The organism is Bacillus sp. 0209A (assembly GCF_036765095.1).
Lineage (GTDB): Bacteria > Bacillota > Bacilli > Bacillales > Bacillaceae > Bacillus > Bacillus subtilis_G.
Window position 1 is genome coordinate 921,337 of record NZ_JBAIZV010000002.1, and the last position, 57,671, is coordinate 979,007.

Annotated in this window: 53 protein-coding genes (1 of these 53 running past the window's edge); 42 read left to right on the plus strand and 11 right to left on the minus strand. The window is 45.5% G+C overall.

Annotated features, from left to right (window positions below):
* Positions 1-43 precede the first annotated feature (43 nt).
* Complete coding sequence (locus V6D44_RS09865) at positions 44-2,017, plus strand: S9 family peptidase (RefSeq protein WP_333516448.1); 1,974 nt, start codon at positions 44-46, stop codon at positions 2,015-2,017.
* Positions 2,018-2,058: 41 nt separating this feature from the next.
* On the opposite strand, the gene V6D44_RS09870 is transcribed toward V6D44_RS09865, so the two are convergent.
* Positions 2,059-2,355 carry a NifU family protein gene (locus V6D44_RS09870; RefSeq protein ID WP_250621913.1) on the minus strand — a complete coding sequence of 99 codons (297 nt, stop codon included), beginning with the start codon at positions 2,353-2,355 and terminating at the stop codon, positions 2,059-2,061.
* 136 nt (positions 2,356-2,491) lie between these two features.
* Between V6D44_RS09870 and V6D44_RS09875 the strand changes: the two genes are divergently transcribed.
* Complete coding sequence (locus tag V6D44_RS09875; protein ID WP_087993319.1) at positions 2,492-2,818, plus strand: YuzD family protein; 327 nt, start codon at positions 2,492-2,494, stop codon at positions 2,816-2,818.
* 281 nt (positions 2,819-3,099) lie between these two features.
* Here the strand turns inward: V6D44_RS09875 and V6D44_RS09880 are convergent, their stop codons facing one another.
* Positions 3,100-4,167, minus strand: coding sequence for an NAD(P)/FAD-dependent oxidoreductase (locus V6D44_RS09880; protein WP_087993318.1), 1,068 nt, complete (start codon positions 4,165-4,167; stop codon positions 3,100-3,102).
* Between the two features lie 262 nt (positions 4,168-4,429).
* On the opposite strand from V6D44_RS09880, the gene V6D44_RS09885 reads away from it, so the two are divergent.
* The 4 genes from V6D44_RS09885 to V6D44_RS09900 all read left to right on the plus strand — a co-directional run bounded on the left by V6D44_RS09885 (position 4,430) and on the right by V6D44_RS09900 (position 7,432).
* The gene (locus tag V6D44_RS09885; protein ID WP_087993317.1) at positions 4,430-4,666 is read left to right on the plus strand and encodes a YuzB family protein; all 237 of its coding nucleotides are present in this window, start codon (positions 4,430-4,432) and stop codon (positions 4,664-4,666) included.
* 134 nt (positions 4,667-4,800) lie between these two features.
* The gene (locus V6D44_RS09890) at positions 4,801-6,015 is read left to right on the plus strand and encodes a NupC/NupG family nucleoside CNT transporter (RefSeq protein ID WP_148964001.1); all 1,215 of its coding nucleotides are present in this window, start codon (positions 4,801-4,803) and stop codon (positions 6,013-6,015) included.
* Between the two features lie 121 nt (positions 6,016-6,136).
* The gene (gene dapF / locus V6D44_RS09895) at positions 6,137-6,991 is read left to right on the plus strand and encodes a diaminopimelate epimerase (protein ID WP_333516450.1); all 855 of its coding nucleotides are present in this window, start codon (positions 6,137-6,139) and stop codon (positions 6,989-6,991) included.
* A gap of 78 nt (positions 6,992-7,069) precedes the next feature.
* Positions 7,070-7,432, plus strand: a complete 363-nt coding sequence (locus V6D44_RS09900; protein ID WP_087993342.1) for a HesB/IscA family protein — start codon at positions 7,070-7,072, stop codon at positions 7,430-7,432.
* Positions 7,433-7,485: 53 nt separating this feature from the next.
* Here V6D44_RS09900 and guaC read toward each other — a convergent pair whose 3' ends face one another.
* On the minus strand, positions 7,486-8,466 hold the full coding sequence (guaC, locus tag V6D44_RS09905; RefSeq protein WP_148963998.1) for a GMP reductase: 981 nt from the start codon (positions 8,464-8,466) through the stop codon (positions 7,486-7,488).
* Positions 8,467-8,743: 277 nt separating this feature from the next.
* Between guaC and V6D44_RS09910 the strand changes: the two genes are divergently transcribed.
* Positions 8,744-8,884 (plus strand): hypothetical protein, encoded by a 141-nt coding sequence (locus V6D44_RS09910; RefSeq protein ID WP_087993310.1) that lies wholly within the window; start codon positions 8,744-8,746, stop codon positions 8,882-8,884.
* A 38-nt stretch (positions 8,885-8,922) separates the two neighbouring features.
* Here the strand turns inward: V6D44_RS09910 and yumC are convergent, their stop codons facing one another.
* The gene (yumC, locus tag V6D44_RS09915) at positions 8,923-9,921 is read right to left on the minus strand and encodes a ferredoxin--NADP reductase 2 (protein ID WP_087993309.1); all 999 of its coding nucleotides are present in this window, start codon (positions 9,919-9,921) and stop codon (positions 8,923-8,925) included.
* Between the two features lie 330 nt (positions 9,922-10,251).
* Here yumC and V6D44_RS09920 point away from each other — a divergent pair, with 330 nt between their 5' ends.
* The 4 genes from V6D44_RS09920 (at position 10,252) to spsC (ending at position 12,921) form a co-directional block, all read left to right on the plus strand.
* A complete protein-coding gene (locus tag V6D44_RS09920) occupies positions 10,252-11,472 on the plus strand; it encodes an NAD(P)/FAD-dependent oxidoreductase (protein WP_333516452.1) in 1,221 nt (406 codons plus the stop codon).
* A gap of 172 nt (positions 11,473-11,644) precedes the next feature.
* Positions 11,645-11,788 carry a YuiA family protein gene (locus tag V6D44_RS09925; RefSeq protein ID WP_003243733.1) on the plus strand — a complete coding sequence of 48 codons (144 nt, stop codon included), beginning with the start codon at positions 11,645-11,647 and terminating at the stop codon, positions 11,786-11,788.
* Positions 11,789-11,840: 52 nt separating this feature from the next.
* Entirely contained in the window at positions 11,841-12,161 is a 321-nt protein-coding gene (locus tag V6D44_RS09930) for a YuiB family protein (protein WP_148963995.1), read from the plus strand.
* A 103-nt stretch (positions 12,162-12,264) separates the two neighbouring features.
* A complete protein-coding gene (gene spsC, locus V6D44_RS09935) occupies positions 12,265-12,921 on the plus strand; it encodes a stationary phase survival protein SpsC (RefSeq protein ID WP_087993306.1) in 657 nt (218 codons plus the stop codon).
* Positions 12,922-12,949: 28 nt separating this feature from the next.
* Here spsC and V6D44_RS09940 read toward each other — a convergent pair whose 3' ends face one another.
* Positions 12,950-13,426, minus strand: coding sequence for a divergent PAP2 family protein (locus V6D44_RS09940; RefSeq protein ID WP_087993305.1), 477 nt, complete (start codon positions 13,424-13,426; stop codon positions 12,950-12,952).
* Positions 13,427-13,583: 157 nt separating this feature from the next.
* On the opposite strand from V6D44_RS09940, the gene V6D44_RS09945 reads away from it, so the two are divergent.
* On the plus strand, positions 13,584-15,086 hold the full coding sequence (locus tag V6D44_RS09945; RefSeq protein WP_087993304.1) for a leucyl aminopeptidase: 1,503 nt from the start codon (positions 13,584-13,586) through the stop codon (positions 15,084-15,086).
* A gap of 145 nt (positions 15,087-15,231) precedes the next feature.
* Positions 15,232-16,560 (plus strand): Na+/H+ antiporter family protein, encoded by a 1,329-nt coding sequence (locus V6D44_RS09950; RefSeq protein WP_087993303.1) that lies wholly within the window; start codon positions 15,232-15,234, stop codon positions 16,558-16,560.
* Between the two features lie 70 nt (positions 16,561-16,630).
* Here V6D44_RS09950 and V6D44_RS09955 read toward each other — a convergent pair whose 3' ends face one another.
* Positions 16,631-17,233: a biotin transporter BioY gene (locus V6D44_RS09955; RefSeq protein WP_087993302.1), complete on the minus strand. Its 603-nt coding sequence runs from the start codon at positions 17,231-17,233 to the stop codon at positions 16,631-16,633.
* Between the two features lie 102 nt (positions 17,234-17,335).
* On the opposite strand from V6D44_RS09955, the gene V6D44_RS09960 reads away from it, so the two are divergent.
* The 8 genes from V6D44_RS09960 (at position 17,336) to V6D44_RS09995 (ending at position 31,217) form a co-directional block, all read left to right on the plus strand.
* Entirely contained in the window at positions 17,336-17,932 is a 597-nt protein-coding gene (locus V6D44_RS09960) for a sulfite oxidase-like oxidoreductase (protein WP_087993301.1), read from the plus strand.
* Positions 17,933-18,145: 213 nt separating this feature from the next.
* Positions 18,146-19,015, plus strand: a complete 870-nt coding sequence (besA, locus tag V6D44_RS09965; protein ID WP_087993300.1) for a ferri-bacillibactin esterase BesA — start codon at positions 18,146-18,148, stop codon at positions 19,013-19,015.
* A gap of 198 nt (positions 19,016-19,213) precedes the next feature.
* Positions 19,214-19,999, plus strand: a complete 786-nt coding sequence (locus V6D44_RS09970; RefSeq protein WP_087993299.1) for a 2,3-dihydro-2,3-dihydroxybenzoate dehydrogenase — start codon at positions 19,214-19,216, stop codon at positions 19,997-19,999.
* 25 nt (positions 20,000-20,024) lie between these two features.
* Positions 20,025-21,221, plus strand: coding sequence for an isochorismate synthase DhbC (dhbC, locus tag V6D44_RS09975; protein WP_202328126.1), 1,197 nt, complete (start codon positions 20,025-20,027; stop codon positions 21,219-21,221).
* Positions 21,222-21,249: 28 nt separating this feature from the next.
* Positions 21,250-22,869, plus strand: coding sequence for a (2,3-dihydroxybenzoyl)adenylate synthase (locus V6D44_RS09980; RefSeq protein ID WP_333516454.1), 1,620 nt, complete (start codon positions 21,250-21,252; stop codon positions 22,867-22,869).
* Positions 22,870-22,900: 31 nt separating this feature from the next.
* Positions 22,901-23,836 (plus strand): isochorismatase, encoded by a 936-nt coding sequence (locus V6D44_RS09985; protein WP_333516455.1) that lies wholly within the window; start codon positions 22,901-22,903, stop codon positions 23,834-23,836.
* Between the two features lie 19 nt (positions 23,837-23,855).
* Positions 23,856-30,992: an amino acid adenylation domain-containing protein gene (locus V6D44_RS09990; RefSeq protein WP_333516456.1), complete on the plus strand. Its 7,137-nt coding sequence runs from the start codon at positions 23,856-23,858 to the stop codon at positions 30,990-30,992.
* A 15-nt stretch (positions 30,993-31,007) separates the two neighbouring features.
* Positions 31,008-31,217 carry an MbtH family protein gene (locus tag V6D44_RS09995; RefSeq protein ID WP_202328130.1) on the plus strand — a complete coding sequence of 70 codons (210 nt, stop codon included), beginning with the start codon at positions 31,008-31,010 and terminating at the stop codon, positions 31,215-31,217.
* A 158-nt stretch (positions 31,218-31,375) separates the two neighbouring features.
* Here V6D44_RS09995 and V6D44_RS10000 read toward each other — a convergent pair whose 3' ends face one another.
* The 3 genes from V6D44_RS10000 to V6D44_RS10010 all read right to left on the minus strand — a co-directional run bounded on the left by V6D44_RS10000 (position 31,376) and on the right by V6D44_RS10010 (position 34,627).
* A complete protein-coding gene (locus V6D44_RS10000; protein ID WP_202328131.1) occupies positions 31,376-32,053 on the minus strand; it encodes a YukJ family protein in 678 nt (225 codons plus the stop codon).
* 112 nt (positions 32,054-32,165) lie between these two features.
* A complete protein-coding gene (gene ald / locus V6D44_RS10005; RefSeq protein ID WP_333516457.1) occupies positions 32,166-33,302 on the minus strand; it encodes an alanine dehydrogenase in 1,137 nt (378 codons plus the stop codon).
* Between the two features lie 101 nt (positions 33,303-33,403).
* Positions 33,404-34,627, minus strand: coding sequence for a helix-turn-helix domain-containing protein (locus V6D44_RS10010; protein WP_202328133.1), 1,224 nt, complete (start codon positions 34,625-34,627; stop codon positions 33,404-33,406).
* Between the two features lie 553 nt (positions 34,628-35,180).
* Here V6D44_RS10010 and V6D44_RS10015 point away from each other — a divergent pair.
* The 9 genes from V6D44_RS10015 (at position 35,181) to V6D44_RS10055 (ending at position 47,329) form a co-directional block, all read left to right on the plus strand.
* Positions 35,181-35,474: a WXG100 family type VII secretion target gene (locus tag V6D44_RS10015; RefSeq protein ID WP_003220661.1), complete on the plus strand. Its 294-nt coding sequence runs from the start codon at positions 35,181-35,183 to the stop codon at positions 35,472-35,474.
* A gap of 70 nt (positions 35,475-35,544) precedes the next feature.
* Positions 35,545-35,784, plus strand: coding sequence for an ESX secretion system protein YukD (gene yukD / locus V6D44_RS10020; RefSeq protein ID WP_010329928.1), 240 nt, complete (start codon positions 35,545-35,547; stop codon positions 35,782-35,784).
* A 14-nt stretch (positions 35,785-35,798) separates the two neighbouring features.
* A complete protein-coding gene (essB, locus tag V6D44_RS10025) occupies positions 35,799-37,133 on the plus strand; it encodes a type VII secretion protein EssB (RefSeq protein WP_087993290.1) in 1,335 nt (444 codons plus the stop codon).
* 60 nt (positions 37,134-37,193) lie between these two features.
* Positions 37,194-41,681 carry a type VII secretion protein EssC gene (essC, locus tag V6D44_RS10030; protein ID WP_333516458.1) on the plus strand — a complete coding sequence of 1,496 codons (4,488 nt, stop codon included), beginning with the start codon at positions 37,194-37,196 and terminating at the stop codon, positions 41,679-41,681.
* Positions 41,678-44,893, plus strand: a complete 3,216-nt coding sequence (gene esaA / locus V6D44_RS10035) for a type VII secretion protein EsaA (protein WP_333516459.1) — start codon at positions 41,678-41,680, stop codon at positions 44,891-44,893. The genes essC and esaA overlap by 4 nt, the downstream gene beginning before the upstream one ends.
* 31 nt (positions 44,894-44,924) lie before the next feature.
* On the plus strand, positions 44,925-45,380 hold the full coding sequence (gene essA, locus V6D44_RS10040; protein ID WP_087993288.1) for a type VII secretion protein EssA: 456 nt from the start codon (positions 44,925-44,927) through the stop codon (positions 45,378-45,380).
* A 63-nt stretch (positions 45,381-45,443) separates the two neighbouring features.
* A complete protein-coding gene (locus V6D44_RS10045; protein WP_087993287.1) occupies positions 45,444-46,175 on the plus strand; it encodes a (S)-benzoin forming benzil reductase in 732 nt (243 codons plus the stop codon).
* 196 nt (positions 46,176-46,371) lie between these two features.
* Positions 46,372-46,902: an HD domain-containing protein gene (locus V6D44_RS10050; protein ID WP_202328137.1), complete on the plus strand. Its 531-nt coding sequence runs from the start codon at positions 46,372-46,374 to the stop codon at positions 46,900-46,902.
* A 190-nt stretch (positions 46,903-47,092) separates the two neighbouring features.
* Entirely contained in the window at positions 47,093-47,329 is a 237-nt protein-coding gene (locus tag V6D44_RS10055; RefSeq protein WP_087993285.1) for a YuzF family protein, read from the plus strand.
* A gap of 38 nt (positions 47,330-47,367) precedes the next feature.
* On the opposite strand, the gene V6D44_RS10060 is transcribed toward V6D44_RS10055, so the two are convergent.
* Positions 47,368-47,757, minus strand: a complete 390-nt coding sequence (locus V6D44_RS10060; RefSeq protein ID WP_333516461.1) for a DUF2283 domain-containing protein — start codon at positions 47,755-47,757, stop codon at positions 47,368-47,370.
* A gap of 113 nt (positions 47,758-47,870) precedes the next feature.
* Here V6D44_RS10060 and V6D44_RS10065 point away from each other — a divergent pair, with 113 nt between their 5' ends.
* The 7 genes from V6D44_RS10065 to pdeH all read left to right on the plus strand — a co-directional run bounded on the left by V6D44_RS10065 (position 47,871) and on the right by pdeH (position 53,556).
* Positions 47,871-48,980: an AI-2E family transporter gene (locus V6D44_RS10065; RefSeq protein WP_148963972.1), complete on the plus strand. Its 1,110-nt coding sequence runs from the start codon at positions 47,871-47,873 to the stop codon at positions 48,978-48,980.
* A 59-nt stretch (positions 48,981-49,039) separates the two neighbouring features.
* A complete protein-coding gene (locus V6D44_RS10070) occupies positions 49,040-49,261 on the plus strand; it encodes a spore germination protein (protein WP_087993284.1) in 222 nt (73 codons plus the stop codon).
* A 74-nt stretch (positions 49,262-49,335) separates the two neighbouring features.
* Positions 49,336-49,584, plus strand: a complete 249-nt coding sequence (locus V6D44_RS10075) for a YueH family protein (RefSeq protein WP_333516463.1) — start codon at positions 49,336-49,338, stop codon at positions 49,582-49,584.
* A 71-nt stretch (positions 49,585-49,655) separates the two neighbouring features.
* Positions 49,656-50,054, plus strand: a complete 399-nt coding sequence (locus V6D44_RS10080) for a YueI family protein (protein ID WP_087993282.1) — start codon at positions 49,656-49,658, stop codon at positions 50,052-50,054.
* A 96-nt stretch (positions 50,055-50,150) separates the two neighbouring features.
* The gene (locus tag V6D44_RS10085) at positions 50,151-50,702 is read left to right on the plus strand and encodes a cysteine hydrolase family protein (RefSeq protein WP_087993281.1); all 552 of its coding nucleotides are present in this window, start codon (positions 50,151-50,153) and stop codon (positions 50,700-50,702) included.
* Between the two features lie 15 nt (positions 50,703-50,717).
* The gene (locus V6D44_RS10090) at positions 50,718-52,184 is read left to right on the plus strand and encodes a nicotinate phosphoribosyltransferase (RefSeq protein ID WP_333516464.1); all 1,467 of its coding nucleotides are present in this window, start codon (positions 50,718-50,720) and stop codon (positions 52,182-52,184) included.
* A gap of 142 nt (positions 52,185-52,326) precedes the next feature.
* A complete protein-coding gene (gene pdeH / locus V6D44_RS10095; RefSeq protein ID WP_087993279.1) occupies positions 52,327-53,556 on the plus strand; it encodes a cyclic di-GMP phosphodiesterase in 1,230 nt (409 codons plus the stop codon).
* Here the strand turns inward: pdeH and V6D44_RS10100 are convergent.
* Positions 53,535-53,900: a hypothetical protein gene (locus tag V6D44_RS10100; protein ID WP_087993278.1), complete on the minus strand. Its 366-nt coding sequence runs from the start codon at positions 53,898-53,900 to the stop codon at positions 53,535-53,537. The genes pdeH and V6D44_RS10100 overlap by 22 nt on opposite strands.
* 32 nt (positions 53,901-53,932) lie before the next feature.
* Here V6D44_RS10100 and V6D44_RS10105 point away from each other — a divergent pair, with 32 nt between their 5' ends.
* The 5 genes from V6D44_RS10105 to V6D44_RS10125 all read left to right on the plus strand — a co-directional run.
* Positions 53,933-54,070, plus strand: coding sequence for a hypothetical protein (locus V6D44_RS10105; RefSeq protein ID WP_176365307.1), 138 nt, complete (start codon positions 53,933-53,935; stop codon positions 54,068-54,070).
* Positions 54,071-54,359: 289 nt separating this feature from the next.
* Positions 54,360-54,500, plus strand: a complete 141-nt coding sequence (gene degQ, locus V6D44_RS10110) for a degradation enzyme regulation protein DegQ (RefSeq protein WP_003220708.1) — start codon at positions 54,360-54,362, stop codon at positions 54,498-54,500.
* Positions 54,501-54,684: 184 nt separating this feature from the next.
* A complete protein-coding gene (locus tag V6D44_RS10115) occupies positions 54,685-55,545 on the plus strand; it encodes a polyprenyl synthetase family protein (RefSeq protein WP_087993340.1) in 861 nt (286 codons plus the stop codon).
* Positions 55,546-55,559: 14 nt separating this feature from the next.
* Positions 55,560-55,721, plus strand: a complete 162-nt coding sequence (gene comX / locus V6D44_RS10120; protein WP_003241045.1) for a competence pheromone ComX — start codon at positions 55,560-55,562, stop codon at positions 55,719-55,721.
* Positions 55,722-55,728: 7 nt separating this feature from the next.
* On the plus strand, positions 55,729-57,671 hold the 5' portion of the coding sequence (locus tag V6D44_RS10125; protein WP_202328143.1) for a histidine kinase. Its footprint extends 355 nt past the window's final position; only the first 1,943 of its 2,298 coding nucleotides appear in the window; it begins with the start codon at positions 55,729-55,731; its stop codon lies beyond the right edge, outside the window.

A 57,671-nucleotide genomic window follows, 5' to 3' on the forward strand; every position in this document is an offset into this window, starting at 1 on the left:
TTATTTAGAAAAACGAAATACATGTAAAAAGGAGGAGATGAATATGAAAAAGCTGATAACCGCAGAAGACATCACAGCGATTGTCTCTGTGACCGATCCTCAATACGCCCCAGACGGCAGCCGTGCCGCATACGTGCAGTCGCAAGTGAATCAAGAGAAAGATTCGTATACATCAAATATATGGGTCTATGAAACGAAAACCGGCAGGTCTGTTCCTTGGACATATGGAGAAAAGCAGAGTACGGACCCAAGATGGTCTCCGGACGGGCGTACGCTTGCCTTTATTTCTGATCGTGAAGACGATACAGCACAGCTCTATCTCATGAGCGCTGAAGGCGGAGAAGCGAGAAAGCTGACGAATATACCGTATGGCGTGTCAAAGCCGGTATGGTCCCCGGATGGCGAGTCGGTGCTTGTCACTGTCAGTTTGGGAGGGGAGGAAAGGATTGATGATCAAGAGAAAAAAGAGCCGGACAGCTTTGAACCTGTGGAAGTGCAAGGCCTTTCCTATAAACGGGACGGTAAAGGGCTGACAAGAGGTGCGTATGCCCAACTAGTGCTTGTCAACTTGAAGAGTGGCGAGGTAAAGCAGCTGACAAACCGCAAAGCTGATCACGGTGATCCTGCTTTTTCTCCTGATGGCAAATCGCTTGTTTTCTCAGCTGATCTGACGGAAGCGGATGATGCCAGCAAGCCGCATGACGTCTGCATGATGTCGCTCGAGACTGGGGATTTCAAGGTGATTACGTCTCATCGCGGCTCATTCGGACCAAGCTCATTTTCACCGGACGGAAGGTATCTTGCTTTGCTTGGGCATGAACAGGAATATCAGAATGCAACGCTCGAAAAGGCGTGGCTTTATGATCTCGAACAAGACCGCCTTACATGTCTGACTGAAATGCTTGACGTTCATTTAGCGGATGCGCTCATTGGAGATTCATTGATCGGAGGTGCCGAGCAGCGCCCGGTTTGGACAAAAGACAGCCAAGGGTTTTATGTCATCGGCACAGATCAAGGCAGTACGGGAATCTACTATATATCTATTGAAGGCCTTGTGTATCCGATTCGTATCGAAAAAGAGTACATCAATAGTTTTTCCATTTCACCTGACGAACAACACTTTATTGCGAGTGTGACAACGCCGGACAGACCGAGTGAGCTTTACAGCATCCCGCTTGGGCAGAAAGAGAAACGCCTGACTGGCGTGAATGACAAGTTTGTCGGCGAGCATACGATGTCAATACCTGAAGATATTCAATATGTCACAGAAGACGGCGTGACGGTGAACGGCTGGCTGATGAAGCCTGCACAGACTGAAGAGGAAACATCATATCCTCTTATTCTCAACATACACGGCGGTCCGCACATGATGTACGGGCATACATATTTTCATGAATTTCAAGTGCTGGCGGCGAAAGGATACGCGGTAGTGTATATCAATCCGAGAGGAAGCCACGGCTACGGCCAGGAATTCGTGAATGCCGTCAGAGGAGATTATGGAGGAAAGGATTATGAGGATGTGATGCAGGCAGTGGATGAGGCCATCAAACGAGATCCGCAGCTTGATCCTGAGCGGGTAGGTGTCACGGGCGGAAGCTATGGAGGCTTTATGACCAACTGGATCGTTGGACAGACGAATCGCTTTAAAGCCGCCGTCACCCAGCGTTCGATATCAAATTGGGTCAGCTTTCACGGCGTCAGTGATATCGGCTATTTCTTCACAGACTGGCAGCTTGAGCATGACATGTTTGCAGACACAGAAAAGCTCTGGGACCGTTCCCCTTTAAAATACGCAGCAAACGTGGAGACACCGCTATTGATTCTGCATGGCGAGCGAGATGACCGGTGCCCGATTGAGCAGGCGGAGCAACTATTTATCGCCTTGAAAAAAATGGGCAAGGACACCATGCTCGTCCGTTTTCCAAAAGCGTCGCACAATTTGTCACGCAGCGGACACCCGGGGCAGCGGATCAAGCGCCTAAATTATATCAGCTCATGGTTTGATCAATATCTCTAATAAAAAAGCCAGGCTGATCAAATATCAGCCTGGCTGCTTTATTAAAAGACTTGTTCTACTTCAACGACACCCGGCACTTCTTCAAGAAGAGCGCGTTCAATTCCGGCTTTCAGCGTAATTGTTGAACTTGGACAGCTGCCGCATGCGCCTAGAAGACGAAGCTTAACGATACCTTCATCTATGTCTACAAGCTCACAGTCACCGCCGTCACGAAGTAAAAACGGACGAAGTTTGTCCAGTACTTCCTGCACCTGTTCTTTCATTTCAACTTCAGTCATGACATTCGCTCCTTTCGTCATCATAAAACCATTATATTCAGTGTAACAATAAAAATCTATTGTTTAGTTTGAAAAGTTGCTTTCCCTATTATAGCACATTCAGACTTGAACACAAAAACGGTTTTTTTCTATCAAAACGTCTTTTGGCTCTGTATACTGAAAAGAAAGGACTACAGGGAGAAGGGGGCGTTTATCAGTGACAAAACCAGTCATGCTCAGCGTCTACGGCGCAGAAACCATTTGTGCAAGCTGTGTCAATATGCCGACAGCCAAAGATACGTACGAGTGGCTTGAGGCTGCGCTGAAAAGAAAATATCCAAATCAGCCTTTTGCGATGCAATATATCGATATTTATGAGCCGCCTGACAATAAACAAGAGAAAGAGCTTGCGGAAAAAATCAGAAATGATGAGTATTTTTATCCTCTTGTTCTCGTAGAAGACAAAATTGTCGGTGAAGGCAATCCGACATTAAAAGACGTCTATAAGGAAATGGAGAAGTATGGGTATACAGAAAACCGCTGACAAGATCAGCGGTTCCAGCGTGTGGACAAACCCTCGTATTCGTTGTCAAGCTTGTGCGTTGGTGCTCACGTGTTATGAAAGGAACGGCGGTTAAATGCTTAGGCGTCCTGCCTAAACACCGCCGTCATCACATCCTGTGAAAGTCCGCTCCAATGCTCGCCTTTCCTAGACTTCAAGGGTTTTCAAACACGCTGAAAAGATGAAACCGGCTAAAACTAAAACCGTTTCAGCCGTCTGTAATCATTAAAACCGCTGACAAGATCAGCGGGTCTTCTCTATCATTAACCGTTATGGTGTTTGTACATCCACAGCAAGCCGGATTTCAGCATGCGCGGAACACGGCCGATCAGCGGACGGTCAGCAACAAGGCCGAAGCCGGATTTTTTTCCAAGTGAGCCAAGAACGCCTTTCAGCTTAAACTGCGGCATTGACTCTGGAAGGGCTTCTCCATTCCAGCGTTTTTGCAAGATTTGGACAATCTGCTCTGCTTGAGCCTCTGCAAGCTGAGCGCTCGGTGCATGAGGAAGGCTGGCGCAATCACCGACAACGTACAAATGTTCATCACCGGGAAGATTGTGATGCGGCGTTAATACGATACGCCCTTGTGCATCCTTCTCCACATCTAAATTCCTGACGACTTTGTTCGGCTGTATGCCAGCGGTCCATACGATGGCGTCCGCAGAAATCGGATCATCGTGGTTATACACAACGCCTTCTTCTACTTTGGTGATATTTGCCCTGTTAATAATGCGGACACCGTGCTCTTCGAACCATTTTTGCACATATTTGCTCAAACGCTCGGGAAAGCTTGATAAAATGAGATCGCCGCGGTCAAACAAAATAATGTTCAGGTCGTCACGGCTTTCCCTCAATTCACTTGCAAGCTCAACGCCGCTTAAGCCCGCGCCGACAATGGCGACAGTGGCATTAGCGCTCAGGTTATTCAGCTTTTGATAAGTTTCTCGGGACTGGTCGATGGTTTGAATGCTATAGGTGAATTCAGGCGCTCCCGGCACGTTGTGATATTTATCCTCACAGCCGAGCCCGATCACGGCGTCATCGTAAGAAATCGGTTCACGATCATGGAACAGCACTTGTTTTTGTGCAATATCAATTGATGAGATATCTCCGTATTGGACATCCAGGCGAGGGTGCTCTGGGAATGACACTCTGATATGATGGTCAGAAATTGTGCCTGCGGCAAGGGCATAATATTCTGTTTTCAAGCAGTGATAAGGATTTCTGTCAATTAACGTGATTAAAACATCATCAGGCAGCTGGTTTGGCAATAAGCGATGAAGAACACGCATATTCCCGTAACCTCCGCCGATCAAGACCAATTTTTTCATTTGAATTCCCCTTTAATCCGAAGAGTATGATAGACACATTGAAGAAAATACGAACTATGTAAAATAACATCTAGAATTATATCGAATTTGATCTAAAATCACAATAATAGTTTGAAAATAACCTACAAATTAGCCTGAAAGCGCAAATTAGTAAAACGTTATTCTGGAAATGATATGTTGCGATAATAAATTTTGAAGAATCCATTGTCTTTGACGAATGGTGAAAAATTCGCGATAATGGACATATGTGAGGTGAAACCGCATGAATCCAATGATTGAATTTTGTGTCAGCAATCTGGCTCACGGCTCTCAGGAAGCCCGGGCGATTTTGGAGAAAGATCCAAACCTGGATGTCCTCGAATACGGCTGCTTAAGCTACTGCGGGAAATGCATGGAGTCGCTTTTCGCTCTTGTAAACGGAGAAGTCGTCATGGGTGAAACGCCTGCTGAGCTTGTTGAGAATATATATACATTTATTGAAGAAAACCCAATGTTTTGAAGAAAAGGGCCTGGACAGGCCCTTTTTATTTTGTCGTCCAAAAGAACTAAAAAAATGTGTAGACATCAAAAACGATTATTGTTATCGTATAAAAGATTTGTTTTAAATAAATGTTAAGAGGTGTAGGTGTATTCATGAGTGTTCTCTGGGGACTGCTGGGCGCAGTTGCGATCATTGCTATCGCGTTTTTATTTTCAGAAAAGAAAAGCAATATTAAAATAAGAACCGTCATCGTTGGTTTATGCATACAGGTGGCGTTTGGATACATCGTGTTAAAATGGGAAGCGGGACGCGCTGTTTTTTTATGGTTTTCAAGCCGTGTACAGCTTCTGATTGATTATGCGAATGAAGGCATCAGCTTTATTTTTGGACCGCTTCTAAAAGTCGGCGACAGTCCGGCATTTGCCTTAAGTGTACTGCCCGTTATCATTTTCTTCTCAGCACTGATTGCCGTTTTATATCACTTGAAAATCATGCAGCTCGTTTTCCGTGTCATCGGGGGCGGATTGTCGAAGCTTCTTGGGACAAGCAAAACGGAATCTCTTGCGGCTTCTGCTAATATTTTTGTGGGACAATCCGAATCTCCATTAGTGATCAGGCCCCTGATTGCCGGTCTGACGCGCTCTGAATTGTTCACGATTATGACGAGCGGTCTATCGGCTGTTGCGGGTTCAACCTTGTTTGGATACGCGCTTCTCGGTATCCCGATTGAATACTTGCTTGCGGCCAGCTTTATGGCTGCTCCGGCTGGCCTTGTCTTTGGTAAATTGATTATACCCGAAACAGAAAAGCCGCAAACCGTAAAAAGCGATTTCAAAATGGATGAAGGAGAAGGCGCAGCCAATGTCATTGACGCAGCTGCAAAGGGAGCGTCAACCGGACTGCAAATTGCCTTAAACGTCGGAGCGATGCTGCTTGCGTTCGTTGCATTAATCGCCGTAGTAAACGGTGTTCTTGGCGGAGTATTCGGCTTGTTCGGCTTAAAAGGTGTCACATTAGAATCCATTCTCGGCTATGTGTTTTCTCCAATCGCCTTTTTAATTGGCGTTCCTTGGCATGAAGCGTTGCAGGCAGGAAGTTATATCGGCCAGAAATTGGTGCTGAATGAGTTTGTCGCTTATTCTAACTTCGGTCCGCACATCGGTGAGTTTTCTAAGAAAACCGCTACGATTATCAGCTTCGCGTTATGCGGATTCGCCAATTTTTCATCAATTGCGATTATGCTTGGTACGCTTGGCGGTTTAGCGCCTAGCCGCCGTTCGGATATCGCGCGCCTCGGCCTGAAGGCTGTTCTTGCGGGAACATTAGCCAATCTGCTCAGCGCAGCCATTGCCGGCATGTTTATATAAACGATAAAAGCTCCTTGCGATTTGCAAGGAGCTTTTATGTATGAAAAACGGGGGATAATTATATTGTGTCCGTTTATAATAGCTTTTATACTAAGAAAAAGAAAAAAAGTTGGAGGCACCTATGAATTCATTTCGATTTACCAAAATGCACGGTCTGGGTAACAGCTATATCTATGTGAATCAATTTGAAGAGCAGCTCCCGGAAGAAAAACTGTCTGAGATTGCAATTCAGGTTTCTTCTGTTTATACAGGGATCGGTTCCGACGGAATGATCCTGATATGCCCTTCAGATCAAGCGCCTGTTAAAATGCGGATTTTTAATAATGACGGGTCTGAAGGGAAAAATTGCGGCAATGGTTTGCGTTGCGTCGCAAAATACGCGTATGAGCATAAGCTGGTTGAGGAAACATCTTTTCTGATTGAAACCCTCTCCGGGCTTGTGAGAGCGGAGGTTCAAGTTGAAAATGGGAAAGTGAATGTGGTTACTGTCGATATGGGCGAACCGCGCCTGACAAAAGCTGAGCTTCCGATGCTTGACGGCGGGGGAGAGCACACGATCAATGAAACGATGGCATTTGGTGAAGTTGAACTAACAGGCACTGCCGTTTCAATGGGAAATCCCCATATCGTTTTTCCGATCGCTGACATTGAACAGGCACCTCTGACGACACTAGGACCGGTGATTGAAAAAGATCCGAGATTTCCGGAAGGCGTCAATGTGGAATTCGTCGAAACCGTGAATGATCATGAGTTGCATTTCCGCGTCTGGGAACGGGGATCAGGTATTACTCAGGCATGCGGGACAGGAGCATGTGCAGCTGCGGTTGCATCTGTGTTAAACGGCGTATCAAAACGAAATCAGGACATCACGGTGCATTTAGCAGGCGGAGATTTGGTGATTAACTGGAAAGACAACGGCCATGTGATGATGACAGGGCCGGCTGAGACCGTTTGCGAGGGTGTCTATTTTTTGTAAAACACCTCGTTTGAGAATTGAACGAATCATGTTTATAATAAAAGACAACATCCGGTTTTTAAAAGGAGGTTCATAATGATGAGCAACCCGGTAACAATTACAGAAGCAGCTGCTTTGCATATAAAAGATATGATGAAAGAGCATGAAGAAGAAAACGCGCTTTTACGAGTAGGCGTAAAAGGCGGCGGCTGCAGCGGCCTTTCATACGGTATGGGCTTTGAACATGAAAAAGGTGAAAAAGACAGTGTATTTGAGGAACATGGCATCACTGTTCTCGTTGACAAGGACAGCCTTGATATCATGAACGGCACGATCATTGATTTTAAACAATCCATGCTTGGCGGCGGTTTCACCATCGACAACCCAAATGCCATCGCCTCATGCGGCTGCGGTTCTTCGTTTAGAACAGCGACGAATGCTGGTAAGCCTGAAGAGTGCTAATAACAGAAAACGCCAAGTCAAGCGGCGAACCGCTGACTTGGCGTTTTTTATTTTTAATACTTATCCCCATTAAAAATCGAATTCTTCACAATCACATAATCCACATTGCGGATCGCGTCAAGCTTCGTTCCACCTGCATAAGAAATAGAAGATTGCAGATCCTGTTCCATTTCAATCAGTGTATCCTTGATAGAGCCTTTATGCGCCACGTGCATTTTTTTGCCTTCTACATTTTTCTTTTCGCCTTTTTGGAATTCAGAGGCTGAGCCGAAGTACTCTTTGTAGAGCTCTCCGTCTTTTTCGATCGTTTGGCCTGGTGATTCTTCATGTCCGGCAAATAGTGAACCGATCATGACCATCGTTGCGCCGAATCTGATTGATTTTGCGATATCGCCATGTGTGCGGATGCCGCCATCTGCGATAATCGGTTTGCTGGCTGCTTTGGCGCACCAGCGCAGCGCCGCTAACTGCCAGCCACCTGTGCCGAAGCCGGTTTTGATTTTCGTAATACATACTTTTCCCGGACCGATGCCGACCTTAGTGGCATCCGCTCCCGCATTTTCAAGCTCTCTGACCGCTTCCGGCGTTCCGACATTGCCGGCAATGACAAAGCTGTCCGGCAAATGTTTTTTGAGATGCTGGATCATTTCGATAACGGCATTTGAATGACCGTGCGCAATGTCAATTGTCACGTAATCGGGAGTCAGGTTTTCTTCTGCCAGCTGGCGGACAAATTCATACTCCTCATCTTTGACGCCCACGCTGATAGAAGAGAATAATCCGCGTGCGTTCATATCTTTCATAAAATCAATTCGTGTTTCAGGCTCAAATCGGTGCATCACATAAAAGTAGCCATTTTCGGCTAATTGAATGGCTAGCTTTTCATCTATAATCGTCTGCATATTGGCAGGAACGACGGGCAATTTAAATGTGCGTCCGCCTAAACGTACGGATGTATCGCATTCTGAACGGCTGTTCACAATGCATTTTGCGGGAATTAGCTGAATATCTTCGTAATCAAATACGTTTTCCATGTTTTTCACTCCTAAAAACGAATATTTAAAAGAATAATAAATGAAATGTTCGCCTTGTATAATGTACTCTGTTTTATTTAGGATGTCAAACGTTTTTATTTGCTTACAGGTGTGGGCAAGCGCCGATGCTTGTCATGCACAGTGAGTTTGGGTATGATAGTTTTAACGAATGGTCTTAGGGTGCGGATCAAAACGCGAATCATATACGTTCAGCAAAGCTTGGTCGTTCAGCACCAGGCTTTCTTTATGACATGAACGTGTGAAAGGAGCGAATCAGATGACTCAAAATGAAGGAAAAACACCGAAGTCGCAAAAGATCCAAGATCGCATTATCATGGCAATGATCTGGATCGTCGCAGCCCTTGTGATTGCGCTGGTTATTGGAACTGCGATGAATTACATCAATATCTTCAAATAAAAAAGGAGCTGTGTCGCTGACACAAACTCCTTTTTTTATTATTTGTTTTCAAAAAGACTTGTTGAGTGAAGAGGCTGTACACGGGCTTTTGGATCCATGTAAGCTTTGGCGTTGTTCACTGCTGTCGGCGCCTCGCCGAAGCCGCTTGCGATCAGGTTGACTTTTCCTTCGTATGTGCAAATGTCACCTGCGGCAAAGAAGCCTTCGATGTTTGTTTCCATTGTTGATTTGACGACAATAGAATTTTTCTCGATGTCCAGACCCCAGTTTTTAATCGGTCCAAGAGATGAAACGAAACCGTAGTTGACGATTAAGTCATCAATTTCTAAAATCTCTTTGCGATCGCCTTTCACTTCTTCAAGCACTAGCTGTTCAATTTTGTCTTCCCCGATCAGCTCCGCAGGGACGAATGGTGTCAGGACATTAACCTTCGACGCATGAAGGTTTTCCACACTGTGCTCGTGCGCGCGGAACTTATCGCGGCGGTGAATGATGGATACTTCTTTTGCGATTGGCTCAAGCATAAGCGCCCAGTCAACCGCTGAATCTCCGCCGCCAAGGATCGCAACCCGTCTGCCGGCGAATTTTTGCAAATCGTCAACGAAGTAGTGAAGGTTTTTGCCTTCATACTGCTCTGCATTTTCAAGTTCCAGCTTTCTCGGTTTGAATGCGCCGTTTCCTGCAGTGATGATCACTGTTTTGGAGTAGTGGATTTCTTCATTTGTCACAAGCTTAAACACGCCGTCCGCTTGTTTTTCAACAGATTCAACCGCTTGCTCCAGACAAATGGTTTGGTCGAATTTCGCCATTTGCTCTTTTAGGTTATTGATAAGTTCTTGTGCGCGGATTTTCGGGAACCCCGCTACATCATATATATACTTTTCAGGGTATAGGGCGCTAAGCTGTCCGCCGAGTTGAGGCAGGCTTTCGATAATTTTGACGCTTGCCTGTCTCATTCCTCCGTAAAAAGCGGTGAATAAGCCGACCGGTCCCCCGCCTATAATGGTAATATCATAAACCGTTGTATCCTCTCGCATACGAAAATGGCCTCCTAAATGAAAATTGTTATTAATTATACCATATTGCCGTTCAAATTGACGAGTCAGCAGAAAAAATCGTAAGTGTATAAAGTGCGCATTCATTCTTGAAAAATTTTCCGTAGGCCGATACGATGATAACCAAATGAATTGATCTTTTTCTGAATGTTTCTTGGGCCAGTCGGATAAGTATGATAGTAGTTCTATGCGTAAGGACTTCACAAAAAACTTTTTAATATATTTCATAAAATCCCGCCAATAAGCTGAAGCTAACACAAATGATGATTTTATTATGCGTCTAACAAAAGCAAAAAAGAGAAGGTGGATGTGATGGCATTGAATAAGCCCAAAATCGTGATTTTAGGTGCAGGATATGGCGGATTGATGACGGTAACTAGGCTGACAAAGTTTGTCGGACCGAATGATGCTGATATTACGCTTGTCAATAAACACAATTATCATTATGAAACGACATGGATGCATGAAGCGAGCGCGGGTACGCTCCATCATGACCGCTGCCGTTATCAGATAAAAGATGTAATCAACCAGTCGCGGGTCAATTTTGTACAGGATACCGTAAAAGCAATCAAAATTGATGAGAAAAAAGTTGTGCTTGCGAATGGAGAGCTAAAGTACGATTATGTAGTCATCGGACTCGGAGCGGTGCCCGAGACGTTCGGTATTAAAGGTTTGAAAGAATATGCGTTTCCGATCGCTAACATCAACACGTCGCGCCTGCTGCGGGAACATATTGAGCTGCAGTTTGCGACTTACAATACGGAGGCGGAAAAACGGCCGGACAGGTTAACGATCGTTGTAGGCGGAGCCGGATTTACGGGGATTGAATTTCTCGGCGAGCTGACGGCCCGCGTGCCGGAGCTCTGCAAGGAGTATGACATTGACAGAAGCCTCGTACGAATCGTATGTGTGGAAGCCGCGCCGACCGTTTTGCCGGGCTTTGATCCTGAGCTTGTTGATTATGCCGTTCATTATCTTGAGGAAAACGGAGTTGAGTTTAAGATCGGCACCGCTGTGCAAGAATGTACACCGGAAGGAGTCAGAGTCGGGAAAAAAGATGAGGAACCAGAGCAAATCAAATCGCAAACCGTTGTATGGGCGGCAGGTGTCCGCGGCCATCCGATTGTAGAGGAAGCCGGTTTTGAAAATATGCGCGGCCGGGTCAAAGTCAATCCTGATCTTCGCGCACCCGGACATGACAATGTCTTTATTCTCGGCGACAGCTCACTGTTTATGAATGAAGATACAGAGCGCCCGTATCCGCCGACTGCGCAAATTGCGATGCAGCAGGGAATAACGGTTGCTAAAAACCTTGGCAGGCTCATTAAAGGCGGGGATCTTGAGGAATTCAAACCGGACATTAAGGGAACGGTGGCTTCTCTTGGCGAGCATAACGCGGTTGGGGTCGTGTATGGCAGAAAGATGAAAGGCACGCCGGCTTCGTTTATGAAAAAAGTCATCGATAACCGCTCGCTGTTTTTGATCGGCGGACTTGGACTGACGTTGAAAAAAGGCAAGTTTAAATTTTTCTAAAAACCCGCTTCCGCGGGTTTTCTTTATTAAAAAACGGCAAAATAAAAAGATAATAAGAGGAAAATGAATATGTTTCCGCTTACATGAAAAGATTTGTCACATGATCTAACTTTATTGTTGACAGCCTAATATGTTATATTATCAGAAAATTAAGAAAAAGGGTGATGATCAGATGAAAACTGCAACGACAACCGCTTCACATGCATGCCCATTTTGCTCAGGGAAAGGGTACTTTCAATTGATTCTCGGCGGTTCAGAGACTTGCCCATCTTGCCAGGGGACAGGAAAAGACAGTCATTCTTTTTCCAGCCGTTGACTTTATTTCAGCCCCCGCGTTACACTAAAAACAACGCAGGGGGTGGAATAGGTTGATTAGTCTGCCAGTCGTCATCATCTCAATTGTTCTGTTTTTTGTTTTGTTTTTTGGAATCGGTTTCTTATTAAACATGCTGCTGAGGATGTCTTGGATTATGGCTGTGATATATCCAATTGTATGCCTTTTCATTATCAGCAAGGAAAAGCTGATCAGCTATATCCAGTCGCCGGGAGAATCATTTGCTGGCCTGTTTCATCGTATCGTGTCATTAGCGGCTGCCGATGTGCTGATTTTAGCCAGCGGTTTGGCTGGCGCCGTCGTATCCGGTATCGCGATCAACATGCTTAGAAAAAGAGGATATCAAATGTTTTAAATGCCGCTTTCTTCCTAAAGAAAGCTTTTTTTTGTGCTTTGCTCATTCACCATATTGAATATTGCTCTCTCCAATTGGGAACAATGATTCGGAGGAGAGGTGGATGATGTTGAATATGATCAGACGTTTGCTGATGACCTGTTTATTTCTGCTTGCATTTGGCACGACACTTTTATCAGTGTCAGGAATCGAAGCGAAGGACTTGTCGAAATGGGTGCAGGAACATCAAGAAAAGCACTTGAAGCATGCAGGACTGACATTAAAAGCATTGCAGCTGAAAAAAACACAAACCATGTCCGCGGACAAGGATAAAACAAAACCGTTAGAAGAAGCTTTTGATTGGAACGAGTATCCGGTCCAAAAAGTAACAGCAACAGGCTACACGGCAGGAGCTGAATCGACGGGAAAAAAGCCCGGTGACCCATTATACGGGCTTACATATTCAGGTGTGAAAGTAAAACGGGATTTATACTCCACGGTTGCCGCTGATCCGTCCGTTTTCCCGATCGGCACGATTTTATTCATTCCGAACTACGGTCTTGGAGTTGTGGCAGACACAGGATCGGCTATTAAGGGAAACCGCCTTGATTTGTACTTTGAAACCGTCAAAGATGTGTACAATGAATGGGGCAAAAAAACCCTTGATGTATATGTGATTAAAAAGGGAACGGGAAAGGTCACTGAGGATGAGCTTGATAAGCTCAATGAAACGAAATCTTTGCAAGTATTCAGAAATCAATATAAAACAGTGAAAGAATAAAACGCTCCAGCCACCGCTGGAGCGTTTTTTACATAAATAAGTAAGCGAGTATCAATGTTAGTAAGATACCTGTTAAACCTCCGAAAAAAACCTCGATCGGCTGGTGTCCGAGAAGCTCCTTCAGCTTTTTTTGCTTTTCTTTTTCTTTGGCTTTCGGGAAGTCCTTTGCTTCATTCACGAAGCGGTTAAAATCAATGACAAGCTTATTGATGACTGTTGCCTGCTCACCGGCATGCCGTCTGACGCCAGTTGCGTCAAACATGGTAATGACGGCGAATATAGCGGAAACTGCAAATAGAGAGGAGCTTAGTCCATGCTCCAAGGCTACGGCTGTAGAAAGCGCGGTAACCGCTGCGGAGTGGGAGCTCGGCATGCCGCCTGTGCTTGTTACCAGCGTCCAGTCCAGTTTTCTGGATGCGATAAACTGTATGGGCACTTTGATGACCTGAGCAAAAACAATCGCGGCCAGGCTTGATAATAAAGGGAAATTTGTTAAAAGTTCCATTGGCGACATCCTTTCTATTTGAAAAAATCCTTCGTGTTTCAAAAGAAAAAAACAAGTCTTAGACTGTTGTTTGATAAAATAAGTGTAATGGAAAGAATGTTTTTCCTATTATACCATTGTTCATAACAAATACCCATTACGTTAGGAGTGTAAGCATATGTTTTATGCGATTCAGCAATTAGAGCATACGGAAACCCTTGTGGTTGGACTTTTTCAAAAAAGCCAGCTGTCAGGCAAAGCGCTGGAAATGGATGAAATGCTGGAAGGGCATCTGACACAGCTTTTGAAAGATGGTGATGTCTCTTCGAAACCAAATCAAGTATCAAAAGTATTCCCTCCATCCTCTGCGGGTATGAAACGAATTTATTTCGTTGGTCTGGGGAGAGAAGCCAATTATTCGTTTGAACAGGCGAAGGAATGTTTTGCCCATGTTTTTCAAGCGATTCATAAAGACCGGAAACAAGAAGCGGCTGTCCTGCTTGACACGTTTATTTCGGAAGACGTGCCTGCAGCCGATGCCGCGCATGCTTTAGCTGAGAGCTGCCTGCTTGCATCCTATGAGGTGCAGGATTATAAGCACAAATCAAATGAGCCGGACAAACAAATCGAAGCCGTGTACGCCGTCACAGATGAAGACACACAAGAAGTGCAGGCGGGACTTCGCGTCGGCCAGGCATACGGGCAAGGGGCAAATTCGGCTAGAACGCTAGTGAATATGCCGGGAAACATGCTGACAGCGACTGACCTCGCTTCTTATGCAGAAGAGCTTGCGGCGAAATATGATTTTGAGTGTGAGATATTGGAGAAATCAGAGATGGAAGAGCTCGGTATGGGCGGAATACTTGCTGTAAACCAAGGCTCGGCCGAACCCCCGAAAATGCTTGTTTTGAAGTATCAGGGCAAAAAGGAATGGGAAGATGTCGTCGGACTTGTCGGAAAAGGGATTACCTTTGACACAGGCGGCTACTCCATTAAAACGAAATCTGGAATTGTCGGCATGAAATCTGATATGGGAGGAGCAGCTGCGGTTCTTGGCGCAATGGAAACGATCGGAGAGCTTCGTCCCGAGCAAAACGTGCTGGCTGTCATTCCGTCAACCGATAACATGATCTCCGGCGGGGCGATGAAGCCCGATGATGTGATCGTATCATTAAGCGGAAAAACCATTGAAATCCTCAATACGGATGCTGAAGGAAGGCTTGTGCTTGCAGATGGCATTACATATGCGAAACAGCATGGGGCATCAGTTCTTGTGGATGTAGCTACGTTAACCGGCGGCGTTGTTGTGGCATTAGGGACAGAAACGACAGGAGCTATGACAAATGATCACAGCTTTTATCAGCAGGTAGCTGATGCTGCGGAAGAATGCGGAGAGGCGATCTGGCAGCTGCCGATAACAGAGAAGGATAAAAAACGTGTGAAAAGCAGCCAAATGGCGGATCTCAGCAATTCGCCGGGACGCGAAGGACATGCGATTATGGCAGGAACGTTTCTTGGTGAATTTGCCGAAGCAACGCCTTGGGTGCATCTTGATATTGCGGGCACGGCGACTTCAAATAAAGCAACCTGCTTCGGGCCGTCCGGGGCTACCGGCGTTATGGCCAGAACACTTGCCACACTGGCGGAGCGATTTACATTGGAAGAAGATAAAAGCGAATAATGATGGACCCCTGCTGCGGAATGCGGCGGGGATTTTTTCTTCCAAAATCTTTAGTTGACTAAAGTGTAGCGATTATGATACGATACGTTCGTACTTTATTTATCTACTACATTAGCAAACTAAAGGATTTTTATGGAGGGTTATCATGAATGCAGTCGTCATCGCAGTGCTGCTTATGCTTGTTTTAAGCCTGCTGCGTGTCAATATCGTTATCGCATTAATCATAGGGGCCCTTGCCGGCGGGTTAACAGGCGGGCTCGGGCTTGGAGAAACGGTTAAAGCTTTTACAGACGGGCTCGGCGGAAATGCCACCGTTGCAGTCAGCTACGCCATGCTTGGCGCGTTTGCTGCGGCTTTAACGAAAACAGGTCTTCCGGACGCAATGGTGGAAGCCTCCGTTAAATTGATCGGAAATAAAGAAGACACCCGCAAAAAAGCACTGTCCAAAGTGCTGATTGTTCTGATTATTTTAATCATATCTTGCTTTTCGCAAAACGTGGTTCCGGTTCACATCGCATTTATCCCGGTGCTGATTCCGCCGCTGTTGAAAATCTTTAATGAACTTGAAATGGACCGCCGTCTGATTGCGTGTGTGATTACATTCGGTTTAACGGCGCCTTATATCTTAGTGCCGGTCGGTTTCGGCCAAATCTTCCAAGGCATGCTCAAGGATAATGCAGAAGCTGCCGGATTAAACGTATCTCTCGGTGATATTCCTTACGCTTTAATGATCCCGGTTGCGGGTATGGTTGTAGGTTTGATTATCTCAATCATCGTCTTCCGTAAACCGAAAACATACGAAACAAAAGAAATATCTAGTACGAATGCTTCTCCATATACAAAAAAAAGCCTGGCCATCGCGGTTCTTGCCATCGCAGTGTCACTCGGCGTCCAGCTCTATTTATCTCAGACTTTGGGAGTAGAAGGGATGATTATGGGGGCGCTGGCAGGTCTGATCATTCTGTTTGTCAGCGGTGTGATGAAGCGTGATGAAGCGGACTCACTGATTACTGACGGAATGGTTTTAATGGCTTTTATCGGTTTTGTCATGCTCGTTGCAGCCGGGTTTTCAAATGTATTGACGAAAACCGGAGATGTAGAGTCACTGGTTAAAACAGCAGCTGGCATTATGGGGAACAGCCAGTTAGTGGGCGCATTGCTGATGCTGATTGTCGGTTTGTTCATTACAATGGGAATCGGTTCTTCTTTTGCGACGATTCCAGTTATCACAACGATCTTTGTGCCTCTTTGCATGCAGCTCGGCTTCAGCCCGATGGCAACGGTTGCGATTATCGGAACGGCTGCTGCGCTCGGTGATGCCGGATCACCTGCCAGCGACAGTACACTTGGACCGACTTCAGGTTTGAGTGCGGACGGCCAGCATCACCACATTTGGGACACTTGTGTGCCGACATTTTTATTTTATAATATTCCGCTTATCATCTTCGGCTGGATTGCGGCGATTGTTTTATAGGAAAAAGGCTCTCCTTTACTGGGGAGCCTTTTCTCGTTATGATAAAAAAACCGTCCAAGAGAATGATTTTTTACGTGGACGATATGTGATTTCTATTAAAGCCGGTTGCTTTTTGAATAGAGCGGTAGATCGCAGGTGCGATAAACGCCAGCACCACAGCCAGCGCCGTGTCTTTGACCATAAACCAAGTCATAAAGCCCCAAGCCGTGCCGTAGCTCACTGGCGTATGAATCCACAGCTTCAGCGCAAGATACATATAGGTAGTCCCGATGATATACATGATGGCGGTTCCGATAAGAGAAGCCATCAAAAATCGGATGTTGCTCGGCTGTATTTTGCGTTCTAAAAACCATCCAGCTGCATACGCCGCTGGGATGTATGAGAGAATAAATCCGCCGCTTTTTCCGGCAAACGGTGCGAAGCCCGCTGAAAATTGAGCAAACACAGGCGCTCCGGCCAATCCGACAAGCGCATATACAATCATGGCAATCCCTGCTCGTTTGCTGCCGAGCAACAAACCCGCCAAAATACAGAAGAATGGCTGCATTGAAAGCGGAATGCCGGCTACTTGTAAAAAGGGTGCCACTGATGTAATGTTGGCGCCGACAGCCATAAGTGCGGCGAACATGCCGATCAGCGCCATATCTCCAGCACGAAGTTTTTGTTGTTTCATTGTTGCTCCCCCTTAGGTTGACATACACAATCATAGAGTAATAAAGAACGGATATATTGTCAACATAAATTGAAATAAGGTTAACGAAAAGGAGGGCTCTATATGTATTTTGGAAAAACAAAACAGACTGACCAATCTGGGAGAGTGCCGCCAAATCAAAACGTCACAACCTCATTTCCTGTGCTTCATACTGGAAATGTCCCATATTACGAAGATATGACCAAATGGAATCTGCAAGTATATGGATTGGTTGACCAGCCGATGCTGTTGAGTTTCGAAGATGTTAAGGCCTTTTCTCAGTACGAATCGAAAAATGACATTCACTGTGTCACTGGCTGGTCAAGGCTTGATAATGTGTGGCAAGGCGTGCGGGCTCGAGATATAGCGGAAAAAGCGGGTGTTAAAGAAGAAGCGGGCTACGTCATTTTACATGCGGAAGAGGGCTGGACGACCAATCTCCCGCTTGATGATTTCATGGCTGAAACATCGCTCCTGGCTTATGCGCATAATGGCGAGCCTTTAACGCCTGAACACGGCTTCCCGCTGCGGGGCGTATTTCCGCATCTGTATTTTTGGAAAAGCGCCAAGTGGCTGCGCGGCATCCAATTTACGAAAGAGAATCACCCTGGCTTTTGGGAGCAGAACGGCTATCACATGAGAGGCGATCCTTGGCAAAATCAAAGATTTACATGGGATTAAGGTTCTATTTTAGGTAGGACAATCTGCATCTTTATCCGGTTTTTATTTCCATATAAATAGCCTTTAGGTACCTTATTTGATGAAGGTGCCTTTTTTAATTGGAAAAAAGTTGACTTTCTTTGGAAGAAAACCTATTATTTGAGTTGTCTAGTTGATAGTGAAAATCATTATCATATATTGCGATTTAGTTTAAGGAGAGGAATGTCGTACTGCATGAATGAGAAAACAACAGACAGAGTGAAAGGCGGGACGCAAAACGCATTTACCATTCCTGGGACGGAAGTGCGTATGATATCTTCACGCAATGAAAACCGTGCCTACCAAATTTTCATTTCGAAACCGAGTACCCCGCCGCCGCCCGCTGGTTATCCGGTTATTTATCTGCTGGATGCCAATTCTGTCTTTGGAACGATGGCGGAAGCTGTTCGAATACAGGGGCGCCGTCCTGAAAAAACCGGAGTGATCCCTGCTGTGATCGTCGGCATTGGCTATGAGACAGCAGAACCGTTCTCCTCAGCGCGTCACCGGGATTTTACAATGCCGACGGCTCAATCGAAGCTGCCGGAAAGACCCGACGGCAAAGAATGGCCGGAGCATGGCGGGGCAGAGGGCTTTTTCAGATTTATTGAGGAGGATCTAAAACCGGAGATAGAACGAGATTACCAGATTGACAGAAACAGACAAACGATCTTTGGGCACTCGCTTGGCGGTCTGTTCGTGCTGCAGGTGCTGTTAACAGCGCCGGATGCGTTTCAAACGTATGTCGCGGGAAGTCCGTCTATTCATTGGAATAAGCCATTTATTCTCGAGAAAACGGGCCATTTCGCCTCCCGCTTCAAGAACAACAATCAGCCTATCAATATCCTGCTTGCTGCAGGTGAATTGGAGCAGCATCATAAAAGCCGGATAAACGATAATGCGAGGGAGCTTTACGAACGGCTGGCCGCTTTATCTGAACAAGGCATGCGGGCAGAGTTTTGCGAGTTTTCAGGAGAAGGGCATATTTCGGTTCTTCCTGTTTTGGTCAGCAGGGCGCTGCGTTTTGCGCTTCATCCTGACGGACCGCATATGTCAATGGGCTGAGACATTCTCAGCCTCGCTTCTACATATAAAATATTCGTCATTGAAATTATATTTGACTGTCACATGACAATTGGATATGATTATTTTTATAATTGATAATGATAATCATTATCACTAAATTGTGCTTTTCTTTTCAAGGCACAGCAGTTTTTTTCGCTGGATGTCCGTCCGGCATAAGCGAAGAAAGGAATTGATGACATGAATGCAAAGGGTATAGAGGGCAAAATTGCTTTGATAACAGGAGCTGCCCAAGGGATAGGTGAAGCTGTTGCTAGGACGCTTGCCAGTCAAGGCGCACACATTGCGGCAGTTGATTATCATCCTGAAAAGCTGCAAAAGGTTGTGGACAGTCTTAAAGCAGATGGCTGCCATGCGGAAGCCTTTCCCGCGGATGTGAGAGACAGCGCGGCGATTGACGACATCACGGCCCGCATCGAACGTGAAATGGGGCCGATCGATATTTTGGTGAATGTAGCGGGTGTCCTTCGCCCGGGACTAATCCATACACTCAGTGATGAGGAATGGGAGGCCACGTTCTCAGTGAATTCGACCGGCGTGTTTAACGTCTCGCGTTCAGTCAGCAAATATATGATGGACCGGAGATCGGGTTCGATTGTAACGGTCGGATCGAATGCTGCCAGTGTGCCGAGGACATCAATGGCGGCATATGCCTCTTCAAAGGCTGCTGCTGTGATGTTTACGAAATGTCTTGGCCTTGAGCTTGCAGAATATCATATCCGCTGCAATATTGTATCTCCCGGATCAACCGAAACAGACATGCAGTGGTCATTATGGGCCGATGAAAATGGAGCTGAGCAAGTCATAAAAGGATCACTTGAGACATTTAAGACGGGAATCCCGCTCAAAAAAATGGCTCAGCCTTCGGATATTGCGGATGCCGTGCTCTTTTTGGTTTCTGACCAGGCGGGGCATATTACGATGCATAATTTATGTGTAGATGGCGGCGCGACCTTAGGCGTATAACTCATTTTAAAGGAGGTTCATGAGAATGTTGGAACAAAACGTTGTACCAGGAACAAAAGCGGAGCATTTGCTTCATGAGTATCAGCCGGGTTCTTTTTTCTTAGCTTCTCCCCATCGCGTGCTGTTAGCGAAAGGCATTAGTGAAATCGTACCGGAGGCAGAAGGGCACAACCAAATAGAAACCCTTTCCGGCCGTATTGCAGAGACGCTGCGTCAAGCAAAGCAGTCGGGGCAAAGCCGTCCGCTTGTTGTCGGAGCCGTTCCTTTTGATCATGTAAAAGCAGCTCGGCTTGTTGTTCCTGAAGAAGTGCGCTGGTCTGGACCGCTTCAATTTGATTATGCGGAGAAGGAGCAGCAGCCTGAGCATACATACCACATAGAGCCTGTTCCTGCACCGGAAGGGTATAAAAATGGTGTCGAACAAGGACTGGCGCGCATTGCCGATGGGACACTCAGCAAGATTGTCCTGTCCAGATCGCTGCATTTGACATCGTCTGAACCGATTCAGACGGATGAACTGCTTAGACATCTGGCGCAGCATAATACGCATGGCTACACGTTTGCCGCAGACGTGTCCAGACAAGCGGAAACGTCGTCGAGCCGAACTTTGCTCGGTGCAAGTCCGGAGCTTCTCGTTTCAAGAAGGGGAACTCAGGTCGTTTCCAATCCATTAGCCGGCTCAAGGCCTCGCAGTGATGATCCGGCTGAAGACCAGCGCCGGGCTGCCGAATTGCTTTCTTCCGCTAAGGATCTCCATGAGCATGCGGTTGTGGCTGACGCGGTTGCGGCAGCGCTCCGGCCTTTCTGCCGGACGCTGGATGTTCCGGAGAAACCTTCACTGATCAAAACGGAGACGATGTGGCATTTGTCCAGCGTGATTAAGGGAGAGCTGTCTGATCCGTCGGTGACCGCACTGGAATTGGCAGCGGCGCTCCACCCGACGCCGGCCGTCTGCGGAACACCGACTGATCTAGCAAGAGAAGCGATTCTCAGCATTGAACCGTTTGACCGCGGTTTCTTTACCGGCATGGTCGGCTGGTGTGATGACGCGGGTGACGGAGAATGGATCGTTACGATTCGTTGCGCAGAGGCAGAAGAACGCTCACTTCGCCTGTATGCAGGAGCAGGTGTTGTTGCCGGATCAAAACCAGAGGACGAGCTTCAGGAGACATCCGCGAAGTTTCAGACAATGCTGCGGGCAATGGGCGTGAATCATATATGATCAGAATGAATTGCTGGAGGGATACAACATGCTGAATGGATTTACTCCTTGGCCTGATGGGGTAGCTGAGACATATCGGAAGAATGGCTGCTGGGCCGGCGAGACGTTTGGAGATCTGTTAAGGGACAGGGCTGCCAAACATGGTGATCGCATTGCCATTACATGCGGAAACACCCATTGGAGCTATCAAGAGCTTGACACAAGGGTTGATCGTCTGGCTGCCGGATTTCAAAAGCTCGGCATTCAACAGATGGATCGTGTCGTAGTGCAGCTCCCGAATATCGCAGAGTTTTTTGAGGTCATTTTCGCGCTCTTCCGTTTGGGGGCGCTCCCAGTCTTTGCACTGCCTTCTCATCGAAGCAGTGAAATTACATATTTTTGCGAGTTTGCTGAAGCGGCTGCTTACATCATTCCAGACTCTTATTCCGGTTTTGACTACCGTTCACTTGCCAGACAGGTTCAAAGCAAGCTGCCGTCTTTGAAACACGTCATTGTCGCAGGTGAAGCAGAGGAATTTTTGCCGCTGAAGGGTTTGCATACAGAACCTGTGAAACGGCCTGAAGTCAGCTCTTCGGATGTGGCGTTCCTTCAGCTTTCTGGAGGAAGCACCGGCTTATCAAAACTGATCCCGCGGACTCACGATGACTACATATACAGTCTGCGGCGGAGTGCAGAGGTCTGCTGGCTCGATCACAGTACGGTGTACTTGGCAGCATTGCCGATGGCGCACAATTACCCGCTGAGCTCTCCCGGGGTTCTCGGCGTGTTGTATGCCGGAGGAAGAGTGGTATTATCTCCTTCTCCAAGTCCTGATGACGCGTTTCCTTTGATTGAACGGGCACAAGTCACGATTACCGCTCTTGTTCCGCCCCTTGCAATGGTATGGATGGATGCCGCATCTTCACGCGATGACGATTTATCCAGCCTTCAAGTGCTGCAGGTCGGCGGCGCCAAGTTCAGTGCTGAAGCTGCGCGCAAGGTTAAAGCTGTTTTCGGCTGCACGCTTCAGCAGGTGTTCGGAATGGCAGAGGGTCTCGTCAATTATACGAGATTGGATGACCCTGAGGAAGTCATTGTCACCACCCAGGGAAAACCGATGTCCCCATATGACGAAGTGCGTGTTTGGGATGATCAGGATCGTGACGTGAAACCTGGTGAAACAGGGCATCTGCTGACGCGGGGGCCGTATACGATTCGGGGTTACTATAAGGCAGAAGAGCATAATGCCGCTTCTTTTACTGAGGACGGTTTTTACCGCACGGGTGATATCGTCAGGCTGACAGCAGACGGCTATATTGTCGTTGAAGGCAGAGCGAAGGATCAAATTAACCGCGGGGGAGAAAAAGTGGCGGCTGAAGAAGTTGAAAATCATCTTCTGGCACATCCGGCTGTCCATGATGCCGCAATGGTCTCAATGCCTGACCAATTTCTTGGCGAAAGATCTTGTGTGTTCATTATTCCCCGGGATGAAGGGCTGAAAGCCGCAGAGCTTAAAGCTTTTTTGAGAGAGCGCGGACTGGCTGCATACAAAATCCCCGACCGCATTGAATTTGTCGAATCCTTCCCGCAGACAGGGGTAGGAAAAGTCAGCAAAAAAGCGCTTCGTGAAGCCATTGCCGAGAAGCTTCTTGCAGGTTCAAAAAAATAAAACAAACAACAAGTTGAGAGGAAGTGTTCAAATGGCTATACCTGCCATTCAGCCGTATCAAATGCCGACAGCGTCTGATATGCCGCAAAACAAAGTTTCATGGGTGCCTGATCCCAATCGGGCAGTCCTGTTAATACACGATATGCAAAACTATTTTGTCGATGCTTTCACAGCGGGAGCGTCTCCGGTAACAGAGCTTTCAGCGAATATACGCAAGCTGAAGGACCAATGTGCCCAGCTGGGGATTCCTGTTGTCTATACCGCGCAGCCGGGAAGCCAAAATCCGGCTGATCGGGCGCTGCTGACAGACTTTTGGGGTCCGGGATTAAACAGCGGCCCTTATGAGGAGAAAATTGTAAACGAGCTGTCACCGGATGATGATGATATCGTGCTGACAAAATGGAGATACAGCGCGTTTAAGAGAACGAATCTGCTTGAGATTATGCGAAAAGAGGGGCGCGATCAGCTGATCATTTCCGGGATTTACGCCCATATTGGCTGTCTCGTTACAGCATGTGAAGCATTTATGGAGGATATCGAAGCATTTTTTGTGGGAGATGCAGTTGCTGATTTTTCATTAGAAAAACATCAAATGGCGCTGGACTATGCGGCTGGGCGCTGCGCGTTTACCGTGATGGCCGACAGTCTTCTCGACCAGCTGAAGAATGCGCCTGAACCTGCTCAGAAAACGTCAGTGACGACTGGCAAAGCAGTGTTTACATGTGAGAATATCCGTAATCAAATCGCTGAGCTTCTTCAAGAAACACCTGAAGATATTGCAGATCAAGAGGATTTGCTCGACCGTGGGCTTGATTCGGTAAGGATCATGACATTAGTAGAACAATGGCGCCGCGAAGGAGCCGAGGTGACATTCGTGGAACTGGCTGAACGCCCGACGATCGAAGAATGGCAAAAATTGCTCACAACCCGCAGCCAGCAAGTGCTGCCAAACGCGGATTATTTATAAAGGGAGGGTAAACAAACGGATGCCTGATACAAAAGACCTTCAATATTCTTTGACCGGAGCGCAAACCGGCATATGGTTTGCTCAGCAGCTTGATCCGGACAATCCAATCTACAATACAGCGGAATATATAGAAATCAATGGACCAATCAATATTGCTCTTTTTGAAGAAGCTTTGCGGCACGTGATAAAGGAAGCGGAATCGCTGCATGTCCGCTTCGGTGAAAAGATGGATGGGCCTTGGCAAAAGATAAACCCGTCTCCGGATGTACAGCTGCACATCATTGACGTCAGCTCTGAGCCTGATCCGGAAAAAACAGCATTAAACTGGATGAAGACAGATTTGGCAAAGCCGATCGATTTAGGATATGACCCTTTGTTCAATGAAGCTCTGTTTATAGCCGGGCCTGATCGTTTCTTTTGGTATCAGCGCATTCACCATATTGCGATCGACGGCTTCGGCTTTTCCCTGATTGCCCAGCGCGTGGCAAGTACGTATGCCGCACTTATGAAAGGACAATCAACTGATGGCCGTTCCTTTGGGGCTCTCCAGGCCATATTGGAGGAGGATGCAGATTATCGCGGATCAGAGCAGTATGAGAAGGATCGTCAATTCTGGCTGGATCGTTTTGCTGATGGCCCTGAAGTTGTGAGTTTGGCTGATCGGGCCCCAAGAACATCTAACAGCTTTCTTCGTCATACGGCGTATTTGCCTCTATCTGATGTAAACGCGTTAAAAGAAGCGGCGCGCTATTTCTCAGGAAGCTGGCATGAAGTCGTGGTTGCAGTGTCGGCTGTTTATGTACACCGTATGACCGGCTCTGAGGATATTGTGCTCGGTCTGCCCATGATGGGACGGATAGGGTCCGCATCATTGAATGTGCCGGCTATGGTGATGAATCTTCTCCCGCTCCGGCTGTCTGTCAGCTCTTCGATGAGCTTTTCAGAGCTTATTCAGCAAATTTCCCGGGAAATCCGCAGTATCCGGCGACATCATAAGTATCGCCATGAAGAGCTTCGGCGCGATCTGAAATTGATAGGAGAAAACCATAGATTGTTTGGCCCGCAAATCAATCTCATGCCATTTGATTACGGTCTTGACTTTGCCGGGGCCCGAGGAACAACGCATAACCTTTCAGCCGGTCCTGTTGATGATCTATCAATCAATGTCTATGACAGAACGGACGGCAGCGGGTTGCGGATAGATGTTGATGCGAATCCAGAGGTGTACAGCGAGTTTGATATTCAACTTCATCAGCAGCGTATCCTGCAGCTGCTGCAAACGGCTTCAGCCGGGGAGGATATGCTGATTGGGCAAATGGAGCTTCTATTACCAGAGGAGAAAGAACAAGTCATTCGTGAATGGAATGAGACAGGAAAATCCGAGAAGCTGCTCAGCCTCCAGGACATGTTTGAGAAGCAGGCAATCCTTACGCCAAAGCGTATCGCTCTCCTATGTGATGACGTTCAAGTAAACTATCAAGAACTGAATGAGGAGGCAAACCGCCTCGCGCACCTTTTAATTGAAAAAGGTCTTGGTCCGGAGCAATTTGTCGCTTTGTCGCTGCCGCGTTCTCCGGAGATGGTAGCTTCGATGCTAGCTGTATTAAAGACTGGTGCGGCGTATCTTCCGCTTGATCCGGAGTTTCCAGCCGACCGAATTTCTTACATGCTCGAGGATGCGAAACCTTCATGCATCATAACGACTGAGGAAATAGCAGCCCGTCTCCCTGATGACATGGCAGTACCGCAGCTTGTGCTTGATCAGGCTGTTACACAGGAGGCTGTTAAACGCTATTCGCCTGACAATCCGAATATATCGGTTCCTCTTGCCCATCCTGCGTATATCATCTATACCTCAGGATCAACAGGAAGGCCGAAGGGTGTCGTTGTTACGCTGAAAAGCTTAAGCAATTTTCTGCTGTCCATGCAGGAGGCTTTTTCTCTGGGAGAAGAAGACAGACTGTTGGCTGTGACAACTGTCGCTTTTGATATTTCGGCATTGGAGTTATTTCTTCCGCTTATCAGCGGGGCGCAAATCGTGATCGCGAAGAAAGAAACGATTTGTGAGCCGCAGGCATTAGCTCAGATGATTGAATATTTTGATATCAATATCATGCAGGCGACACCGACACTATGGCATGCTTTAGTGACGAATGAACCAGAGAAACTTGGGGGGCTCAGAGTGCTTGTCGGAGGCGAAGCGCTGCCGAGCGGTCTTTTGCAGGCGCTTCAAGAGCTTCAGTGTCCAGTCACGAACTTATACGGCCCTACTGAAACAACAATTTGGTCTGCCGCAGCTTTTCTTGAAAAAGGGGTGAAGGGCGTTCCGCCGATTGGCAAACCGATTTGGAATACGCAGGTGTATGTGCTGGATAACGGCTTGCAGCCGGTGCCGCCGGGCGTTGTCGGAGAGCTTTATATTGCAGGAGACGGCTTGGCTAGAGGTTACTTCCGCCGGCCTGATTTAACGGCCGAACGTTTTGTCGCAGATCCATACGGACCGCCGGGGACTCGGATGTATCGAACCGGAGATCAGGCCCGCTGGCGAGCTGATGGGTCTTTGGATTATATCGGGCGGGCTGATCATCAAATCAAAATTCGCGGATTCCGAATTGAACTTGGAGAAATTGATGCCGTGCTTGCCAAGCATCCGGACATCGAACAGGCCGCTGTTGTCGTTCGGGAAGATCAGCCGGGAGACAAACGGTTAGTCGCATATATAGTCGCTGCTTCTGCTATTGACATTGCCGAGCTTCGCCGTTATGTGGGTGCCAGTCTTCCTGATTATATGGTGCCGGCGGCGTTTGTGGAGATGGACGAACTGCCATTAACACCGAATGGCAAGCTCGATCGAAAAGCACTGCCAGCGCCTGATTTTAGCACATCTGTCAGCGATCGGGGACCGCGGACCCCTCAGGAAGAGATATTGTGTGACTTGTTTGCCGAGGTTCTTGGTTTGGCCCGTGTCGGCATTGATGACAATTTCTTTGAGATGGGCGGTCACTCTCTTCTTGCGGCCCGTTTGATGAGCCGTATTCGCGAGGTAATGGGGGTCGAACTCGGTATCGCAAAGCTCTTTGACGAACCGACAGTCGCCGGACTTGCTGTACATCTCGATCAGGCGCAGAGTGCACGGCCCGCATTGCAGAGAGCCGAGCGGCCTGATAATATCCCGCTTTCTTTTGCTCAGCGACGGCTATGGTTCCTCCATTGCCTGGAAGGACCGAGCCCTACTTATAATATTCCGGTTGCTGTCCGTCTGACGGGTGAACTGGACCAAGAAGTGCTGAAAGCGGCACTATATGATCTCGTCTGCCGCCATGAAAGCCTTCGGACGATTTTCCCTGAATCACAAGGGACATCCTATCAGCATATTTTGGAGGCTGATCAAGCACGGCCTGATTTACATGTTACTGAAATTGCTGAGAAGGAGCTTTCTGAGCGGCTTGCCGAAGCTGTGCGCTACAGTTTTGATCTTGCAGCTGAACCTGCTTTTCGTGCAGAGCTTTTTGTCATCGGTCCTGACGAGTACGTGCTGCTTCTCCTCGTACATCATATTGTCGGGGACGGCTGGTCCTTAACGCCGCTGACCCGCGATCTTGGGGCGGCTTATGCGGCTCGCTGTCACGGAAGAGATCCCGAATGGGCGCCCCTTGCTGTGCAGTATGCAGACTATGCGCTTTGGCAGCAAGAACTGCTTGGAAGCGGGGATGATCCAAATAGTTTGATTGCCGGACAGCTTGATTTCTGGAAAGAAACCCTGAAGAATTTGCCTGATCAGCTTGAACTGCCAACCGATTATTCACGTCCGGCTGAGCCGAGTCATGATGGGGATACGATTCATTTTCGCATTGAGCCTGAGCTTCACAAGCGATTGCAGGAGCTGGCTCGTACAAATAGGGTGAGCCTGTTTATGGTGCTTCAATCCGGCCTGACCGCTTTATTGACAAGGCTCGGGGCGGGCACTGATATCCCGATCGGCAGTCCGATCGCGGGGCGGAATGATGATGCGCTGGGCGATCTTGTGGGGCTGTTTATCAATACATTGGTGCTCAGAACCGATACGTCCGGTGACCCCAGCTTCCGTCAGCTTCTTGACAGAGTGCGGGAAGTGAATCTGGCAGCTTATGAAAATCAGGACCTGCCGTTTGAGAGACTTGTAGAGGTGCTCAATCCGGCTCGTTCACGGGCGACGCATCCTTTATTCCAAATTATGCTTGCGTTCCAAAACACACCAGACGCTGAACTGCATCTTCCTGACATGGAAAGCAGCCTGCGGATCCACAGTGTCGGTTCTGCCAAGTTTGATGTGACGCTGGAAATCAGTGAAAACCGGCTTGCTGACGGGACACCAAACGGATTGGAGGGACTGCTCGAGTACAGCACTGATCTTTTCAAGCGGGAAACCGCTCAGGCTCTTGCTGACCGTCTGATGCGCCTGCTGGAGGCTGCCGAGTCTGATCCGGACCAGCAAATCGGAAATCTGGACATTCTTGCACCGGAGGAGCACAGCAGCATGGTGACAGATTGGAGAAGTGTTTCTGAAAAGATTCCGCACGCAAGTTTGCCGGAGCAGTTTGAGAAACAGGCAGCTTTAAGTCCAGATGCCATTGCTGTTGTTTATGAAGATCAGGCGCTAAGCTATGCAGAGCTGAATGAAAGAGCAAATCGGCTTGCCCGAATGCTGATCAGCGAAGGCGTCGGGCCGGAGCAATTTGTGGCATTAGCACTGCCCCGATCACTGGAGATGGCTGTCGGGCTATTAGCGGTGCTGAAAGCCGGCGCGGCTTATCTGCCTCTCGATCCGGACTATCCGGCTGACCGAATCGCTTTTATGCTGAAAGATGCACAGCCCGCGTTTATTATGACGAACACAAAAGTTGCGGAGCATATTCCGTCAGCGGAAAACGTGCCGAAAATCGTGTTGGATGATCCGGGACTGGAAGAGAAACTAAACACATACTCTGCTGAGAATCCGAATAATACGGATCGGATTCAGCCGCTTTCTCCTTTGAATACGGCGTATGTCATTTATACATCCGGTTCAACGGGAGTTCCAAAAGGTGTGATGATTCCTCATCAAAACGTAACGCGTTTATTTGCAGCGACCGACCACTGGTTCCATTTCAGCTCGGACGATATCTGGACCATGTTCCATTCCTATGCGTTTGACTTTTCGGTGTGGGAGATTTGGGGTCCTTTGCTGCACGGCGGACGTCTTGTGATCGTGCCCCATCATGTCAGCAGATCGCCGGAAGCGTTTCTGCGCCTGCTTGTCAAAGAAGGTGTGACCGTTCTGAATCAGACACCATCTGCTTTCTATCAATTGATGCAGGCGGAACGGGAGCAGGCGGATTTCGGACAGGCGCTCAGTCTGCGCTATGTCATTTTTGGCGGAGAAGCGCTGGAACTCAGCCGTTTAGAGGATTGGTATAATCGCCACCCTGAAAATAGACCGAAGCTGATCAATATGTATGGGATTACTGAAACGACTGTGCATGTGAGCTATATCGAATTAGACCGAAGCATTGCAGCTTTACGGGCAAACAGTTTGATCGGCTGCGGGATTCCCGATCTTGGTGTATATGTGCTGGACGAGCGCTTGCAGCCCGTTCCGCCGGGTGTTGCCGGAGAGCTGTATGTATCAGGAGCGGGATTAGCACGAGGCTATCTGGGACGGGCTGGTTTAACAGCGGAACGCTTCATAGCTGATCCATTCGGTCCTCCGGGCACTCGGATGTATCGCACTGGGGATGTGGCCCGCCTCCGCGCTGACGGTTCTCTCGACTATGTCGGCCGTGCCGATCACCAAGTGAAAATTCGAGGTTTCCGGATTGAACTTGGAGAAATTGAAGCCGCGCTAGTTCAGCATTCACAGCTTGAAGATGCGGCAGTGATCGTTCGTGAGGATCAGCCGGGAGATAAACGTTTGGCAGCTTATGTTATCCCTTCGAAAGAAACGTTTGATACAGCGGAACTGCGCAAATATGCTGCTGATAGACTGCCGGATTACATGGTGCCTTCCGCCTTTGTGACGATGAAAGAATTGCCGCTGACACCGAACGGAAAGCTTGACCGTAAAGCGCTGCCCGCTCCGGATTTCGCAGCGGCGGTGACAGGACGCGGACCGAGAACACCGCAGGAAGAAATCCTCTGTGACCTGTTTATGGAAGTGCTTCACTTGCCGCGTGTCGGTATTGATGACCGTTTCTTCGATTTAGGCGGACATTCCTTGCTTGCTGTTCAGCTGATGAGCCGCATTCGTGAAGCGCTCGGTGTTGAACTCAGCATCGGCAACCTATTTGAAGCACCGACTGTGGCCGGGCTTGCTGAAAGACTTGAGATGGGCACAAGCCAAAGCGCACTCGATGTTCTGCTGCCGCTCCGAACAAGCGGAGACAAGCTTCCTTTATTCTGTGTACATCCGGCAGGCGGACTCAGCTGGTGCTATGCTGGTTTGATGACCAATTTAGGAACAGATTATCCGATCTACGGCTTGCAAGCACGCGGAATCGGGGAGCGGGAGGAGCTTCCGAAATCGCTTGATGACATGGCTGCCGATTATATTGAACAAATCCGAACGGTCCAGCCGAAAGGCCCGTATCATCTGCTGGGCTGGTCCCTTGGCGGGAATGTTGTTCAAGCTATGGCCACCCAGCTGCAAAATCATGGAGAAGAAGTATCTCTACTAGTGATGCTGGACGCCTATCCGAACCACTTCCTTCCCATAAAAGAGGCGCCGGATGATGAGGAAGCGCTTATTGCTCTTCTGGCGTTAGGCGGGTACGATCCAGACAGCTTAGGGGACAAACCGCTTGATTTTGAAACGGCGATTGAGATTCTTCGCCGTGACGGCAGCGCGCTTGCGAGTCTGGATGAATCGGTCATTTTAAATCTGAAGAATACGTATGTCAATTCTGTCGGCATTTTAGGCTCATATAAGCCGAAAACCTTCCGTGGAAATGTCTTGTTTTTCAGATCAACAATCATACCTGAATGGTTTGATCCGATTGAACCGGATTCGTGGAAGCCTTATATTAACGGACACATTGAACAAATCGACATCGACTGCCGCCATAAAGATCTTTGTCAGCCTGCACCGCTCGCTCAAATCGGCAAGGTGCTCGCTGTCAAACTGGAAGAGATGAATAAATAAGGGGGGAAGAAAGAGATGGCAAATCCTTTTGAAAATCCGGATGGCACATATTTGGTGCTGATCAATGAAGAGGGCCAATATTCCCTATGGCCCGGATTTATAGATGTGCCGAGCGGCTGGACAGTCGTTCATGAGCAAAAAGGGCGTGAAGCTTGTCTGGACTATATCCAATCGCATTGGAGTGATATGAGGCCAAACAGCTTAAAGCCTGTTGGAAATGTGTAATAGTATAAAAAAGAGACTGCTTGCCGCAGTCTCTTTTGCTTCTAGACTTCAAGGGTTTTCAATCACGCTGAAAAGATGACAAAATCCTAAAACAAAAACCGTTTTAGGACTTTGTCTGCAATCTGAAAGAGACTGTCGCTGCAGTCTCTTTTTCTATCTTACGCAGACGTTTCGGTATGATCACAATCTTTGACCGGGTTTCCGTTTTCATCCGTACACCAAGATTGGGATAAAAATGCTAAAAACACAGCGGCCCATTGATCGGCAAATTGTATCAGAATGCCTCCGTCATGCCAAGCGCCGTTGTCTTTTTTCCAGCGGCTATCCATTGCATTCCCTTGATTCATATGGATATTGTGCATGCCGTTGGTCGGAGTAAAGCCGAATATTTTATCCGCAGCCTGCTCCGGCCCAAATTTTGAACCGAATATATAAACCGGCGCTTTCTCTTCTTGCGCTTTTTTCATATACGTTTCAATAAAATCATTTAAATCATTATCAGGCCCTGTGATTTCATGAGGCAAAGGTTTCATTCCCCGCGGATCAAACAAATTGCCCCGCACATAATCGAGCGCCACTTCACGGTTTGCCTCATTGATCTTTGTATATCCATACGGCATGTTCGGAAGGATGGTGATCGAGCTTGAATCAAACTGATCGTCAGCCATATACAATACTTCAGATTCCTCAGAGCTGGACATCACATTGATGGCGCACCTGTAATACGTATTCTCTTCACCGAGCACTTTGACTTGGAAATGGGGACTGTCATCATCTGTTTCCCGCTTCATGTCTAAGACAATGCCTTTTAAAACGCCATATTGTTGAACAGCCATATGAATCCTCCTTTATGATCAAGTTCATCGTTTTAGTTCGTGAAATGGTTCCTCTTTTCCTTTTAAAAATAAAAAAAGCCTGCAGAAAATCTTTCTGCAAGCTTAATGTGAATTAAGCACCCGCTACAGATGACTCATCCTGTAAAGCTTTCTCGGCAGGCACATACTCGTATCCTAAATCCTTTGCCACAGCCTCGTAGGTCACGTGTCCGTTTGCTGTGTTTAAACCAGCTCTCAGTGCCGCATTGTCTGCGAGCGCTTTTGCTGCTCCTTTGTTCGCGATTTGCAGCGCGTATGGAACAGTAACGTTCGTCAGCGCGATTGTTGATGTGCGAGGGACAGCGCCCGGCATGTTCGCCACAGCGTAGTGGACAACGCCGTGTTTTTCATATGTCGGCTGATCATGCGTGGTAATATGGTCGACAGTTTCGACGATGCCGCCTTGGTCGATCGCAACATCGACAATCACTGAACCAGGTTTCATTTGTTTTACCATTTCCTCGGTGACAAGAGTCGGAGCTTTAGCCCCCGGAATTAAGACCGCGCAAATGAGAAGATCCGCTTCTGCCACAGCATCTGCAATATTGACCGGGTTAGACATTAACGTTTTCATCTGATGGCCGAAAATGTCATCAAGCTGGCGCAGGCGGTCTGCGTTTAAGTCGATGATGGTCACGTCTGCACCAAGGCCGACAGCCATTTTCGCCGCGTTTGTGCCGACAGCGCCTCCTCCGATAATCGTTACTTTTCCGCGGGAAACGCCTGGCACTCCTGCAAGCAAAATGCCTTTTCCGCCCTTAGGTTTCTCTAAGAATTGAGCTCCGATTTGCGCTGCCATTCTGCCTGCGACCTCTGACATTGGCGTCAGAAGCGGCAATGTCCGGCCGTCACTAACTGTTTCATATGCGATCGCCGTAACGCCTTTATCTTTCAAGGCTTGCGCAAGCTTAGGCTCGGCGGCTAAATGAAGGTACGTAAACAGTACAAGTCCTTTGCGGAAGTAGACATATTCTTCCGGCAGCGGTTCTTTTACCTTCATGACCATTTCGGCGTCCCACACCTGTTTCGGCTCGGCAATGATTTCCGCTCCTGCTGATTCATAGCCTTCATTTTCAAATCCGCTTCCAAGGCCCGCGCCTGTTTCAACCAGCACCCGGTGGCCGTTTGAAATAAGCTGGGAAACGCCTCCAGGTGTTAGTGCGACACGGTTTTCATTGTTTTTTATCTCTTTAGGAACCCCTATGATCATATCTGTCTCCTCCTGTATACGTGATGTTTTTAGTGTAGAATGATTCTTTAGAAAATTCTTTGTTTGAATAAGAAAATAAAAAAACATGGATTTGTGAAATTTCACAAATCCATGTGCCGAAGCTTAATATCTAAATAGATGGTGAATTTTTGATTTACATTTTTCAAATCGATTTCAGCGATCTGGCTGATACGCTTGAGGCGGTAATTCAATGTATTAACATGTATATTTAACACCTTGGCAGCGGTATTCACGTTGCTGTCAGCTTCAATAAAACGTTCTAGCGTTTCTACCATATTTGACTGGTGATTCCGGTCATACTGTTCCAGTTTGGATAGCGAATAATTAAAATATCCCGTCTGCTTCCGTTTCTCATCTAAGACATCCAAGTATTGATAAATGCCTAGCTCAGAAAAGCTGAAAAAATGTTGGGTCTCTTCTGCGAACCGTTCCTTCGCTTTTAGAACGGACAATGCTTCCAGATACGAGCGGGAGACAAATGAAATAGAGTTGTATATTCCGCCAATAGCGATAGAAGCGCCTTCTATTTTATAACGTTCCTTCAGCTGTTTTTGTGTACTCAAAGCAAACTGTTTTAAATCTTGAAAAGGGTGTTCTGTTTTGGGAGCGGTTAAAATAATGAGTTCATTGGAATCTACGGTCGTCAGCAGCACGTGAACCTGCTGGGTCGTTTCCTGCAAATATTGCAGCTGCTGTTCGATTTTTTCCGTCAGTTCGCTGTTTATCCGGATGATCATCACGGAAAACTCAGAAGGGGCAACCATTCCAAGCTTGTGAAATCCATCCGCCATGTCATGTTCCTGATGAATGTGTCCGGTCAGCATTTTCCAGAAAAACTCTTGGCTTCGTTCTTCATTTTTCGTTTTTCTGATTTGGAGCTTGAGAAGCTTGTTTCTCACTGCTTTTGCCGCCATTTGCAACGTCATCAGATCATCGTCAGACAATGTTTTTTGGATCTCAAGCGCCCATATGAAGCCAAGCACTTGGCTGTTTTTCCAAATCGAAATGGCAACACGATTGCTTAGCCCGACATCATCTATTTGCTTTACTCTGATCGGCTGGTCCGTTTTTAAGAGAGCTGGAATCGTCCCGTCTTTCCACAACTTATTAATGACCTTCTCAGGTACTCTTCTGCCAATGATAGTAGACGTCCGGGCAGGGTCTGTGCAGTCGCTGTGTGTGCTGTAGGCAAGAAGCTTGTGGTTAACATCCTCTATGGTGATCGGGCACCGCAGCACGTCGCTGATATGATCAGCCACATCTTCAAGTCTGTCAAAACTGTATTTAAACGGATCATTCGGCATGGTCACAAATCTCCCTACTTTTCATGCTTGATTTCTCTTTGACATCTCATTATCTACCTTTTATTATGATTGTTGTTGTTTGTGAAAATCAACAACAAAGAGCGGAAGCCAAACAATAAAGTAAAAGGCATACTAGAGAAACGTCTTATATATGATTGGCAGAGTAATCGCCTGCAGTTTTGCGCCTTATATGATTGAAAGTTTATTCTTTTAAGAAGGTCATCGGAGGCGAGGATTAAGGAAAGAAAAAACTCAACCTTTCAGAAATGGTGCTGTAGCATCAAATTTTCTGAAAGGTTTTTTTTGGGAGTTGGAGAATCATTTGGGTCTTTTGGATTATTCGAAGAATGAAGAGAAGATTAAGAAAATGAACCTACTTGTTTAACAATATATGTCATTTTTAAGTGATCCGGGATAAACCATTGGACTCATTTTGTAAAATTAAAACATATTTGTTTGACTGTGCCGAAAAACTGTTTTTATAATAATGACGTTCTAAAAATAAGTGAATTAGCCCATATTTAGGCTGATGGCACAGGAGGTAATGAGGAATATGGCAGGATTAATTCGTGTCACACCCGAAGAGCTAAGAGCGATGGCGAAGCAATACGGCGTCGAAAGCCAAGAAGTATTAAATCAGGTTGATCGTTTAAACCGTATGATCTCTGATTTGAAAAGCATGTGGGAAGGTGCTTCAAGCGAAGCGTTCGCAGATCAATACGAGCAGCTCAAACCTTCATTTATCAAAATGTCAGATTTGCTTCAAGATGTGAATCAGCAGCTTGATCAAACAGCAAATACACTTGAGTCTACTGACCAAGACATCGCAAATCAAATCCGCGGATAACAGTATGAAAGGGAAGGAGCGCCTGATTCACCAGAAGACGGCGCTCTTTCTATGTAAGGGTGATCCTAAAATGTATATTGATATTACAATAGATTTGAAACATTATAACGGCAGTGTCTTTGATCTCAGATTGTCAGATTACCACCCGGTGAAAAAAGTAATTGATATTGCTTGGCAGGCTCAAAGCGTAGCTATACCTCCGCGCGAAGGGCACTGGATCAGAGTGGTTAATAAGGATACGGTGTTTTCCGGAGAATGCAAGCTGTCTGATTGCGGCATTACAAACGGAGACCGGCTTGAAATATTATGAAAGGATCTGGTTGAATGTCAGGTAAACAAAAATCATATTTAGAAAACCAATTAGAAGCTGTTGCCGAGAAAACAGATGCCGGCTATACATTTACCTTTCAGCGGGAAACAATAAAGCTTCTGGACGGTCTCGAAGCCAATGTGATCAAAGATGTAAATCCATTTTTTCATAAAGAGATCGCTGTGACGGATGATGAAGTAATCATCACAATCCAACCTCCTCCCTCCTATAAAGCATTCCGCTTCATGAAAGCTAAAGATAAAAAAAGCAAATGGCAGTTTGCCTATCAGCTTGTCCAAGCTATACAGCAGCACAATCTGTCGAGGCTGAATGTGATTGTCGCTCCTGAAAACATTGTATTCGATAAAGGGCTGACGCCTTATTTTCTCCATTATGGAGTAAAAGAAAGCATTCCTCCTTACGAGCATGATGAGGAAAGAGTGTGGCGGGAGCTGAAAGCGGCAGCGGCTTTGGCAGTTGACGGCGCTTTTGCATTTGAAGAATACCTGAAATTCAATGAAACGCTGACGTTCTCCGCAGAGGCTAAGGCGATATTGGATGCGGCGTCCTATGATGACCTGCTCGAGCTGATTCAAACCCATATCGATGAGCTCGAAGCCAAAGCGAAAACATACATACATATCCCGAGAAAGAAGTGGAACATCCAGCGATACATCGGCCTGGGACTCATTGTTTTGCTGGTACCGGCTCTTATTTATTCGATGTACGCCTTATTTTTCGCGCAGCCAAAGCACCAGGCGATAGTGGACAGCAACCGTGCTTTCTTAAACAAGCAGTACAGTGAGGTGATCAGCACGCTGTCGAAGTACGATGCGGAAAGCCTGCCGGAATCGGTGCAGTATCAGCTTGCTTATTCCTATGTAGAAATTGAAAAACAGCTTTTAGATTATCAACGAGATAATATTGAGAAGCTGGTGACATTGCAATCTGAACCGCAGCATTTCCTTTATTGGATTGATATTGGCAGAGGGGATTATAAAGAAGCGATCAGTATTGGACATAAGCTCGAGTATAACCCATACATTTGGCTTGGCCTTTATAAATATAAACAGCAGCTCTTAGCTGAGGATAGTAATGATGAAGCAACTCAAAAAGAACTTGATTCTGTAGACAGCGAACTTGATAAAGTGAATAAAGCTAACGCTGAACAGAAAAAAGAATCGAACACTGAGTCTTCAACAACTGGTACAACCGAACAACAAACACAAACAGACAAAGAAAAACAACAAGCTGAAGAAAAAGCGGCAGAAGAAAAAGCGACAAAAGAAGAACAAGCGAAGAAAGAAAAAGAAACAGAAAAGAAAGATGAGAAAAAAGATGACAAATAACGTGAGACATGAAGCGCGGGTCATCGGATGCTGCCGTTTGGCCGTTAGGGGGTTCGCCATTTGAGTCTATTATGGGTTTTTTACCAAAATAACGTTCAAAAACTGAAACTGTCTGACCTCCCGTCGTCCCATCCGGCGACCATTGGGCCTGATGTGAAGGATTCCATTACGATCGGCACCATTCCGTTTGAAAGCGGAGTGATTTCTCTTCAAAGAAAGGAATCTGAAGGCCAATACGAAGTTTTTCTGGGAAATGATGGTCTCGGCGTGATTGAGCCGGATACATCATTTTCTCTTCAAACGGATCAGCAGGATATACGCTTGATCTTGACGGGCAATGAGCCGGAGAAAACCGTTTATTTTACGGGGAATCGGGATGAAATCATATGTTCTTTAGAAAACCCGAATGCAGATATTTATCTGAATCCGCAAGATTTTGCTTTTGCAGAACAAAGCACGTTTTCGTTGCTTCGTGTCGGTCAAAGCTGGTCGGTTCAACCTGATAGCGGGACGGTCTTCTTGAACGGAGAGAAGATTAACGCCAATACACCGCTCCAGCCGGGAGATGAAATCTTCTGGAACTTTACGCAAATGAGAGTGACGGAACAAGACCTTTTAGAAGTTGTTCATTTTGCACCGTTTGAAACAGCATTAACAGAAACGGTCAAACCGAGCACAGAGATGCAGAAAAAATATCCGCAGTACAGAAGAACGCCGCGAATGGTGTACGACCTGCCGGATGACCGCGTGTCCTTCAGTTTTCCCTCTCAAGAGAGCGATCAAACCAACAGAGGTCTGTGGCTTGTCATCCTGCCGCCGCTTGTGATGCTGATCGTGATGGGCGTTGTCGCCATCATCCAGCCGCGCGGCATATTCATCCTCGTTTCTCTGGCGATGTTTATGATGACCCTCATTACCTCGACGGTGCAATATTTCCGCGATAAAAACCAACGGAAAAAACGCGAGGAAAAACGGGAACGTGTGTATAAGCTTTACTTAGACAACAAGCGGAAAGAACTTCAGGCGCTTTCTGAAAAGCAAAAGCAGGTTCTTGAGTTTCATTTCCCTTCGTTTGAACAAATGAAATACTTAACAAGTGAAATCAGTGACCGGATCTGGGAAAAATCACTTGAAAGCAAGGATTATCTCCAGCTGCGGATTGGGACGGGAACAGTCCCTTCAAGCTATGAAATCAATATGAGCGGCGGAGACTTGGCCAATCGTGATATCGATGACCTCATGGAGAAATCGCAGCACATGCAGCGTATCTATAAGGATATTCGCAATGCGCCGGTTACGGTCGATTTGGCGGAAGGTCCGATGGGGCTTGTCGGTAAAGCACAAATTGTGAAAAATGAGATTCACCAGCTGATCGGACAATTGTCGTTCTTCAACAGCTATCACGATTTGCGTTTCGTATTTATTTTTCATGAAGAAGAGTATAAAGACTGGGAGTGGATGAAGTGGCTGCCGCAATTTCAAATGCCCCATATTTATGCGAAAGGATTTATTTATAATGAGCAAACCCGAGATCAGCTCCTGTCTTCACTTTATGAATTGATCAGAGAGCGCGATCTCGAAGATGACAAAGAAAAATTGCAGTTCAAACCGCATTTTGTATTTGTCATCACGAATCAGCAGCTGATCTCAGAGCACGTCATTCTCGAATATTTAGAAGGACAGCATGAACATCTGGGCATCTCTACAATTGTTGCCGCGGAAACAAAGGAAAGCTTGTCGGAAAATATTACGACTCTTGTCCGCTACATCAATGAGCATGAAGGGGACATTTTAATACAAAAGAAAAAAGCGGTAAGGATTCCGTTCCGCCTCGATCATCATCAGCGCGGGGACAACGAACGGTTCTCACGCACGCTGCGGACGCTGAATCACCAGGTCGGCATTACGAATTCCATTCCGGAAACGGTATCGTTCCTGGAGCTTTTCCATGCGAAGGAAGTAAAGGAAGTCGGCATTCAGCAAAAATGGCAGACGAGTGAATCGGCGAAGTCGCTGTCAGTGCCGATCGGCTATAAGGGGAAAGATGACATTGTGTATCTGAACCTTCACGAAAAAGCCCACGGTCCGCACGGGCTGCTTGCGGGGACAACGGGGTCAGGAAAAAGTGAATTTCTCCAGACCTACATTTTGTCACTTGCGGTGCATTTTCACCCGCATGAAGCGGCTTTTTTATTAATTGACTATAAGGGCGGAGGAATGGCGCAGCCGTTTCGCAACATTCCTCATTTGCTCGGCACCATCACGAATATTGAAGGAAGCAAAAACTTCAGTATGCGTGCGCTTGCTTCGATTAAAAGCGAGCTGAAAAAAAGACAGCGCCTGTTTGATCAGTATCAAGTCAATCACATCAATGACTATACAAAGCTGTACAAGCAGGGGAAAGCAGAAGTGGCAATGCCTCACTTGTTCTTAATTTCTGATGAGTTCGCCGAGCTGAAAAGCGAGGAGCCTGATTTTATCAGGGAGCTTGTCAGTGCCGCGCGTATCGGGCGAAGTCTCGGCGTTCATTTGATTTTGGCGACACAGAAGCCGGGCGGCATCATTGATGACCAGATCTGGAGTAACTCGCGTTTTAAAGTAGCGCTGAAGGTTCAGGATGCCACCGACAGTAAAGAAATTTTGAAAAACAGCGATGCCGCAAACATTACCGTTACAGGACGCGGGTATTTGCAGGTCGGCAACAATGAAGTGTATGAGCTGTTCCAATCCGCTTGGAGCGGCGCGCCTTACTTAGAGGAAGTCTACGGCACAGAGGACGAAATCGCGATCGTCACGGATACGGGTCTGATCCCGCTTTCTGAAGTGGATACCGAAGATATCGCGAAAAAAGACGTTCAAACAGAAATCGAAGCTATAGTTGATGAAATTGAACGCATCCAAGATGAAATGGGAATCGAGAAGCTGTCAAGTCCATGGCTGCCGCCGCTCGCGGAACGTATCCCGCGCACTCTTTTCCCTTCAGACGAAAAAGATCATTTCCACTTTGCGTATGTTGATGAACCTGATCTGCAAAGACAGGCGCCAATTGCTTATAAGATGATGGAAGACGGAAATATCGGCATATTTGGCTCTTCCGGCTACGGAAAATCGATTGCAGCCGCAACGTTCCTGATGAGCTTTGCGGACGTATACACACCTGAAGAGCTTCATGTCTATATCTTTGATTTCGGAAACGGAACGCTTCTGCCATTAGCGAAGCTGCCGCATACCGCGGATTACTTCCTGATGGACCAATCACGAAAAATTGAAAAGTTCATGATTCGAATCAAGGAAGAAATTGACCGCCGTAAACGTCTGTTCAGGGAAAAAGAAATCAGCCACATTAAAATGTACAATGCGCTGAGCGAAGAAGAGCTTCCGTTCATTTTCATCACCATTGATAACTTTGACATCGTCAAGGATGAAATGCATGAGCTTGAAGCGGAGTTTGTCCAGCTTTCCAGAGACGGACAGAGCTTAGGCATTTACTTCATGATGACAGCAACGCGGGTTAATGCTGTCCGCCAGTCATTGTTAAATAACCTGAAAACCAAGGTTGTCCATTATCTCATGGATCAATCTGAGGGATATTCGATTTATGGACGGCCGAAGTTCAATCTTGAACCGATTCCGGGACGCGTCATCATCCAAAAGGAAGAGCTTTATTTCGCACAAATGTTCCTCCCTGTTGAAGCGGACGATGATATCGGCATGTTCAACGGGCTGAAAGCAGACGTTCAGAATCTTCAGGACCGTTTTGCTTCACTGGAGCAGCCGGCACCAATTCCGATGCTGCCTGAGAGCCTGTCGACGAAAGAATTTTCTCTCCGCTTCAAGCTGGAACGCAAGCCGTTATCTGTACCGATCGGGCTTCATGAAGAAACAGTCAGCCCAGTCTATTTTGATTTGGGCAAGCATAAACACTGCATGATTTTAGGCCAGACCCAGCGCGGGAAAACAAACGTCTTAAAAGTTATGCTTGAACATCTGATTGATGATGAAACCGAAATGATCGGCCTGTTTGACTCGATTGACCGCGGCTTATCCCATTATGCGAAGGAATCGGATGTCTCATACTTGGAAACGAAAGAAGATATTGAACAGTGGAGCGAAACAGCAGAAGGCATTTTCAAAACAAGAGAAGCCATGTATGTAGAAGCCGTCCGTCAGGGAGACGCGCAAAATCTGCAATTCTCACAAGTGGTGCTGATGATTGACGGAATTACGAGATTCCAACAGACGATTGATACGAGAATACAAGACCGTCTGGCAAACTTCATGAAATCATACGCGCATCTTGGCTTCAGCTTTATCCCGGGCGGAAATCACAGTGAATTCTCAAAAGGCTATGACTCCTTGACGACAGAGATGAAGCAAATCCGCCACGCCATTCTGCTGATGAAAAAATCTGAACAAAATGTCATTCCTCTCCCGTACCAAAGACAGGAGCCTGAGATTCAGCCGGGCTTCGGATATGTTGTGGAAAACGGGAAGGAGCAAAAAGTTCAAATTCCTTTATGTTCTGCTGAAAGGGAGAGTGCTAGATGACAGAACAACGAAAAAGCTTGATCAAGTTAATATCCGCCGTCATCATCGTTTTGCTGCTGCCGGTTTTGTTTTTCCGTTTTATCGGAGAAGACCCGGCGAAAAAAGTAGCCAATTCAACGCGGCAAATCGCGGTGGTGAACGAAGACACAGGTGTATTGAGTGAAGAGGTGAAGTCTGATGAAGAGGACAGTTCCGCCCAGTTCGGCAAAGAAGTAGCTGCCGTTCTGGGAGAACGCCCTGATTATTCGTGGACGGTCCTAAACCGAAGCGCGGCCGAGACAGGTCTCGCATCAAAGAAATACGATGCGATCGTCTACATTCCCTCAGATTTCTCAAAAAACATTTTGAGTTATGACAAAGATCATCCTCAAAAAGCAACACTCGAATTCAGCATTCAAGATAACCTGAATGCGGTCAACAAAGAAAAAGTGCAGCGCGAGCTTGAAGATGCGCAAAAGACAATGAATAAAAAAATGTCGGCTTTATATTGGAATTTTGTTTCACAAAAAGTGGACAACATCAGAGGAGAATTTGACAATATCGTCAATAAAGAATCTGAATTCCAAAATGTCATGTACAACTTTTACAAACCTAGCTCAAATGATTTAGCAGGTGAAATCAAACAGCAAAAAGACTTAATCGATGAGCTGAAAAAATCAATGAATGAAGCGCAAGGCACAACAAAAGAAAAAGCTTCAACAGCGGAAGAAGCCAAAAACACGCTGAAAGATTTCGTTGATACCGTTGAAAGATACAAAGAATATCAAGAAAATCAGAAAAAGCTGCTTTTGGCAGCCCAGGATTCTACTCACCAGCAAATCCAGACAGGCCTGGATGCCATTTCAGCGCAGCAAAAAGCCAATCAGTTCAGCGAACGCATGAGCGGACTGGCAACAGGAATCAGCCAAGCGAAAACACAGCTTGGGATTGCTGGTCTTGCGATGGATGAAGCTAAAAAGGCAAGGCAGGATCAAGTGCCATTGCAAGAAATGGGTATGGCGAGGATTCAGAGTGATTTAATTGATCAATTCCAAGCCCAATCAAGGCTAAATACGTTAAACAAAATTTATAAAAAGCTTAAAGATAAGCGTGCACTGTTACTTGTTCCAGACAGTCAAGGTCCTAGCAATGGCTCTAACGATGACAACCAGAACAATGATAAAGAGCCGGAGAACGTAGATCCTGAAGAACTAAAAATTGATCTTGAAAATCAGCGTGAATTAATGAAAAACATTGCAGCTGACATTCAAGACATTTCAGACAGTCTTAAGGAATCTGAAAAAGAGGATACGACGCCAGAAGAGCCTAAGACAGAGCCGGATACAAATTCCGGAAATAATGATGGAGACGGGTCGATTCCAAATGATCAAAATGATAATTCTGGAGAAGACAATAACAGCAGTGATACCGGAACGGACGGACAAACGGACGGCAACACTCAGGATCAAGACCAGCAGCCGGGTACAGACGGCCAGGATCAGAACGGCGATGCCACTAACGGCGAGTCAGACAGCGGACAAACCGAAACGGACACATCTGCCGAACAGACTGCTTCATCTGACTCAGCCCTTCAAATGATCCAGCTGGCAAATGAAGACGGAACCGGAGATTCAGGCGATACCGAAGGCGACGGCGGGACGACGCAGCCTGAGGACGAAGAACAAACCGGAAACGACGAGATTTCTGATATCGCAAAAGCAAAAGAACAGCTCAGCAAAGCGTCTGAGCGAATCAAGCAAATTGAAGAAGAGCTCAAAGAAAAAGAAACTGCCCATAACGAAGAGCTAGAAAAGAAATTAATAGAATTGCAAGAGAAAATAGACAACCTAGATGATGAAATAGTGAAATTGAAGAAAAAAGTAAATGATTTAGAAGATCAGTTAAAAGATATGCATTTACAGGTGTATGATAGTGGCATTTATAAAATGATTCTCGAGCTGGAAAATAAAGACCAGCTTCAATTTCAAGGTGACATTAACACAGTGAAAATCGATGATTTAATGGATTATTATAAATATCTATCGATATATGACTCTGTATTGTACGGTACTATTGATTATGATGCAAAGAATACTGTTCTCGCCGACCAGCAGGGCAACGTCAAATCAGTCCTGGCTCTCACACCGGAAGAATCAGCCAGCTGGGAAGACCTCAAAAACAATATGATGCAAACGGATGAAGACATTAACAGCTTCATCGACGGCATGACCAAATTTGCGGACGAGTACAGCGGCTTTATCCGTGACTCTCAAGCAGGTGTTCTCGACGAACTGACGAAAATCTCTGACAGCGCCGCCAAAGCGTCAGAACAGCTGGTAACAGGCACAACGCAAGAAGCAGCGACGTTCAGTAACGACGGGCTGTCTGGCACAATGGCACTGAGTGTCCAAGATACGGTCGGCCAGGAAGTGCTGCAAATGTCAGACATGATGGGGTCATTGTCTGATCGCCAGTCAGGCATTATTGATTACACAACCAACATGCAGCAAAGCGTGAATGATGTTCAGGCGAAAGCTGACACATTAAACAATAACTGGGGGAAAAATGTCGCCTCCACAAAGCTTGTCCGCAGTGACGTATATGGCATACTGGGAAATACATTAGTAGACGGGCAAAACAACGGCTATGTATATGATTACTTGGCGAATCCGCTTAAAATCAGCGGAGAGGTTCCGGAAGAAAAAACGCAGACGGTGCCGCCGGTTGTCATTCTAGTCATTGTATTGATCAGCAGTTTGTTAATCGGCTATTTCAGCTCGTATTACCAAAACGCGCCGCTTCTCGTCAAAGGAGCGTTATTCGGCATTCTGAACATCCTTGTCGGACTCATGATCAGCTTGTTCGGTTTGAATATTTATTCGCTGCCGGACGATCAGACGATCAAGTGGTCTGTATTTACGATTCTATTGCTGGTTGCAAGCTCTGCCTTCATCCGGGCGGCATTCAGATTCGGATCAATTTCTGGATGGGTTGCTTCAGCGGCGATGATTCTATTCTACGTCGCACCGCTTATTGATTTGATTATGCCGAACTTTACATTTGAAGATCCTGTTTCGAAAGTATTTATCGACATCCAGTACGGCACAGGGCACTTGTTTACAATGGGAATAACGGTTCTGCTGGTCATTACGGTGATTGCCGCGGCTCTGCCGCTTGTGATCCGGCTGATGGCGGAAAAAACAGCAGAAAGCGATGAAACATATGAAGCGTAATCGCAGTATGGAAAAGGGGATCATGATTTGTATGCTCTCCTTTTCCCTTTTCATACCCTCTGCCGCCGCTGCCGAAACTGAAGAAAATACAGATGTCGCGCCAAACCAATATGAGAAAAAAGACATCGAAATCGATACGAATTATTTGCATGAAGATTCCTACTATGAAGAGAAAACAGAACTGCCTGAGGAACAGAAGGATATTACCTTTGATAAGCCGGAGGACAAGGACGCCGAGCTGATTAAAGGTTTGTTTACATCAACAGATGCCGAAGAATCCAACACGATTGCGGCCCAGTCGAAACAGCTCGGGATTACGTTTGCTGAAAAACCGATCACAAAGACGTCATCCACGGAAACAAAGGAAGAAGAAGCAACATCTTCACTGCTGCTTCCGATTCTGTATGTCGTGCTGATTCTGCTCGGAATTGCAGGGATTGTGTTCCTCATCCCAAAAGTCACAGCGCAGGAGAACAAAAAGGTGTAGGCCGCGTGCTTGTGTTGTGCAAAAGCGGTACCGTACAATAGGAACGGGAGGAGGAGGTTTCCAATGGAACTTTATATCATCACCGGAGCGTCAAAAGGACTGGGAAAAGCCATTGCATTACAGGCTTTAGAGAAGGGCCATGAAGTCCATGCCTTATCCAGAACAAAAGCTGATATCTCTCATGATAAACTGACGCAGCATCAAATAGACCTCATCAATCTTGAAGAAGCTGAACAGCAATTTGAAACATTGCTTTCATCCATCAATCCAGATCGTTATTCAGGTATTACGCTGATCAATAACGCCGGAATGGTAACGCCGATCAAACGCGCCGGCGAAGCGTCTCGTGACGAGCTGCAGCGCCATTATCAGCTGAACCTGACAGCGCCCGTGCTTTTGAGTCAGCTGTTTACAAAACGGTTTGCTTTATACAGCGGCAAAAAGACGGTTGTCAACATTACGTCAGGCGCCGCCAAAAATCCATACAAAGGATGGAGCGCGTATTGCAGCTCAAAAGCCGGGCTTGACATGTTTACGAGGACATTCGGATTTGAACAAGAGGATGGAGAACTGCCGGTGAACATGATTTCTTTCTCACCAGGTGTGATGGACACTGAGATGCAAGCCGTCATCCGTTCTTCATCTAAAAAGGATTTCCACGACATTGAACGATTCCGGAAGTTAAATGAAACAGGAAGCCTTCGCAGTCCGGCCTTTATTGCCGGCACGCTTCTTTCTTTATTAGAAAAAGGGACGGAAAACGGACGCATTTACGATATAAAAGAGTTTTTGTAGAGCAGACATTTTCTGCTCTTTTTTTGATTAAAAAGGCAATCGCCCGCGCGTTTTGTTGAGCAGCCGCATATACTGACTGAAACGCTGCTTTTAGGGTATAACAATGATGATAAGCAGACAAAATGATGTGACATAAGAATTGAGTTTCTCTGCAAATTATGTTAGGATTCTAAAAATATCTAAAGGAGGGGTTTCCATGAGAAAGGTTACATTAATGGATGTTTTCACCCATCCAATTGCACAAAAATATATGCAACGCTCCGGTGTGGCACATGCGATTGCCTGCGCTTACCATGCGTACAGGCTGTCTATAAAAGCTGACATCAGCCCTGATTTAGCTGCGAAAGCGGCGCTGCTGCATGACATCGGCCATTATGAATGGTATACAGACGGCAAGTGGGATTATGAGAAATACAAAAGAAATGACATTCATGCCATTAAAGGGGCGGAACGGGCGCATAAGCTTCTGATTCGGCTTGGCGAGGAACCGAAAGCGGCAAAAGAGATTGCTCTTGCCATTTTGCTTCATACAGATTCCTATTTGCCTGAAGGCGAATTAGATAAAAACACGCTGCAGCAGATTGTCAAAAAAGCGGACGAACTTGATGAAGAGCCGGGCGGCCGACATCATTACCGCCAGATTGATTCTTCAACGGCACGTAAAAAAATAGAAAAGCTGGATCAATTAATCGACCAAACTCAGGCATCGACGATAAAGTCTGTATAAGTCCCGCTTGTTATACACGGAACAGCGCCAGCTTTCTTCGCTGTCTCCGCTTCACCGCCATTTCCTTTACACCCGCTTCCAAACATCTTCTCCTATAGTCTCCGCACCCCTTGGTTTTATCAGGAAAGCCTGTGTCATTATCCATAATAACGGCATAAGCTGAGATAAAACATAAAAAGGGGATTGAAGTATGGTCAACCAAGGTAGTCCGCAACTGGTCTCTTTAGTCGATCCTTATGTCTATCAGACCATTAAAAAGCTCATCGGCTCAAGGTTCATTATACAGACAGTACGAGATACGGTCAGAGGCAGACTGATCGATGTAAAACCTGACCATATCACAATTGAAGGAGCCCGAAATTCCGTTTGTTTGATCAGAATCCAGCACATGATTTCCGTCACGCCAGATTACAGTGAGCGGGTTTAAGTGCTTGCGCATGAAAAATAGGCGTACACCGTGACGTCCTATTTTTCAGTTAAGCGCTGCAAAAACGCACTGTGGTCCATCGTTTCGTCAAGATCAAATCCGGCAAATTCCTGATAGCGGGCATCTGAAAAACAAAAAGTAACGCCGTACACTGTATAATTGGAACGTACTGAAGCATGTTGACGGACACGAAAATGATAGCCGTCTGCATCTTTTACATATATCCGGGATGTTCCGGCAAACGGGGAACATAGCAAAGCTGTCTCACCAAAACATTCGAATCCGGCAATTATGCCGTCTAGGCCGATATCCAGCAGGATACAATCATTGACTTTAAGCGCCTCCGGCTGTAAATTCCCGCGCATATTCGGAGGAAGAAGGCGGATATACGCCAGTTCTGACTCTTTATCGTATGTCACGGCCTTCATCACCAACACTCCTTTCATCACATTAAGAGTTCTGATATGAGTTCATTTTTGTTACAATGATGGGTATAAGCCCTTTTATCTGACAAACAAAGAAAAACTAGGAGGAACAAAGCTTGTTGAAATCAAAAGTCCATTTTTGGACATTGCAGATTTTATTTGTTTTGCTGATTATTTATGTCGCAACAAAGGTTTCATTTGTGTTTCAGCCGTTTATTGTTTTTATCTCGACACTGTTTTTCCCGATGCTGATAGCGGGAATTTTGTATTTTATTTTTAATCCGGTCGTCCGCCTGCTTGAAAAAAAAATTCCGCGGACCTTATCCATTCTATTGATCTATTTACTATTTATCGGTTTGCTGGCCTTTGTTTCCGCGGCAGTCGGACCTGTCATTACGTCGCAAGTCACCGGGCTGTTTAACAATCTTCCTGATTATATAAAACAGATTCAGTCGCTGACAAACGATCTGTCCCATTCCCAATGGTTTACCTGGATGATGAACCAGGATTATGTATCAATATCAAAAATTGAACAGTCGTTGACAAGCTTTCTCCAAAATCTGCCGCAAAATATCACGTCCAGTTTATCTGCGGTGTTTGGCGTCGTGACAAATATCACGCTTGTTATTATCACGGTTCCATTTATCCTTTTTTATATGCTGAAAGACGGACACCGCTTTCCGCACCTGGCAGTGAAAATTCTTCCGGCTTCTTATCGGACAGAAGGCTTAAAGATTTTTAAAGATTTATCCGATACGCTTGCGGCTTATTTTCAGGGACAGCTGTTAATCTGTCTTTTTGTCGGAACAGCGTGTTTTATAGGCTACTTAATCGCCGGTGTTCCATACGCCCTGATTCTTGGGATTGTCATGGCGATTACCAACATCATTCCTTATGTCGGGCCTTTTCTCGGTGCTGCGCCGGCTGTCATTGTCGGTTTTATGGACTCGCCGGCCAAAGCGCTGTTCGCGATTATTGTGGTGGTCGTCGTTCAGCAGCTCGACGGTAATCTGCTGTCTCCTCTCGTGATCGGAAAGCGGCTCAATACGCATCCGCTTACGATTATTTTGCTGTTGATCGGAGCGGGGAGCTTCGGCGGCATTCTCGGCATGATTTTAGCGGTCCCGGTGTACGCGGTAGTGAAGGCATTCTTCCTGAATATTGTCCGCCTCATCAAACTGCGCCAGCGCTCACGCCTTGAAGAAAACGCGAAGCCCGCTGAATAGGCGGGCACCATTTGCGCCTCTTTGCATATGATGCTGTAAGTCAATGCGGAGGTGGGGAAATGCCTGCGATTGTAGGTCCGATTTATATTATGTCAATATCAGGTGATGCGGCGGCCAGTTTTGGAGATGTGTTTGCGATTTCACCGAAAAGCGTCGATCACTCAGGCGTGGGCTCGGGGGCGTTTCAGCTCGGTGATTTTGTGAGCATCAATAACCAAACGAGTAAAACGCTCTTCAAAGATGCCGATATCATTGATGAAACAGTTTCGTTTAACGGGTAACAGCCTTTTCAGGGGAGGCTGTTGCTTTTTTATTGTATAATATGGGTAGTCTTTGAATAGAGAGGTCATGTTTGATGAAAATAAGAAAAGCGAATATCAATACGCAAACCGGAATGATCACAGACGTGTATCTGCATGAAAACAGAAAAGAACTGCACACGCTTGTAGCGGTTCCGCAGCTGGAGTGGAGCACGATCATTTCTTATGAAGAAGATAAAGCAGCTCTGCCTGAACGCCTGGAAGCTTCTTTGCGCCGGCATACAGAGGAAGTAACGGCAGGTGAGCTGGCCAAAAAAATTATGCATTGGGTAACAGAAATGTAAGCGGCCCTTGAAAGTTTAGCTCCTGCCTGATCAGGTGATAATGAAGACAAACAAGACGGGAGGACGAGCTTTTGAGTGATGATAAAATGGATCTCTATTTGCAGCAAGGAATGTATGGGCCCTTGGAAACAAAACCTGACGAGCGCCACTTGTTTTTAGGCTCATTAAGGGAAAGAGTGCTTTTGGCACTGACGAAAGGACAGGTGCTCAGAAGCAAACCGTATGAAGAAGCGGAGCGTGCGCTCAAAAACAGCAAAAACATCACCCTTTTGATTAATGGAGAGCTTCAGTATCAGTCTTACTCTCCTTATATCCAAATGGCGAACCGGAACGGAGTGCACTTCAAGATCGTATCGGATCTTCAGTTTCATACGCCTCTAGGCCTTGTCATTGCGGCTGACACTGCTGTAAATCGTGAATTGATATATATTCAGGACGACATTTTTAACCGGTCAGTGCTGAAACCTTAAGAGACAAACGGATCGTTTGTCTTTTTATTCATGGCAATTCCCTTACAACTGGAGATAAGATATAATGTTCTCATACTGATGGCGGGGAGGCCAGCTATGAAAAAAGCACTTATTTGTATAGATTATACGAATGATTTTGTGGCGAGTGACGGAAAATTGACTTGCGGAGAGCCTGGCAGAATGATAGAAGAGGCGATTGTCAATTTGACTGAAGACTTCATCACAAACGGTGATTATGCCGTATTTGCAGTAGATTCTCATCATGAAGGGGATCAATATCACCCTGAAACCCGTCTTTTTCCTCCGCATAATATTAAAGGCACGGATGGAAAAGATCTGTACGGAAAGCTTTTGCCTCTATATCAGAAACATGAACATGAACCAAACGTATACTACATGGAAAAAACGAGATATTCTGCTTTTGCGGGTACTGATTTAGAGCTCAAACTCAGAGAGCGGCAGATTGGCGAACTGCATCTTGCCGGCGTCTGCACAGATATTTGTGTGTTGCATACAGCGGTTGACGCATACAACAAAGGGTTCCGGATTGTTGTGCATAAACAGGCTGTTGCCAGCTTTAATCAGGAGGGGCACACGTGGGCTCTTTCCCATTTTGCAAACAGCATCGGAGCGCAAGTGGCAGAGTAAGGAAGGGGAAAAACAGTGTTAGAGTATGGATTTAAAGATGACAGCCTGTCATTACATACAGACCTTTATCAAATCAATATGGCCGAAACCTACTGGAGGGACGGCATTCATGAAAAGAAAGCGATTTTTGAGCTTTTTTTCAGAAGGCTTCCGTTTGAAAATGGCTATGCGGTATTTGCGGGCTTGGAAAAAGCCATCGAATACTTGGAAAATTTCAAGTTTACGGATAGCGACCTGAATTATTTGCAGGAAGAACTCGGGTATCATGAAGATTTTATTGAATATTTGCGCGGTTTAACTTTTACAGGTTCACTTTATTCCATGAAAGAAGGAGAACTCGTTTTTAACAATGAGCCGATTATGAGGGTGGAAGCCCCCCTTGTAGAAGCGCAGCTGATTGAAACGGCTTTGCTCAACATTGTGAACTACCAAACATTAATCGCAACAAAGGCTGCTCGGATTAAAGGCGTCATCGGCGATGAAGTCGCGCTTGAATTTGGAACAAGACGGGCGCATGAAATGGATGCGGCCATGTGGGGAGCGAGAGCAGCCTTAATCGGCGGCTTCAGCGCGACAAGCAATGTAAGAGCCGGAAAGCGCTTTAATATCCCGGTCTCCGGCACTCATGCGCATGCGCTTGTGCAGGCCTACCGCGATGAATATACAGCTTTCAAAAAATACGCGGAAACGCATAAAGATTGCGTCTTCTTAGTAGACACGTATGACACGCTTCGTTCAGGCATGCCGAATGCGATTAAGGTTGCCAAGGAATTCGGAGACCGCATCAACTTTATTGGCATCCGCCTTGACAGCGGCGATTTGGCGTACCTGTCAAAAAAAGCCCGGAAAATGCTCGATGAAGCAGGATTTACAGACGCGAAAGTCATTGCGTCAAGTGACTTGGATGAGCATACCATTATGAATTTAAAGGCTCAGGGAGCGCGCATTGATGTCTGGGGTGTCGGTACGAAGCTGATTACAGCCTATGACCAGCCGGCTCTCGGCGCGGTTTACAAGCTTGTAGCCATTGAAGAAGACGGGAAACTGGTCGATACGATCAAAATTTCGTCTAATCCTGAAAAAGTGACGACACCGGGCAGAAAGAAAGTGTACCGTATTATCAATCAGTCCAATCATCATTCTGAAGGTGACTATATTGCGCTTTATGATGAGCAGGTGAATGATCAGAAGCGGCTCAGAATGTTCCACCCGGTTCATACATTCATCAGCAAATTTGTCACCAATTTTTATGCGAAGGATCTTCATGAGCTGATTTTTGAAAAGGGTATTCTTTGTTACCAAAACCCTGAGATATCAGACATACAGCAGTATGTACAGGATAACCTCAGCCTGCTGTGGGAGGAATATAAAAGAATCAGCAAGCCGGAAGAATATCCGGTTGATTTAAGCGAGGACTGCTGGAGCAATAAAATGCAACGGATTCACGAAGTGAAAAGCAGACTTGATGAAGAACTTGAATAAAAATAAAGAAAACTGGCCTTTCGTTCGCGAAGAGGCCAGTTTTCTTTATGAATATATTATTTTTCATGTTTAGACAATTTTCGTCAAATTATTTGATATACTTAAGAGTGAACGCCGCGCGTAGTGTAAGGGGGATAAATCAATGAGGGTGTTTGTTGCAAGACAGCCTATTTTTAATAGAAAAGAACAGGTTGTTGCTTATGAACTGCTGTATAGAGAAAGCGAAGAGAATGTCTATAGCGCTAAAGACGGCGACCAGGCAACAGCAGATTTGGTGATTAACAGCTTTTTAAACATCGGAATTGAGAAGCTGACGGAAGGGAAACGCTGTTTTGTTAATTTTACGGAAAGCCTGATGTTTTCGAATCTTCCCACCTCCTTTAATCCGAAGCAGCTTGTCATTGAAATCCTTGAAGATATACCAATCACGCCGGCCCTCATCTCAAGATGCAAAGAACTGAAAAAAATGGGGTATATGCTGGCGCTCGATGATTTTTATGCAATAAACCCGCAAAATGAAGACTTACTGGAAAAGCTCATGAGCTATATTGATATATTGAAAATTGATTTTCTTAAAACAACCCGAATGGAACGCAGAAAAATTTTGCAAACCTACGGCTGCAGAGGCTTGATCTTTTTAGCGGAAAAAGTTGAGACCAGAAAAGAATATAAACAGGCGGCCCAAGACGGCTTTCAATTATTTCAGGGCTATTTTTTCAGCGAGCCGCGCATCATCAGCGGGCATGATTTGTCGACTCATTTCTATTCATACTATGAACTGCTTAACGAATTGAGCAAAGAGCAGCCTAACATAAAGCGTGTGACAGAGTACATAGAGCGGGATTTATCACTGTCCTATCAAATCTTAAAATTTTTAAACTCATCCCACAGCCGTTTGAGCCAGAAAATTGAAAGCATTCAGCAGGCTATTATGCTGCTGGGATTTAATGAAATCAAACGGTGGATATACATTCTTTCCTTTAAGGATTTAAGCAGAAAAGGGCATTCCAGCAAGCACGAAATCATTAAGATTTCTTTGATGAGAGCAAAGCTTTGTGAACTGCTGGCGAGAAAAACAGCCCGGCCGCAGCCTGCTTCTTATATGCTGATCGGAATGTTTTCTCTCATAGACACCCTGCTGCATAGAGAAATAGAAGAGATTATTCAAGAATTGCCTTTAAAAGATGAAGTCGGAAAAGCGTTATTAGGCCATCAAAACGACTACTACCACATGCTTGAGCTTGTGAAATGTATTGAAAGCAACAACTGGGACACTCATACAGAATTAGGCAAAGAACTGGATAAAGAAGAAGCGTATGAGTGTTATCTTGAGGCTCTGGAGTGGTGTCATCATCTGATGGACGCAAAATGATTGCGGTCTTCTGACCACCGCAAAGCAAGAATCATTCGGCTTTGCGTCCCGATAAGGCTGATGTAAATGCCGTCGGGATTAAAGACCGCATCCACTTCATGCCGGACGCCCATTTGTTTGATCAGGCGCTTTACAGATTGTTTATCTGACTGCTCGGCTGCGGTCAGGATGCGGCGTGAGAGCTCCCGCGAGCCCGCAATGCGGCTGAGAACGAGCTGGGCATCCGCGAACATTCCTGCGGCCTGCTTCGCTGAACGGATAAAGGTATCTGTATTGCCGTCAGGAGCAGGCGGGCGGCGTATCTCATAAGGATAGGCGTAAAACCAAGGATAGTGATATTTCATGGGAGCACCTCACTCAAAAGGGATGTTTCTATATGTATAGATTTCTAATCGCCGAATATGACAAAGCGAAAGGCCACAACTTTAGCGTTGCGGTCTTTTCGGTGTTTGTCGGTCAGGATACGGCAAGAATCGCGTATTCAATTTTGAAAATACAGTACGGAGGACTATAGTCTTACTTAGTTAAAATGCGAAATGCGTTCAAATCAAGGGAAGTAAGAATCTTTCTCAATTCCAGCAGAAATATACGCTCCTTCACATAGAAATAAAGTCCCGTTCTCGTTGTGATTCCTTCGAGCATAAAGACCTATTGATATTTGCGGTGTCACGCAGGACTTTTTTGCATACTTTTCGGTGAAAAATAACCTGAAAGCAGATACACTATTAGTAACAGATCAAATACCTAGGACTCGTTCACCATACACAATTCATTGATCTTTCAAAAAAAGGAGTGTGGAAACGATGGAAAAGAAACTTGAAGAAGTAAAACAATTGTTATTCCGACTCGAACTTGATATTAAAGAAACGACAGATTCATTACGAAACATTAACAAAAGCATTGATCAGCTCGATAAATACAATTATGCAATGAAAATTTCGTGAAAAAGACTTGGAAACAAGTCTTTTTTTTCGTTCTGCATATACAAATAAAGGATAAAGTATTATATGATTGTTAAAAAACGAAAAACCTGCTGTCCTTTGGATAGCCCATTTAGTAAAATGGAAGGGGAGGGGGGAAGTCGTTATTGAGCAGATATGTTTAGATTCTGTCCGGATCAAGGAGAAAATGAAGGAGATTGTTAGCCAAAAAATAATGAATCATGACTTGGAACGATATCTTCAGAATTTTATTGAGTCTAAGGATACTTTTGAGTTTGCCGATTTGGCCCTTCATCATTATTTAGCTTTTAACGGTCAGGACAAAAAAGCAATCGAATTGCTAGCTGCCGGAATTGAATTGCTTATACTCTCATTCGATATTTATGATGACTTAGAGGATAAAGATAATAGAAATGCTGTATGGATGAAGATTGACTCGTCTATCGCTTTAAATGCAGTTACAGCTCTATACACCCTAAGTATACAAGTGATGTGCCAAGCTAGTCATGAACCAGAATTTTCACAAAAGATATTGAATTTTGCATTACAATCAATTCAAGGCCAGCACGATGATATTGTGAATGCCCCGAAAACTGAAGAAGCCTGTCTGGAAATGATTAAAAATAAATCAGGAGCGCTAACAGCACTGCCGTGTGTGATGGGGGTAATGCTGGCGACTGGCAAATACCATCCCATCGTTGCTTCTTATTCTTATGAACTTGGGATTATGTCGCAGATCGATAATGATTATAAAGGTTTGTTTTACTTAAATAACGATTTTGTTCAGAAAAAAAATACATTGGCATACTTATACTTAAAAAAACAATTTAATGATGCTTCAGTTGAGCTACTAAGTTTATATCAAAAACCCGAGGAATTTGTTTCTATTAATACGAAGGCTTTGAAACAAAAATTAACAGAAGCAGGCGTTATACAATATTTGCTGGTGATGAAACATTTATCTCTCCAGAAAATAAAAAAAGAAATGTCACAATTAAAATTAGAAGATGATAAAACTGAAAAATTATTGTCTGTTATGATTAAATAAGGAGGGGATGTATTATGCAAGAAATGGTAGGATACTTAATTAAATACCCAAATGTTTTAAGGGAAGTAATGGAAGGTAATGCTTGTTTATTGGGTGTTGATAAAGATCAATCTGAATGTATAATAAATGGTTTTAAAGGATTAGAAATTTATTCAATGATGGATTGGCACTATTGAGGGTTAAATGAAGTCTAGAACCAATAAAATTTCTGTATTGTTAGTTGTAATAAGTCTGTTATATGTTATTTATTTGACCTATATAAGCAATAATAATTTGTTAGTTGGAGCAGCTGTTTCGAAAGGGAATAACGGGGACGTTGTAATTACCAATGTAGATGAATATTCAATGGCATCATACAGCGGAATAGAAAAAGGGGATATCGTAAAGAGTATTAATAATCAAAAGATAAACACTAAAGAAATAAAAATGAATAAGCTTAAAAATGTAAGTTCAATGGTTGTTGAGAGAAATGGCAAGGATGTTGAGCTAAAGCTGACCTTATTTAATGATAAAAATTTTTCTACTTACTTAATACCGTTAATGTTTTATATTGTTTGTTTATTTTGTTGCCTATTTATATTAAAAATAAATGAATCGAAGGATTTACTATCTGCTTTAGTTTTAATTATATTTTTGTTATCTGCTGCTATTGCTTATATAAGCGCAGGAGTTTCTGTTAAAGGCGATCTACTATGCAGATGTATTATGGTGGTAACATTAATATCTGTACCGCTAAACTACCTTCTATTTCTTTATCATTATTTTAGAGAGTTAGGCACTACCTTATTTGATAAAAAAGTTTTCATTTTATATTTAGTACCGATCATAAATGTAGTGTGTGAAATGTTTCGTTCACATCTTTTCTTTCGTGATTATGTGCCTAAATTAAGTTTACTATCTTTTTTCTTTTTATTTATAATAGTAGTGATTTATTTCTGTATCATTTTAATTAAAAATAAAGATACTGAACAAGCGCATATTATTAAGGTCCTCACAGTTATTAATATCTTTTCTTTTGCACCTTTTTTGTGTTTATATTTGATACCTTATGTGTTTCTAAATGCGCACTATGTTTCTTCCTTTTTAGCAGCTTCTTTTATGATGTTAATACCTTTCTCCTTGGTATTTCAATTTATGACAAATAAAATCTATAATGTGGATTTTATTTTAAGCAGATTAAGATATTATGGCTTTTTAGCTTTAACGCCAACAATTATTCTAATCACTACAATTGAATTAATTAGTAGTCCTGATAGTGATTTTTATAGTGTTAAACTAACATTTTTAATTTATATTATCATGTTGGCGGTCTTTTATTATAAAGAAGTACTTGATTTCAGGTTTAGATTAAAAAGGGTCTCAGAAAAATTCAATTATCAAGATAGTATATATAAATTTACGCAGCTGATTAGAGATTCAACATTCCTGACTCAAGTATTTGAAGAACTGAAAAATACTATACTTGAGGTCTCTCTAGTTAGCCGAGCATATGTATATGAAGTTTCAGCAGACGGAAGTATTAAGCTATATGATGATGAGACCGTAAATTCATTCGAAAAAGTCTATCAAAAAGAATTTAGAAAAGTAACATCCGAAATAGGGAAAATAGTTGAATTCAATAAAGGTTTTGTCATGAAAATAGGTGAACGCGGCGGAAAATCATTTGTGATCCTTTGTTTATCTAAAATGAATACGCCCCGTCTCACACTTGAAGAACTTTCTTGGCTGAAAACCTTGGCGTTTTATACAAACGTATCGATCGAAAACGTTATGAAAATCGAAGAGCTGATGAGTCATTTAGAAGAAATAAAACAACAAGAATCAAACCCAGTTTGGCTCAAAAAACTCATGTACACCATCGAAGAAAAACAACGCTCTGATCTCGCCCGCGATCTCCACGACTCGGTTCTACAGGATTTGATTTCATTAAAACGTCAGTGCGAGCTGTTTTTGGCTGATTTTAAGAAGGATGATAGTCCGTGCCGGGAAGATGTGCAGGACAAGCTTGTACAGATGAATGAGCAGATGTCTGATGTGATTTCGATGACGAGGGAGACGTGTCATGAACTGCGGCCGCAGCTTCTGTATGATCTTGGGCTTGTGAAGGCGCTGTCCAAGCTGGTGGC

Coding starts and splice junctions, on each gene's coding strand:
- V6D44_RS09910 (WP_087993310.1), top strand. CDS start 8,744: ATGACTCAAAATGAAGGAAAAACACCGAAGTCGCAAAAGATCCAAGAT.
- V6D44_RS09955 (WP_087993302.1), bottom strand. CDS start 17,233: ATGAAACAACAAAAACTTCGTGCTGGAGATATGGCGCTGATCGGCATG.
- V6D44_RS09950 (WP_087993303.1), top strand. CDS start 15,232: ATGAATGCAGTCGTCATCGCAGTGCTGCTTATGCTTGTTTTAAGCCTG.
- V6D44_RS09925 (WP_003243733.1), top strand. CDS start 11,645: ATGAAAACTGCAACGACAACCGCTTCACATGCATGCCCATTTTGCTCA.
- V6D44_RS09865 (WP_333516448.1), top strand. CDS start 44: ATGAAAAAGCTGATAACCGCAGAAGACATCACAGCGATTGTCTCTGTG.
- V6D44_RS09970 (WP_087993299.1), top strand. CDS start 19,214: ATGAATGCAAAGGGTATAGAGGGCAAAATTGCTTTGATAACAGGAGCT.
- degQ (WP_003220708.1), top strand. CDS start 54,360: ATGGAAAAGAAACTTGAAGAAGTAAAACAATTGTTATTCCGACTCGAA.
- V6D44_RS09920 (WP_333516452.1), top strand. CDS start 10,252: ATGGCATTGAATAAGCCCAAAATCGTGATTTTAGGTGCAGGATATGGC.
- V6D44_RS09985 (WP_333516455.1), top strand. CDS start 22,901: ATGGCTATACCTGCCATTCAGCCGTATCAAATGCCGACAGCGTCTGAT.
- spsC (WP_087993306.1), top strand. CDS start 12,265: ATGATGTTGAATATGATCAGACGTTTGCTGATGACCTGTTTATTTCTG.
- yumC (WP_087993309.1), bottom strand. CDS start 9,921: ATGCGAGAGGATACAACGGTTTATGATATTACCATTATAGGCGGGGGA.
- V6D44_RS09880 (WP_087993318.1), bottom strand. CDS start 4,167: ATGAAAAAATTGGTCTTGATCGGCGGAGGTTACGGGAATATGCGTGTT.
- V6D44_RS09995 (WP_202328130.1), top strand. CDS start 31,008: ATGGCAAATCCTTTTGAAAATCCGGATGGCACATATTTGGTGCTGATC.
- V6D44_RS10100 (WP_087993278.1), bottom strand. CDS start 53,900: ATGAAATATCACTATCCTTGGTTTTACGCCTATCCTTATGAGATACGC.
- V6D44_RS10115 (WP_087993340.1), top strand. CDS start 54,685: ATGAAGGAGATTGTTAGCCAAAAAATAATGAATCATGACTTGGAACGA.
- V6D44_RS09885 (WP_087993317.1), top strand. CDS start 4,430: ATGAATCCAATGATTGAATTTTGTGTCAGCAATCTGGCTCACGGCTCT.
- V6D44_RS10045 (WP_087993287.1), top strand. CDS start 45,444: ATGGAACTTTATATCATCACCGGAGCGTCAAAAGGACTGGGAAAAGCC.
- besA (WP_087993300.1), top strand. CDS start 18,146: ATGAATGAGAAAACAACAGACAGAGTGAAAGGCGGGACGCAAAACGCA.
- V6D44_RS09890 (WP_148964001.1), top strand. CDS start 4,801: ATGAGTGTTCTCTGGGGACTGCTGGGCGCAGTTGCGATCATTGCTATC.
- V6D44_RS10015 (WP_003220661.1), top strand. CDS start 35,181: ATGGCAGGATTAATTCGTGTCACACCCGAAGAGCTAAGAGCGATGGCG.
- V6D44_RS09945 (WP_087993304.1), top strand. CDS start 13,584: ATGTTTTATGCGATTCAGCAATTAGAGCATACGGAAACCCTTGTGGTT.
- ald (WP_333516457.1), bottom strand. CDS start 33,302: ATGATCATAGGGGTTCCTAAAGAGATAAAAAACAATGAAAACCGTGTC.
- V6D44_RS10055 (WP_087993285.1), top strand. CDS start 47,093: ATGGTCAACCAAGGTAGTCCGCAACTGGTCTCTTTAGTCGATCCTTAT.
- V6D44_RS10060 (WP_333516461.1), bottom strand. CDS start 47,757: ATGAAGGCCGTGACATACGATAAAGAGTCAGAACTGGCGTATATCCGC.
- esaA (WP_333516459.1), top strand. CDS start 41,678: ATGACAGAACAACGAAAAAGCTTGATCAAGTTAATATCCGCCGTCATC.
- V6D44_RS10000 (WP_202328131.1), bottom strand. CDS start 32,053: ATGGCTGTTCAACAATATGGCGTTTTAAAAGGCATTGTCTTAGACATG.
- dhbC (WP_202328126.1), top strand. CDS start 20,025: ATGTTGGAACAAAACGTTGTACCAGGAACAAAAGCGGAGCATTTGCTT.
- V6D44_RS10075 (WP_333516463.1), top strand. CDS start 49,336: ATGAAAATAAGAAAAGCGAATATCAATACGCAAACCGGAATGATCACA.
- V6D44_RS10050 (WP_202328137.1), top strand. CDS start 46,372: ATGAGAAAGGTTACATTAATGGATGTTTTCACCCATCCAATTGCACAA.
- V6D44_RS09960 (WP_087993301.1), top strand. CDS start 17,336: ATGTATTTTGGAAAAACAAAACAGACTGACCAATCTGGGAGAGTGCCG.
- V6D44_RS10010 (WP_202328133.1), bottom strand. CDS start 34,627: ATGCCGAATGATCCGTTTAAATACAGTTTTGACAGACTTGAAGATGTG.
- pdeH (WP_087993279.1), top strand. CDS start 52,327: ATGAGGGTGTTTGTTGCAAGACAGCCTATTTTTAATAGAAAAGAACAG.
- V6D44_RS10085 (WP_087993281.1), top strand. CDS start 50,151: ATGAAAAAAGCACTTATTTGTATAGATTATACGAATGATTTTGTGGCG.
- V6D44_RS10105 (WP_176365307.1), top strand. CDS start 53,933: ATGTATAGATTTCTAATCGCCGAATATGACAAAGCGAAAGGCCACAAC.
- V6D44_RS10070 (WP_087993284.1), top strand. CDS start 49,040: ATGCCTGCGATTGTAGGTCCGATTTATATTATGTCAATATCAGGTGAT.
- V6D44_RS09980 (WP_333516454.1), top strand. CDS start 21,250: ATGCTGAATGGATTTACTCCTTGGCCTGATGGGGTAGCTGAGACATAT.
- dapF (WP_333516450.1), top strand. CDS start 6,137: ATGAATTCATTTCGATTTACCAAAATGCACGGTCTGGGTAACAGCTAT.
- essA (WP_087993288.1), top strand. CDS start 44,925: ATGCTCTCCTTTTCCCTTTTCATACCCTCTGCCGCCGCTGCCGAAACT.
- essB (WP_087993290.1), top strand. CDS start 35,799: ATGTCAGGTAAACAAAAATCATATTTAGAAAACCAATTAGAAGCTGTT.
- yukD (WP_010329928.1), top strand. CDS start 35,545: ATGTATATTGATATTACAATAGATTTGAAACATTATAACGGCAGTGTC.
- V6D44_RS09990 (WP_333516456.1), top strand. CDS start 23,856: ATGCCTGATACAAAAGACCTTCAATATTCTTTGACCGGAGCGCAAACC.
- guaC (WP_148963998.1), bottom strand. CDS start 8,466: ATGGAAAACGTATTTGATTACGAAGATATTCAGCTAATTCCCGCAAAA.
- V6D44_RS09900 (WP_087993342.1), top strand. CDS start 7,070: ATGAGCAACCCGGTAACAATTACAGAAGCAGCTGCTTTGCATATAAAA.
- comX (WP_003241045.1), top strand. CDS start 55,560: ATGCAAGAAATGGTAGGATACTTAATTAAATACCCAAATGTTTTAAGG.
- V6D44_RS09940 (WP_087993305.1), bottom strand. CDS start 13,426: ATGGAACTTTTAACAAATTTCCCTTTATTATCAAGCCTGGCCGCGATT.